This window comes from Chryseomicrobium imtechense (genome assembly GCF_041475995.1).
GTDB classification, from domain to species: domain Bacteria; phylum Bacillota; class Bacilli; order Bacillales_A; family Planococcaceae; genus Chryseomicrobium; species Chryseomicrobium aureum.
Genome location: NZ_JBGOBM010000003.1, coordinates 56391 through 113411, shown reverse-complemented (window position 1 = coordinate 113411; position 57021 = coordinate 56391). Strand labels below are relative to the sequence as shown.

Genomic DNA, 57021 nt, shown 5'->3' with positions numbered 1-57021 from the left:
CTTTGAGATTTCAAGTTTAATCGGATGTTTACATGCTGCGTATCGTGCTTTCTCTGGTAGTGCACGGTAAGGTCGTAACACGATTTCCACCCGATGGCGCCAAAATGCCACATCTTCCGGTGGGTTTAAAACACCTAACAGCATCGAGCGGTTTAGAACCTCGACAGCTTCAATCACATCACGCTTTTCACGAGCAAGCTCAATAAAAGGGTTTTGACTGTATGCTGCTTGTGCTTTGGCTTTCCATTGTTTTCGGGATAAAGAAATAAGTTTACCTGTAAACGCATAACGCGTGAGTTGTAACTCTAGGTAGCTTTTTAGTTGTGTTTCCGATAATTTATATAAGTTTTTTGTATCAAAATGATGTGTTTGTGTAGTGAGCTGTAGTCCTTGTTTCTGTTTCTTCCACAAAAAATAGTCTGGTTGAATCAAATACGGGTAAGCGCTCGTTTCCCCAACGACTGCTAGTGGAAAGACTCCGACGGGAAGTTGAGTCAGCTTTGCGATTCGATGTTGATCTTCCATGGGGAATGCATGGAGTAACTCTTTGATGGTTGCATTTAATTGATTTAAAAATGATTTAGATATAGATGAGGGTAGTTCAGCGCCTATCGGTAGAAGATAGAGATGGTCAAATGGTTGATCTGTGAAGCCTACTTGAGTCAGTGACATAAAAACTCCTCCTCTCTCTTCAGTATAAGTACTTCATGTCTCATGCCCAATTAATTTGCTCGTATTATTTTCAGAATAATGGAACGAAATATTGCAAGAATAGAAGTTATCTTGTAAGATAAGAAAAAGTTTCGAAAAATGGAATTTATGTTCCGAATAATGGGATGGTGAAGCAATGAAGTCATTTTGGCTATCCGAAGAATTATGGATCCTTCGTTTCAATCAAGCAGAAACAACGAGTGCCCAAATCCGAGCGATTGAAAAGTTAATCACTAGTCGTTTTCAAAATGTAATTTGTGAAACCGTTTCCACTACAACGACTATTGGAATTTATGTAAGTCCCCATTTAACAAGTGAAGAATTATCGAAGCTCGAGACCGAGTGGAGAACTCTTGCGCAAAGTGAAACCTATAAAGAAGACCTGGAACCTAGAATCATTAAAATTCCCGTAGTGTATGGGGGACAAGAGGGGCCAGACTTAGCGTTTGTTGCTAAACACACGGGGTTAAGTGAAGAGCAAGTCATTGCTAAACATACATCCGTATTATATCCAGTTGAAATGATTGGATTCGCTCCTGGATTTCCCTACTTAGCAGGACTTCCTGAGGTGATTCATGCACCAAGGAAGCAAACACCTAGTGGAAAAATAGTAGCTGGTAGCGTGGGGATCGCAGGGTCTCAAACGGGGGTCTACTCCATTGCAACTCCTGGTGGATGGCAAATTATTGGTCGGACAGCAGTGCAATTATTTTTACCAAATGAAAATCCTCCAAGTCTACTTCAACCGGGGGACTTGATACAATTTGTTGCAGTGGGGAGGGATGAAGATGCTTGAAGTGATCCAACCAGGTCCTTTTACTACCGTTCAAGATTGTGGTAGACGAGGATATCAGCGGTACGGAGTGAGTGTGACGGGGGTCATGGATCGTCAATCCCATATACTGGCCAATCTGCTGGTCGGAAATGAACCACAAGAAGCGACTTTTGAAATTACGTTTTCAGGAGCGAAATTTAAGTTTCATCGTTCTACTACAATCGCAATTGCTGGAGCAGATATGACACCTTTAATAAATGGTGAGCCTATTCATACAGGACGTCCTGTTTTCATTCCAAGTGGTAGTGAACTACATTTCTCAAAAATGAAATCGGGTTGTCGTACGTATCTTGCTGTTACTGGTGGGTGGGATATTCCATCTGTTTTAAAGAGTAAAAGTACATTTCTACGTGCAGGCATAGGTGGCTTCAAAGGCCGAGCACTTTGCAAGGGGGATGAAATTGCTTACTCTGAACAGTCTCTTGCACAACATAATTCAGAGGACTGGCATGTGTCGTCTGATCGTTGGTGGAAAAGAGGACATGTGCGTGTCATAAAAGGACCTGAAAGTAATCAGTTTACATCTGAACAGTTAAAGCAGTTTACGAATTTTCCTTATAAAGTATCTCCCCAGTCAGACCGCATGGGTTATCGACTTCAAGGAGAAGGGATTAAAAAAGAAAACTCTCTAGAGATGATTTCAGAGCCTGTTACGTTTGGCACCATTCAATTACCATCGGACGGTCAACCGATTATTCTAATGGCAGACAGGCAAACAACTGGAGGGTATCCACGTATTGGTCAAGTGATAGAAGCAGACTTGTGTATACTTGCACAGAAAAAGCCAGGAGAGACGATTCAGTTTGAATGGGTAGATATAGAACAGGCACGTATGCTCTCTAAAGCAGTTCATCAATGGATGAAAGAAGTGGACGCAAGTATTGCACTGAGGAGGAAACAAGATGCTGAATAAGACAGTCGTCAAATCAATGGAGATTTTACATGTGTTTTATGACAAAGAGGCAGCTTCTTTAGCAGATATTATGACCTATACTGGATTACCGAAAACGTCTGCTCACAGGATGGCAGAAACACTTGTCGAGATGGGCTTTTTAGAAAAAAGCGAAGATCATAAATATCGTTTAGGTCTACTTTTCTTAAAGTTTGGTTCTCTTGTAGCTGAGCGAATCGATCTTCGACGAATTGCGTATCCCTATATGCAACAACTACGTGATGAGTTTGGAGAAGCGGTCAATCTGATTGTACGTGACGGTATGGAAGCAGTATATATTGAAAAAGCGGATACGACTGAACGAATTCGCGTGTATACACAAATAGGTAGACGAGCTCCTCTCTATGCAGGCGCGTGTCCAAGAGTGCTGTTTAGTTATTTACCAGAACAAGAGCAACAAAAACTAGCAGATGCATTCACATTCGTGCAATATGCCGAACAAACACCCATTTCCAAGGAAGTGTTATTCGAGAAAGTGGTAGAAACGAAAAAAAGTGGATGGGCACTGAGTCATTCTGAACTGGAAAGTCATTCTTCTGCTGTTGCTATACCACTCATTGATTATACAGGGAATGTCGTGGGCGGAATGAGCTTTGTGGGACCACAAATACGTTTTACCGATGAAAATCATATAGCTACACTAGCAAAAGCCTTACAACAAGCAGGCGTTGAAATTTCACGCAAGTTAGGTGCGAAGGAGGATGTTATACATGCGCTCTATTGATTTGAATTGTGATATGGGAGAAGCTTTTGGATCTTACGAAATAGGGAATGATGCAGCCATTATGCCGTATATTTCTTCAGCAAATATTGCCTGTGGATTTCATGCAGGAGACGCCCATGTGATGCGTAAGACCGTAGAACTGGCTCTTAAAAACGAGGTAAGTATTGGAGCGCATCCAGGGCTTCCGGATTTGCAAGGGTTTGGTCGACGTGAACTGGCAATCACTCCAGAAGAAGCATTTGACTATACGGTTTATCAATTAGGGGCTATGCAAGCTGTCGCAAAGAGTTGCGGCACTGCTTTACATCATGTAAAAGCCCACGGTGCCCTTTACAATATGGCAGTAAGAGACGAGGCCTTAGCGAGTGCTATTGTGCGTGCAGTGAAAAGTTGCAATCACCAGCTTGTAATTGTAGGGCTAGCGGGGAGTGCATGGATAAAAGCTGCCAAAGCACAGGGTATGAACTATGCGCAAGAGGTGTTTGCAGATCGCCGGTATGAAATTGACGGAAGCTTGACTTCACGCTCGCATGCGGATGCCTTGATCACGGATACACAGGAAGCAGTTGAACACGTGGAGCGCATGGTGGTGGACGGTGTAGTAGAAACTCGTCTAGGTGAGCGAATCCCAATTCAAGCAGATAGCATTTGTATTCATGGAGACGGAGAGCATGCAATAGAGTTCGCTAAAGCGATTTATAATCGGTTCGAACAACTATCCATAGCTGTTCGACATTTTTAAGTGGGAGATGAGAGTATGAAGGATAAAGGGGTAACTTTAGCACAGCAAGAACAGAAAAAAACTAGAAGTGTCCTGTTGGGTGCCGCATTCCTGATGGCAACATCCGCTATTGGACCTGGTTTTCTCACACAGACCACGGTATTTACACAGCAACTGGCCGCAAGCTTTGGTTTTGTCATTTTGATTTCAATTTTATTAGATATTGGAGCGCAGACGAATATTTGGCGTATTTTAATTGTATCGGAAAAGCGAGCGCAAGATGTTGCGAATGCATTGCTTCCTGGACTTGGGTATATTCTTGCAGGATTGATTGTACTAGGAGGAATAGCTTTTAATATTGGAAATATCGGAGGGGCCGGGTTAGGTTTGAATGTCCTTTCGGGTATTTCTCCAATTACAGGAGCCATGATTAGCGCAGCGATTGCAATCGCCATCTTCTTAGTAAAAGAAGCAGGCCTTCTGATGGATAAATTCACGCAAGTGCTTGGTTTTGTGATGATTGGTTTAGTACTCTATGTTGTATTTCAATCGAATCCACCAGTTGGAGAAGCTGTGTTGCGTACATTTGCACCAACACAAATTGATTTTCTTGCAATCGTCACATTAGTTGGAGGTACGGTTGGTGGATACATTACATTTGCTGGAGCACATAGACTATTAGATGCTGGTATGCGTGGCCAAAAAGATTTACCGCAAGTAACGAAAGGTTCTATCTCGGCAATTGGTATCGCGTCTATCATGCGTATATTCTTGTTCCTAGCTGCATTAGGTGTTGTTTCACAGGGGCTCGCAATCGATGCGACGAATCCACCGGCATCTGTATTTAAACTTGCAGCCGGGGAGATTGGCTATCGACTATTTGGTGTTGTTATGTGGGCGGCGGCGATTACATCAGTGATTGGAGCGGCTTATACTTCGGTTTCATTCATTCGTTCTTTCCATCCATGGATTGAGAAAACACACAAATGGTGGATTGTAGGATTCATTGTTCTTTCTACGATAATTTTTGTGTCGATTGGCCGTCCTGTTAAGATGCTCATCTTAGCGGGTTCATTAAACGGATTGATCCTACCACTAGCGCTCGGCATTATATTAGTAGCAGCCTATAAGCCATCTATCGTAGGTAACTATAAACATCCAATTGGATTAACAATTGCAGGTGTGTTAGTTGTTCTCCTGATGGCATATATGGGAGGCTACACACTTATTAATCAATTGCCAACTTTATTTGACTAACAAAAAGCGATGACTCGTCTAAAGTCATCGCTTTTCTAAATCTTCATAAAACGTATATGCCGTAATCTTGTGCTTTTTCGATTCATATAATGCGTTGTCTGCTGCAATAAACAAAGCTTTTTTATCGAGAGCATCTGATGGAAATCGTGCAATACCAATGGCAATCTCAATTGAAATTGCGTGCTGTTGATATATAAACTCTAGTGCAAAGGCGTTCGCAATGCGTGCTACTATCTCTTCGATTTTTCCTCTAGAGTCTTGTTTGGTTAACACAACTCCAAACTCGTCTCCACCAAGACGTGCAACCAAATCTTCTGGACGAACATTAGCAGAGAGACGTTTTGCTAGTTCGGTAATGACCGCGTCGCCTGCATCGTGTCCGAGTGTATCATTGATCATTTTGAACTGATTGCCATCTACTAAAATGACAGCCAATCCTTCTGACAATTCTCGTTCAGTAAGCATCTCTTGGAGCGCGTCATCAAAGGCGCGACGATTCGGTAAACCCGATAGGTGATCATAATAAGCCATCTGCTTTAATGTTTCTTGAAGGTCATGGCGCTCTGAAATGTCGCGTGAAATAGTAATAATGTTCATCACGCGACCGCGCTCTATGACTGGGCTTGCAACGACTTCCATCCAAATAAAATGCCCTTTTTTGTGTCTTAAGCGCATCTCCATCGTGAAATGCTTCCTAGTTTGTATCAACTGCTGAATATGGTGCTGGACAGAAAGTTGATCATCGGGATGAACAAATGTGGTAAACCGTTGGCCCAAACATTCTGTCGGCTCATAGCCAAGAAGCTCACGAACAGAGGGTGAAAAATAATCGACACGACCATTTCGGTTGAAAACTTTAATCACATCAAATGCATGTTCAGTGATAACTTTATATTTTTCTTTGCTCTGGTCTAATTCACGTTGTATGTTTTTTAGACTTGTAATGTTGTTATATACAACATGAATAGCAATTGGTTGGCCCGACTCATTAAAAACCGGAGTATAGGAAGCAAGAATATCCACTATTTTTCCGGATTTCGTTATACGTTGGGTTTCATAGGATTCAATAGATTCAAAACGATCTAAACGCTCCTGCAAGGCATTCATTTCGTCCTCAAGAAAGTCGGGAATAATCTTCCGCATCGTATGAGCGAGTTCATGTTCTTCATATTCAAACAACTGACAATAAGCAGGATTCACTCGTAGCATAGTTCCGTCGAGATTGAGTTGGAAAATGGGATTAATTGCAGTATTCCATAGTGTTTCAAGTTCCCGATTCTTTTGTTCAAGCACATGATTCATTTCTTTTTCAAACAACTTTTCTTGTTGATACAGTGCGGATACATCCTGAACAATACCCAGTATATGTGTAATTTCATTTTGGGCATTGAATAGTGGTGATAAAATACTTTCTCCAGTGAACTTCCCTAATGTCGTATCCACTTGTTGTCGAAAAGAGATGGATGCCCCAGCTGAGACGACACGCATATAGGCTTCATGCAGCGGCAACGCTTTTTGTGGCGTATGAATAGTTAAGATGGAATGTCCAAGGGTTGTGTCATTAAGGTCCAAAACGGCTCTAGCTTTTTTATTGATGAACCGGTAGATAAACTCATCTTGTTTATATTCCATAAGAAATACCAAGTCCGTCACATGATCAAGCATTTGAGTGAGAAGTGCAATTTCAGAATTACCTCTAATGATAGATTTTCCCATTTTCTCAACTCCCCAAAAACTGCCTTTTGTTAAAGTATACGGTAGCCCTATCAGTTTGTCTGTTAGATTTTTAGCGTTTTTCTTGCGGTTGTAATAAATCTTTTTCTGCATCCGATGTTGTTGGTAAAAATGGGTCAGGGCAATAATCTGTTCTCTTCCCGTACCGGACCATTTCATAAATGAGTAAGCCATTATTCGGTTTTCCATTTACCATCCGCATAGGGACGATATCGAACAACACATAGTAAAAACTATAGAAAATATACCGATCCCAAAACGAAGGCCATACTTCAAGGACACCATTCACGAGTAAAAGATTCAGTCCAATGGCGACAAAGCTATTCATAAGGATAGGCGCGCTATAGATAACAATATAAATCCATCTATTTTTATGGGCTAGGTCATCGTATGAAAACCAGCTATAGAGATGATAATACTTTCGAATATCAAACATTCCGAATTTTAGTAAGCGTGGGCCACTTCCAATGGTGATCCGTGGATTTTTTAAGCCAAAGAAAAATCCAACAAGTACATAGGCAAATTCACGAATGAATACAACGATTGGTAGAATAATGAAAGCTGAAATCAACAGAGAGAGAAAATCGGCAAAACCAAATGTAAACATGCAACTCCTCCTTCTTGTCTTGGCAGTATAGCAGGTCTCTGTAAAATTGTAATGTCAAACCCATAAAATGGAAACGCTTACCAAAAAAAGTGTTGACGAGCGCATGAAATCCACGTATAACTAGACTAATCCTTTGATTGTAAGGAAAGTTTACATGGCGTTTATAATGGCTTCATGAAGTAAGCGTACAGTTGAGGTGAGTAGAGGAGGAAGTGAGATGAAAAGAGAAGGAAAACCTTTGGCAGTAATGGTACCGAAAGTGTTACAGCTTTTCTTAAATAGTGCGTTGATCGGTTTGGCGATCACTTTATGCTTTTTGCTCATGCGGTCACTGATTGAATTCATCCAACTCCTATGGACGATGGAATCCTACAACTATAAATTGTTTTTAGCAGATATTTTATTGTTCTTTTTATATTTTGAGTTCATTGCAATGATAGTGAAATATTTTAAAGAGGACTATCATTTCCCTTTACGCTACTTTATCTATATTGGTATTACTGCGATGACACGAGTAATCATCGTTGAACATGATAATCCTGTTCATACATTGCTGAATTCTGTAGTAATCTTCATTTTGATCGGGGGTTATTTCATCATTAATATGACGCCACGTGAAAGACCCGAACCACACCCACCGAAAAAAACCTCCCTGCATCTTAAATGATGTAGGGAGGTTCTTCATTGTGAGAACAATTTACGTAAAGTTTCTTTTAACCACTGCCCAAACGATTGCTTTGAAGCGAACTCTCTTGATCGTTCAATACGCATGGATTAAGCAGACTTTTGAGTAGACTTGAAGATGTTCCATTTAGACAAGCCTTTCACTTTGCTTGTAAATGAAGCTGTTGTGTTTTCAAGACGCTGTTCTGCATGGAAAGCTGTCTCTGATTGTTGTTCTTTTACTGATTCTCCAAATGTATAATAGTTCATCATTTTCTATTCCTCCATAATTGTGTGAATTTTTAATTAAACAAGACAATTTGATAAAAACTTTAAAATTAAGCCGTTCGTTTAGATTTGATTGAAAACCACTGTGTCCAAGATGGTTTTTTAGAATGAGCTGCTGTTTGGTTTGTCAAACGCTGCTGTGCTAAAAATTGAACGGAATCTTGGTGTGCTTTCACGGACTGGTGCATTGTGTAAACATTCATCATGAGTAATTCCTCCTAAATTGTTTGAATTATTAATTAAACAAGACAATTTGATTAAAAGCACAGCCGGAAATCAATTTTCCGGTTTGAACATACAGCATAGCTCATCGGAGAGCAGTTGATTTAATTCGTGCTGGTTCAATTCGTAAAAACTCCATGTGCCACTTGTTTCTTTTAAAAGTAAGTCGGCGTCTAAAAGAATTTTAAGATGGTATGACAGTTTTGATTGTGTCATATCGACGAGAGGTGCAAGATCTCCTACACACATAGCGCCTTTATTCGATAGGATGTTTAAAATCTGCAAACGCTTCTGATCACTAATGGCTTTAAACTTTTTTTCAAAAGTAGCTAATGTATCGGAAGAAAGTGTGTAATATGTCGTTTCTTGCATCGAATTCACCTTCTAGTAATCAATCAAATTTTCTTGATATGTTCATCATACGACCACTAAAACCGTATGTCAACTATTTCATCAAAAAATATTGATTAATTGATAATGGTGAATTTTGAGAAAATTAATTGTTAGAAAATGTCGAAAATAAGTGATGATTTTCATAGGACTACATGCTATTCTGATAAAGTAAAAGGAGGAAGAAACATGCAATCCAGTAAAATTCAATCCAGTCGAGAAACTCTATATTTTATCATTAGTTTGCTTTTTAGTATTTTGATCTACATCGTAGCAATCGTATCAGTGGTAGGAATCGCTATTGCACTTCTTGTTGCAGCATTCATAGTATACATACAATTAATGATGCTCGGTTCTATTCGAGGTAACGGAGTCCGGATTCATCAAAACCAATTCCCAGAAATCTATGCTCGTACCCAACAATTAGCACGCGATATGGGGCTAGCGAAAACACCAGATATTTTCGTGGTTCAATCTGAAGGTGCATTAAATGCATTTGCTACTCGTTTCTTAGGGCGCGATATGGTTGTCTTATACTCGGAAGTTTTTGAACTTGCGCGTGAACAAGGACAAGATGAATTAGATTTCATCATTGCGCATGAGTTGGCACACGTCAAACGTCGTCATGTGTGGAAGAATCTCTTAATTCTTCCTGCAGGTTTCATCCCATTCCTCTCTCAAGCGTATAGTCGTTCATGTGAGTACACATGTGATCGCCATGCAGCGTATATGATTCAAAATCCAGCTGCTGCTAAACGTGCCTTGACGTTGCTTGGCATGGGGAAAGGAATGTACAAAGAAGTAAATGAGGATGCTTACGTCCAGCAGATTGAAACGGAATCAAATGCAATCGTTTGGTTGGCGGAAGTACTTTCTACACACCCTCGCATTCCAAAGCGAGTGCAAGCAATTTCGCAATTTGCACAAACAGGAGAGCGCCCATATTTCCCGAACACAGGAAAAATCATTGGTGGGATGGCGATTATTACAGCTGTTGTTGGCGCGATCTATATTGGTTCTATAGTGTTGTTGACGACGAGTGGGGTATTATTAGGTAGCTTATTCGCCAGTGCTTTGGATACCCCGTTTAGTGAAGGTAGTGGCTATGATGAACCAATTGTCGAATCGGCAGGTCAAACTCCACTGATGTTGGCTGCACAAAATGGAGATATCGAAGCGATGGAATTAGCTATTGCAAGTGGTGATACACTAACAGACACTGACGAAGAAGGTTCAGACGCTTTGATGTATGCCGTGTACGGGCAAGAACCAGCTGCTGTAGAATATTTGTTAGAGCAAGGTGCAGACCCTAATACTTCAGACGATTATTCCACTGCTTTAGTCACATCCGTATTCTATGGAGACCGCGAAGTGGCAGAAATGCTACTTGAGTATGGAGCAGATCCAGAACAAACGGGTCCAGATAACATGACAGTTTATGATGTGTACGGGAACGAGACTTTAGAAGAAGTATTAAATGAGTTGTATTAAATAGAGGGCCGTCCAAGTGGGCGGCTTTTATTGTTTGACCTACCGAATTAGTCTATGCCATAAATAAGGAATGATGACTGGAGGTTAACGCATGTATTTGAAAAAAATTATATATAAACGAGATGAAGTGCCCTCCGTAGAAAAGTATCCATTTTCCATTCCTGCTGTGCGAACACTGGAGGAGCTGGAACTGAACACGCCTATTACTTTCTTTGTGGGAGAGAATGGTGCTGGTAAATCTACATTATTAGAAGCTATTGCGAACGTAGCTGGCTTCAACTCTGCAGGAGGTGGTAGGCAACACTCCTTTTCGATACATGCGAATGAAGTGCCACTTGCTCCTTTTATCCGCCTATCGTGGACAAAGAAAATATACGAAGGTTTCTTTTTGCGTGCAGAGTCCTTCTATCAATTTGCTACTTTTATTGATTCTATTGAAGATCCGAGGAAATATAGTAGATATGGAGATAAATCTCTTCATGAAGCCTCGCATGGGGAGTCATTTATGCGGCTATTCCAACACGCATTCAATAAAAAAGCTATCTATTTTTTGGATGAACCTGAGGCTGCCTTATCGCCGATTCGTCAATTGAGCTTGCTGCGAATCATGAAGGAGTTAGAGCCTACTGCTCAATTCGTGATTGCCACGCATTCGCCAATCTTACTAGGTTATCCTGGAGCTACTATTTTCAACTTTGATGAAACTGCTATTACACCAACAACGTTTGAAGAAACCGACCATTATCAAGTGACAAAATTGTTTTTAGAAAATCCTAATAGGATGTTCCGAGAGCTGTTTCAAGATTTAGACACATGATGTAGGTCTGTAGTCGCTAGATAAATCCCAATAATCTTCTATACTAAAGTAATTAGAGACTATAGAGACGGGGATTTGAGAGCATTATGCACGTTACGGCAAAATTAGTATTAACGAGTTTGTTAGTTTATATAGTTGTTTCGATGTATGGGATTTGGACCTTCACGGCAGAAGCAGACTATACAAAAGCAGATGCAGCATTAGTTTTAGGAACACGTTTAGACGGTGAGGAACCATCCTATGCTTTGCGAGAACGCATTGATCACGCAATTTGGCTTTATGAACACGAGCTGGTTGAGCGCATCGTATTCACGGGTGGCCTGACAGAAGGGGGTCTCATTAGTGAAGCGGAAGCGTCTAAACTGTACGCGTTATCTGTAGGGATTCCAGAAGACGTGATTGTTGTAGAAGACCGATCACTTGTGACACGAGAGAATATGTTGTTCACAAAAGAACTTGCAGAAGAGCTAAGTCTTGGTGACTTTCTTTTAGTGAGCGACCCATTCCATATGAAACGTGCGTTAATGATGGCAGACGTGTTTGGATTGGAAGTGATGGCTGCGCCCACACCACAAAGCGTTTACACAAGTTGGGGTGAGCAGTTTCCATTCGTCCTGCGAGAGACACTTGCATACGTGGGAAACCAACTAACCTTCAATAAATCGTTTTAAAGCATTTTCTCTAGGGAAAAGATAGGTATAGACAGCTGCAATTATGCTATGCTGTGAAAGTGAGATAGATTACGAGGAGGAACCCACATGAGTACAGTACAAGTAGGCGATGTTTTTTCAATGGAAGATGAGAACGGACAAGAAGTAGAAATTGAAGTTCTTGGACTCGTTACTGTTGAAGAAGTAAATTATGCAGCCGTTGCATTCTCAGAAGATGTACAAGATGATTCGAAAGAAGACATCGATGTTTTCTTCCTTCGTGTAGAAAGTGAAGAAGAGCTGTATGAAATTGAAGAAGATGCTGAGTTTGAACGTGTATCGAAAGCGTTTCAAGATCTTCAAGAACAAGCAGCAGAAGATTTAAACTAAGACTACAAAGGCACCCAGTAACGGGTGCCTTTTTGTGTGCTTAGTGATTTCGTTCTAGTGTAAACCCTATGTTTTTTAAAGCACGTTCAATATTCGCTTCTATCATCACGTTTTTTAATTGAATGCCTAATCGGTTTGTTTGCAAGACAGTTTCAGGGCGTAGTCCAGTAAGGACTGGTTTAACGCCTAAAAGGTTTAATAGGTTCGTGATTTTCATCAAGGAGTCCGCTGCTGATTGATCCATTTCAGTGATTCCTGAAAGGTCTACAAGCAAATAATCCAAATTCATTTCTTGGCTGCGTGTAAGAGCGACCTCCACTAACTGTTCGACACGGCGGCGTGTAATGTTTCCGATTACGGGTAAAATAGCTATTCCCTCTGTTAGCGGCACGATTGGAACGGACAGGTTTTGAATCTGGCGCTGCGCATCATCGAGTTCTAACACATAAGAGAGCAAGTCGCTCATCGTTTCAAATAAATTCAAGTGCTCTTCACTCAATTCAAAGGGTGTGGTATCTAAGCCGCAAATCGTACCATAATTTTTGCCGTCCCCCGTGTAAATAGGAATACCAACAAAACTTCCTGACTTAAGATTGTGTGTGACTTGAAGATGTTTCGTACTTTCATGGCTTGAAATGTCGGGGATGTAGAGGACGTGGTTGCCATGGTCGACACTTACTTTGCAGTACGTTTGTTCAAATGGCAAAACAGTACCGGCTTCTAATAAATCCTTTTCTTTATTCATTACCTTATAAATCTCATTTGAGACAGTATCGTTCTTGGCAATGAACAATGTATTGATGTTCAGAAGCTTCGCCATCATTTTAAGGATCGTATCCGCTGCCTCGTCAAAATTTTGAAAAGGTACGCGTCCATAATGTGTGAATGCCATTTATTCCATCCTTTCCAAGTCGTTAAGTAGGTACTGAGAAGTATACCATTCAAACTAGATAATAGAAAAGAATTTCCCGGGAAATGACATCTTTAAACTAAGGACTTCTGACGGTTTCATCTCCTCCCTATTCAGTGTACTATTAAGAAAGCAGAAATAAATGAGGGATATCATGACAACGCTTCGTACATTTTCATGTCCTGTCCGCCTCACGAAGTCTGTCCAAGACGCGTTTAAACGATTTGGATGGAGTGAGACGGGGTTTTTATCGGACCAGCAGACATATAGTGTTCTCATCGAAAAGAATAAAGACCCAGAGCAGACCGCTACAAAGGTGCTGCTCTATTTTACGGCGTTTTCACACGCACAAGCAGACCATAAAGTGCCTGTTTTGACTCTACTGCTTGAAGAAAATGTTCTGACAGCTGTCCACTTTATGATGGCACCAAAGAAAGCAAGCCGTGCAACAAATTGGAGAAGAGAAGTCAATTTGACGTTCGTGCCGGATGTGCGCGTCCGAAACCCAATTCCACTAGCCTTTCGGGAATGGCTCGCAGACTTGCCCCATGCCAATGAGCGAACCGCTTATGTGAAGAGGCGAATTGCGGGTTGGGAAGGCTATTTGGCCATCCAAGAACAGCAGTTAGATATTGCGGACATACGAGCGAGCTATGAATCTGTGTCGCTTCAAAAAGATTTCCGAAAACTAACCCTTTATGGTGCTGTAGTGAAAAATGACCAGTGGAAGAATTTGCGGGAAATGGATGTAAAACTTCTAAGTATTGGTCGCGAGATCGGGAAGGTGACGAAAGTCTCACCGCGAGATCGCACGATTGAAGTGACAGTTCTCCCATATATGGAAGATGTACTTCGTCGCACACCCCTCGATCGTTTTGGGACGGATGCGGTATTTACGAATTTCGCATCAGTCAGTCAAATTCGAAGACTGCGTTCAGGGTTCCAACAGCTTGAGAAAGGGCATGCTGAGAACCCCTTGCTCGAACAAATCTTGTTTGAAGAAAGCCCACCTGTTGCACCTTTAAAAGAAATTCCGAAGATTTCCTATTCTCACCCACTGAATGAATTTCAGCGCCGTGCAGTTGAAGGTGCCCTCGCAGCAGAAGACTTGTATGTCATACAAGGCCCACCAGGTACAGGCAAGACGACCGTTATTTCCGAAATTTGTTTGCAGAACGCAAAGGCTGGATTACGAACACTTGTCGCTTCACAATCAAATCTTGCAGTAGATAATGCATTAAGTCGTTTACTAGCAAACAAAGACATTCGTATTTTACGTGTAGGGCGAACGGAGAGTATTGAAGAAGAGGGAAAACGAATTATAGAAGAGAACATCGGAGATTATTGGAGGGAAGTAACGTTAAAAACGGTCACTTCGACAGTGAATGAGCGAAAAGAGCGTCTTGAACAGTTAACTAGTGAACTAGCAGTGATTCGTCCACGCTTCGAAAAGGTCTCTCTAGAAGTCGAACAATGGAAACAAGAAGTGAAAAAGAAAGAGACGGCTGTTGCTGAACATGCCAATCTTACTTTGCAACTTGATGAGTTAAAGCTGAAAGTACAGCAACTCGAAGAAGATCGGATACGGCTATCAGGGTTCGTGCAGATGAAAGATCAAGAAGTGTCTGAACGTATGGCGCAACTTGAAAAATTAAATGAACAAGCAGCAGCATTTCCAGAGATGGTCGACCTTGAACAAGAAATTGCCCAAAAAAATGAGCTGCTCGGTGAAATGGCACGTTTGGTAGAACTAAAGAAAATTCACCAAGAAATTCAGCAAGCTACAACTAGGTTCGCTGAAGTTGAACAACGATTACAGGAACTGCAGGCTGGCCTCGACTCTGTAGAGGAGCACCAACAAACTATACGAAATTTAAAATCTGTGGCATCTTTTCAAGATGTGCTTGAAAGTGACCCGCAGTATGCAACATCTCGTGTGTTGTTTAAATTAAAGGGTATTCAAGGAATTCGAGATTTAATTAAAACGTATCATCCTGTTAAAGAACTAGTAGCACTCTACGAAAAGGCGCTGGATTACTTCATAACACGACTTGGTGAGAAACGGCGACCAATTCGACCAGTACAGGAACCCGTGTACCGAAAAGAAGAGCTGCAAAGTTATTTGGATCAAGGTAGGAATTGGATCAGGCTCGGCGAGTTGCCTAACCAAATTGGGATTGCAGAATACGTTCAGGGGTTATACGGTCGCATGCGTTATATGGCAGCCGTAAAGTCTTATTATGACGAATTAGTAGAACGAGGAGAGTCTGAACTGGATCTTTTAAGGCAAGAACTCCTACACATTCACAAATTGCATAATGAACAGCTTTTGAAAGAAACAGCGGGCTTGCAAGAGCAATTTACCACTTTGAGGAAAGTTCAGGAGGACTGGCAAGAGCAATGGGTTTCTCTAAACGGGGACCACTACCGAGAGAAAGTAGAAGCACTTGAAGATGTCACGATGTTTACAACTGAACGAGAACTTGAAAAGCTTATAAAAATAAAGCGAACGATGGAAGAATTTGATGCTACCTATCAACAAGCGCAAGAAAACATGGGGACGGCTAAATTAGCGTATGAACAAGCGCAAGTGAATCTAGCTGAGTTTTTAGAGAGCTCATCCCGCTACGATACAGATATTCTCAAACTTGAACAAGAACGAGGGCTTTTGGAGCCTTTACTAGTTACTACACCAGAAGAGCGATTGGAAGCCGTTCAGAAAGAGTGGCTTTCTCTGCAGTTCGAACTTGGAAAGCTTGAAAAAGAGAACGCAGAGGCACCGGTGCACCAACAGCTTCAATCACAGTGGCAGGAACTCCTCGAAAATGCATCGGCAGAAGATGTCGATGAGATCCGTAAACTGAACGTCAAATATGCAAACGTTATTGGAACGACTTGTGTAGCGTCTGCGCGTAAAGACTTCGTAGAAAATTATCCATCATTTGATGTGGTCATTATTGATGAAGTTTCTAAAGCAACACCACCAGAGTTGCTGCTCCCGATGTTAAAAGGAAAAAAAGTGATTCTTGTTGGAGATCATCACCAACTACCGCCACTGCTCGGCGATGATACGTTAGAAGAAGTCCTAGGCAAGATGGTAGAAGAACAACCAGAGTTTGCTGGAAAACAAGAAATCGAGAACCTATTAAAAGAGTCTCTATTTGAACGTTTATATAAAAACTTACCGTCTACACATAAAACGATGCTCGCGATCCAGTACCGAATGCATGAATCGATTATGAGAACAATCAGTCCGTTCTATCAATACGAAGAAGATGAACTCCAATGCGGACTTGTGGACTCGGATGCGATGCGAGCCCATGGTCTCGATTTGCCTTGGGTTACTGCAAACAATCATGTGGTGTGGCTTGATACCCCGAACCAACAAGAGTACTTTGAAGAGCGAGTGAAAGGGGGACGTAGTCTTTGGAACCCTAAAGAGCTCGGCTTGACGAAACAAGCCTTACTCGATTTGAATGAAGCCATTGGTAAGGCAAAAGAAGCCGGAAAGTATCCACACGACTATCAAAAGTCAGTCGGTGTCATCAGCTTCTACGGGGAACAAGTAAAACAGCTCGACCGTTTGATTCAGCAAGAACTACGACTATCCCATCTTCACATTCGAACTGGAACGGTCGATCGCTTCCAAGGGATGGAGATGGAAGTGATTCTGTTAAGCATGGTACGAAACCATCAAGAGTCAAGAGGGGATATTGGATTTGCCAACGACTACCGACGGCTAAATGTAGCGCTGTCTCGTGCGATGGAGCTTCTTGTATTGATTGGAAGCAGTGAGATGTTCACAAAACGTGTGAAACGTGCTGCTACTAAAGAGATGTATTCCCACGTCTATCAAACCGTACAGGAGCTAGGTGGCCATCGCTTACCGGAGGAGGTGCTGACCCATGTCGGAGTTCCAAACTAAACTACGCAATCAATTGCTCAGAAATCCAGTCCTCACTCTAAAAGAACAACGCAGTTGGCAATTACCGGTATATACATTTGAAGTTGCGTTTAGTCCGGTACGCAGGTTTCGTTTAGATATTTTGATGCGCATGATCTTGCAAGTCATCGAGACCGTATCTGTTCGACGAGCTAGAGCCATTGCAGACTTACTCTATGTGGAAGAATTGTTTATTGAAGATTTGCTTGAGAAAATGACTCGAAATGGTTTGGTTGAGCTAGGGAAAGATAGGTACGCGTTGACGTCACACGGCTCTCGTCAACTTGCAGCAGGAGTATTTGAAGAGGAACAAGCAGAAACTTATATGCAACTTGTTTTTAGTCCATTGCATACAAGGTTCTTGCCCAATGAAGCAGATGTAGATTTTGATGAACACACTGGAGACCCCTTTCGATACGCAAAAGAGAACGCAGTGGAAGCAGGCGAGCAGTTTTTACTGACAGGCGTCCAAGAAGCACTCGCAGATAAAGAGGAGCATTCAGGAGACTTTGTTGAGACCGTCAATCATCTACTCGATTTTGATGAAGGCGAGCTTCAGTGGGTCACGTGCTATGAATTTCTGGTGCATGATACGAAAGAGAATATGACCTATGTTCGCGTCTGGAACCCGCTTGTGGATGGATGGGATGCGACACTCGAAGAGGTAATCGAACAGCAAGAAGGACTGACATGGAAAAACGCACCCACTCTCTAAGAGGAGTGCGTTTTTTATAGTCGGTAAATAAACCCTAGATGGCGTCCTGCCTGTCGATTTTGGCGATACGAAAACCCTTGTTCACTAGTGTACGTACAAACAGTGGATTGCATGATGTTCTCTTCAGGAATACCTGCTCGTAGACATTGCTCTCTGACAACAAGACCATTGTCGATGTGAAACTTATGCGTGGACTCTTTATAGCGAATAAATGCATCTGCGTAGCCAAGTGCTTTATAACGATCTGCTACATCGACATCGACCTCAAAACGCTCCTCACTTAGGGAGGGACCTATGAAGAGGTGAAGGGTGGAAGCATCTTCTCCTTTTTCACATAGCAGATGTTCGAGAAGTGTGGGTACTAGTTCTTTTACAGTACCTTGCCAACCTGAATGGACGCTGGCAATCAATGTTGACTTCGAACTCCAAAGAAGCAGTGGGACGCAGTCTGCTGTGAATGTACCTAAAACAATAGAAGGTTCATATGTATACAACGCATCTGTATCCGGAATCGCCGTCGCGGTCTCAAGTACACCGCGTCCTTTATCGCTAGTTTTTACTTCATAATAGTGATTGCTGTGTGTTTGATTAGCAAGTACAAAATGATGTAAAGGTATACCAAGTTGATTGGCAAGATTCCTGCGGTTTGCCAAGACAGATGCCGGATTCTCACAACTATGCAGAGCCATATTGTTTGCTTCAGGTAACGTACCGTCGCGCAGTGTGATGCCGTAATAAACAGAAGTAGTGGGTCGGTTTAATTCGTACAAAGACTCATTCCTTTCTAATTCATAAATAAGAAATCGTTCATCGTTATAAATTCATAGCTTAAATCGACAAATAAAAAGTAATTCGCTGTTAACGGGAAACTAAACGTACGTACATATTCACGTGTCTCAATATCGGAATACAAATCGGATAAGCGTCCTTGATTTGTTCGCTGCATGCGCATCATATTTTCTAAAAAGTACGGTCGGAACGCCCAGTTGGAGCCACGCACAGTTTCTTCATATCTCCATGAACCGTCCTTCAAACGGAAGTTTGAGGACACCTGTTTGCCACTCGCATCACAAATGTAGAGACGGAAAGTTTGCTTATCAAAAAGTTCCTGCGCTTCTTGGAGTAATTGATCTGCATACACTTCATCTTGCCACTTCGATAGTTTTTTCAATTTGTGATGACAGGCTTCTGTGAATTTCAATCGCTGTGTGATTAGTTCTTTTTCTCGTTCGACAAAAGACTGAATTTGTGTAGGCAAAGAGACGTTGAGTTGAATGGATTCTTGCTGTTCGCAACTCGGTCTCCCTAAATAAAAGCCTTGGTAGTAGTGACCGTTGTTCTTCCACGCAAAGTACAGTTGATTGGCGTCTTCAATCATTTCATAGGATAATACCGCACCGATTCGTCGGGCAAGAACCGATAGCGTATGCAATATGTCTTGGAAGTTTTCGAGATTGGCAGAGCGAGTCAAACTGGTGTCGATTTTTAAGATGTCCGGCCGAAGAGCACGAATACGATCAATGTTTGAACTGGCACCACCTATATGGTCAATCGCTAAGCGGATTCCGTAGGTTTTATAATAGCGCAAGAGATGATTCAGGCTTTCGAACTCTTCCTCGATATCATGTTCTGTTACCTCTAATACGAATCGCTTTAATGCAAACCCCTTCTTTTCCTGCACGTGTAGAAAGGCAAGAAATGTCTCATCTTCCTCATCGATCAATTGCTGCGCGGACCGGTTAATCGATAGGTAACCAGGCAAGTCATTCTCTAAAAGATAATCAACAGCCAAACCGATTAAATGGTCATCCAGTTCATTTTTAAACTCTGTTGGAATGTCGCTATCTAGAAAAAAATCTCCGAGAGACGTCCAGTGGTCATCGTCTCTGTAACGGCCAAGTAGTTCGTAGCCGGCAATTTCATGGGTGATTGCACTGACGATTGGTTGAAGGGCTGGGCGGACACGATCTAGTTGGTCCATAATTTGAAGTGCATCCACTAAAATATCCTCCTCACATCTCTAGTAATTTTAGTATTATACCATTTTCACTAGCTAGGAAGAATGCAAAGAATTCGGAAAATGGGTACACTAGAAAAAACGAGTAGAAAAGAGTGGGTGAACAGATGAAGATTACAACAATCGGTATGTGGGGTGGTTATCCTGAAAAAGGTGAAGCGACCTCTTCTTTTTTAGTTGAACAGGATGGCTTTAGTTTAATCGTTGATTGTGGGAGTGCTGTATTGTCTACATTATTAACTATGAAAGACGTGCATGAATTGGATGCATTTCTCATTAGTCACTATCATCCCGACCATATCGCGGACGTAGGCGTATTACAACATGCTGCAATGATTCATAAACAATTAGGAAATCTTCATCACCCGATCCCGATTTATGCACACGCACAGGATTCTGTAGAGTTTTCAAAGCTCAGCTACAAAGGTGTGACAACAGGAATGGAGCTTGAGGCGTATGCAAGCTACTCCATTGGCCCCTTTAAAGTCTCCACTTGCCCCACTGTGCATCCGGTCTATTGTTTAGCTTTTCGTATCGAAGCGGCTGGAAAGGCTGTCGTCTTCACGGCAGATACCGAATGGACAGATGCACTTGTGACGTTCTCACAAGGAGCGAATGTATTAGTTAGTGAATCAAATGTCTACCCGCAGTATGCCGGAAAGATACAAGGTCATTTGACAGGACAACAAGCTGGCTTACTAGCGGCACAGTCGGGTGTTGAACGTTTGGTACTGACACACTTGCCTCAATACGGAGATAGAGAAATTCTTGTTGCCGAAGCGAAAAAAGAATTTTCTGGTCCGGTCGAACTCGCGTATACAAAACAGCAAATTTTATTATAGAAAGGAGTTTACCATGACAACTGCATTGATTTTAGGCGGTACACAATTTGTCGGGAAGCGTCTTGTGAAGCTACTAGTGGAAGATGGGGTGAATGTCACCATCGCAACGAGAGGACGCATGACAGATGACTTTGGAGACTCAGTAAAGCGATTGGTGCTGGACCGCACTGATGATAAAACGATAAAACATGCACTTGAAGATAAGGAATATGATTATGTTTTTGATCACACGTGCTATTCACCGATAGAAGTGCGAGAAGTTTTAGAGGCACTTGGAACGAGAATTGGAAAGTATATTTTCATCTCTTCAGTAGCAGTCTATAATGCGGGTGTGAATCTTAAAGAATCCGACTTTGATCCACGTCACTTTGACATTTACTATAAATCTCGCCATGAATATGCTGGTATGGAAGGGTACCAAGAAGCCAAACGAGCAGCGGAGGCAGTCCTTTATCAACAAGCACCTTGTCCGGTTGTAACAGTGCGTTTTCCGTATGTGGTTGGGGAAGATGATTACACGGAGCGCTTTGCATTTCATGTTCGGGCTGTAGAAGAGGGGAAAGCGATAGGGACGAAAAATCCAGACGCTCGTTTCGGGTTTATTGATTCTGCGGAAGCAGCTGAGTTTTTAAAAGCCTGTGCGCTTTCCGATTATGAAGGCCCGATAAATGCGGGGACAGATGATTCCATCTCATTGCAAGAACTGTTGGAGTATATATCCCGACATCTTGGTAAGAACTATTCGTTCGCGGAAGACTCATTACACAATCAAAGTCCTTATGATTTAGGATTTGATTTGGCTCAGACGACAAAGCATGCATCTAGAAAAGGGTTTTCGTTTTCTTCTTTGCAAGAAGTTTTAGAAAAGCAAATTGAGATTCACCAGACAGATGTCAGAGAAAGTGATGACAGAGGTCACTAGGTGTTGGCGTTTATTTCCTCTAAACTAGAGAGAAGGAGATGACGGTTATGGATACAACACATACATTTACTAAAAGAGAAGAGTTCGTGAATGCACTTATTCATGGATTAGGTATGCTACTTAGCATCTCGGCACTTGTCGTGTTAATTGTTGCAGGTGCAAAAACGGGGAGTGCTTGGCATGTCGTGAGTTTCACAATTTTTGGCGTGTCGATGTTGATTTTGTATTCGGCCTCTACATTGGTCCATAGTTTTCCACAAGGAAAAGCGAAAGACTGGTTTGAATGGCTAGATCATTCATCAATCTATTGGTTTATTGCAGGAACCTACACACCTTTTTTATTCTTAGCAGTAAAAGGTTCTTTAGCATGGGTATTGTTTGGCATCGTGTGGGGTCTGGCAATTGGAGGAACGTTATTTAAATTGTATTTTGTAAAACGGTTCGTCAAATTGTCTACCTTCTTATATGTTGTGATGGGTTGGTTGATTGTGTTTGCTTGGAACCCACTCACAGCCGCAATGACACAAGAAGGTCTCTTCTTATTAATTGCTGGGGGAGTGCTTTATACAGTAGGTGCTATTTTTTATGTGTGGAGAGGGTTTTTATACCATCATGCAGTGTGGCATGTCTTTGTACTTGCAGCAAGTGTCTGTCATTTCTTTTCTGTTTACAGTCTGCTCTAACTAACTTTTATAAGTTTCAAGAGGACTTCCCCATGGGAGTTCTCTTTTTTGTATATACATTATGTCTAATTTTCTTTTACAGTCACATTATGCGAAGGTTAGACAAAAAAACAAAACTTTACAGCGAATCAATAGCCAAAAATCAAAAACGGTTGTATAATCATTGTACAAGTATTGTATAAAGAGGAGGGGCCATCATGAGCAAGAAAATAGCAGTAGTCGGTGCTGGACCAGGTGGTCTTGCGGCGGCTATGTTACTCGCTTCTAAAGGGTTTCAAGTAGATGTATATGAAAAGAATGAGGTTGTGGGAGGTCGCAACGCTGCCATCGAGATGGACGGTTTCCGCTTTGATATGGGTCCTACATTTTTAAGTATGATTCATATCGTAGATGAATTGTTTGAAGCGGCAGGCCGTAATATGCACGATTATATGGACTTAATCGAACTTCCTGAAATGTATCAATTAACGTTCGACGGGAAGAGAACGCTCGATATGACGCGGGACCGAGAAAAAATGAAAGAACGCATTGAAGCTACGTATCCTGGAAATAGCGAAGGATATGATCAATTTTTATATGAGAGTGGGAAGAAATTAGCCGCTTTAACGCCTATTCTTCAATCACGTATGGATAAACTGATTCATTATATGCGTCCATCTGTTGTGAAAGCATTGCCAGAGCTTGAAATTGGAAAAACGCTCTATGATGTACTGAGTCGTTATTTCAATCATGAAGAGCTCAAACTTGCTTTTACATTCCAATCAAAATATCTAGGGATGTCACCATGGGAGTGTCCAGGTGCATTTTCAATCCTTTCCTATATGGAACATGCATATGGTATCTATCACCCAATCGGTGGTGTGAATCAGTTGTCTGCATCCATGGCGAAAGTGGTGGAAGAATACGGTGGGAAAGTACACCTTGGCACAGGCGTCAAAAAGTTTAAATTAGATGGCAAAAAAGTAACGGGACTGCTCTTAGAATCTGGAGAAGAAGTAGAAGTCGATGAAATAGTGGTTAACGGAGATTTTGGGCATGTGATGACAAACCTTGTTGATGAAGGTGTCTTAAAGAAATACTCACGTGAGAATCTAGATAAGAAAAAATACTCTTGCTCCACATTCATGCTCTATTTAGGCCTCGATAAAGTATATGATTTACCGCATCATAACATTATTTTTGCTAAAGACTATAAAACAAATGTGGAAGAAATTACGCACACAAAAAAACTCTCTGCAGACCCATCTATCTATGTTCAAAATGCAAGTGTGACAGATCCGACATTAGCGCCAGAGGGACAATCTGCACTCTATATTTTAGCTCCAGTCCCAAATAACGATAGTAAAATCGGTTGGCAAGAAGAACAGCAAGCCTTCCGTGACTTGGTCATCCGTACAATTGAAGAGAAATCTGAATTCAAGGATCTATCTAAGCATATTGTAAGTGAAAAAGTGTTGACCCCGGTTCACTGGGAAGAAGATATCTCTGTCTTTAAAGGCGCAACATTCAATTTGGGCCATCAACTGTCTCAAATGATGGTATTCCGCCCACACAATAAATTTGAAGAACTAGACGGCGTCTGGTTAGTCGGTGGTGGTACTCACCCTGGCAGTGGCTTACCGACAATTTTAGAGTCTGCACGCATAGTAACCAATGGAATTTTAGCGGAAGAAGGCAAAGAGCGTATACCTGTAGGCCTTTTACCTGCTTGGGAGGGAACAGCATGACGATTGCATTAATCGGTGGTGGAGTAGGCGGTCTCATGACAGCTCTCTATCTGACAGAAGCAGGACACGAAGTTACTATCTATGAAAAAAGTTCAAAACTAGGCGGTCGATTAGCCTTTGTGAAAAATGGAGAGTACAGAATCGACGAAGGTCCGACGATTGTCTTGCTACCTGATATGTTCTTAGACCTGTTGAAAAAAGCGGGGGTGGACACGACAGGCTTACGTTTATTGCGTTGCGACCCTCTTTATTCCATGCAGTTCTCGGACGGAGAAGTGTACACGAAATATGCAGATCCTATTCAGCAGCAACAAGAAATCGAGCGCTTATTTCCTCAAGATGCAGAGGGATTCAAGCAGTTCTTAACAGAAGGCAAGCAACGTTTTGACATTGGGATGACATCCTTTTTAACTAAATCGTTTTCCGTGAAAAAAGACTTTTGGACGTTTACCTCTATACGAAAGCTTCTTGCATTAAAACCATATCAATCTGTAAGTGGATTGATGAAAGGGTATTTCAAAGATTCGCGCCTCCAACAAGCGTATGCATTACAATCTCTTTATATTGGTGGAAACCCGTATCAAGTGCCAGCGATGTATTCTCTTGTCTCTTTCTCAGAGCATGAGCATGGAGTTTACTATTTGCAAGGCGGGTATGCCTCATTAATTCCTTTATTAGAAAAGACGCTACGAGCGCGTGGTGTGACTATTCATTTAAATAGTGCTGTTGAAACGATTCACTTAGAGGACGGGAGAGCTACTGGCGTTAAAACGAAAAATGGATCCATTTCACATGACGCAGTAGTTTTTAACGGAGAAATGCCATTTTTGAAGGAACTTTTACCTTCTGTGCCGAATCGTACCTATATACCTTCTTCTAGTTGCTATTTAATGTACATTGGTGTCGATAGCAAGTATGAAAACCGACTTGTACATTCGTACTTGATGGGGCCGGATTTCAAAGGTCATATGGATTCTGTTTTTCGAACAAAAGAATTGCCAAACGAACCTTCAATTTATGTATTCAACCCAAGTGTCATGGACGATTCACTGGCCCCGAAAGGGAAAAGTGTTCTTTATATTCTCGTTCCGGTACCATCGGGTACTGCCATTGAATGGGAGAATGTTAATGATTGGCGAGAGCGTATTTTAGATCGTATAGAAGAAAATGGATTTCCAAACTTGCGTGAACGCACCGAGTGGATGGAGATACGTACACCGGCTACTGCCCAAGCAGAAGGCTATTTCCAAGGTGGAAACTTTGGAATTGCCCCTGTACTTGGCCAATCTGGAGTATTTCGACCACAAGCAAAACCAACAAAATTCAATAACTTGTATGCTGTAGGTGCTTCTACACACCCGGGTGGTGGAATTCCTATCGTGATGCAAGGTGCTTATTTGACCGCACAGACTGTGTTAAATGATTTGACTGTAAAAGGGGGACAACCGGATGAACGTCAAGCAAGCCTACCAAGAGTGTGAACGTGTCATTGCTGAAAATTCCCGCACATTTTACAAGGCCTTTTCCTTACTTCCTAAAGCCGACCGTCTAGCTGTATGGGCAGTCTATGCATTTTGTCGCCGTGTCGATGATCTGGTGGATGAGGGAATCGAACCAGTTTCAAGTCTGCATAAATTTGAGATAGAGTTCCAGGCTTTCTTAGATGGCAAGTATGATGAAGCGGACCCAATGTGGGTTGCACTGGCGGACGTGTTTAAACGCTATGACATGGACCCGGAGCCGTTTAAAGAGCAACTGAGAGGTCAAGAAATGGATCTCACTATTCATCGCTATAAAACAATCGATGATCTATTAGTGTATTGCTATCACGTGGCAAGTACAGTAGGTCTAATGTTGCTACCAATCCTGGCGCCTACTCGTAAAAATGAGCTACGCGAAGATGCCATTGCACTTGGTCTCGCGATGCAACTTACAAATATCTTAAGAGACGTTGGAGAAGACCTTGGCCGTGGGCGCATCTATATGCCAACCGATCGTTTGGCACACTTTGAAGTATCCGAATGGTGTATGCGTAAAGGTGTGATTAGTAAAGGGTTTATACAGTCGTGGGAAGAGCTAGCTGTTTTAGCAGAGCGCTACTATGACCAGGCGAACCAATCTATTCACCTGTATCCAAAACGCTCTCAAATTCCATTAAAGAGTGCTTCTCATTTTTATCGTCATATTCTTTCTACAATACGGGAGAAAGACTATCGTGTGTTTGATACAAAACATTTTGTATCCGACGAGCAAAAAGCAGAAATTCTAGCTGTTTTACACTAAGCACCCGACTCGGGTGTTTTTTACTAGTCATCAAAGGAGCTGTGTTCATGGAAAAGTGGAAAGATCGAGCATATCAGTTATTTCTCTTCTGGTTTGCAGTGGGAGTCATACTGGTAGGGTTTGATCTCCTACCGTCGTGGTTAGAATGGGCGAATACTGTATTTTTAGTGTTAGCTGGTGTGATGGGGATTTTTTATTTCTTTGCTTTATTTTCTCCAGGAAAAGCACTCGTCATCACACTCATCATTTATATATTTTCATCTTTTATGGAATATTTGGGCTCTGCGTATGGCATTCTGTTTGGCGAGTACGACTACACCGAACGGTTCGGTGCAAAGATTTTTGATATTCCGTTTACAATCGGGTTTGCTTGGTTGCTCGTTATTTCAACGACGCACGCGCTCGCAATGCGTATTACAAAGCGACCCGGTATTGCCACAGTAATTATTTCAAGTTTATCAGCTGTTGTGATGGATTTAATCATTGATCCGGTAGCATTCAAAGCCAATGAATATTGGATTTGGTTTGAGGGTGGTTTATATTATGACATCCCGTGGACCAATTTTATGGGCTGGTTTGTTGTGGCGAGCATTTTGCAAGCACTAATTTGGGTGATGGATTCTGAAAATCCTGCAACTGAATCATTTCCGAAGTGGGAAAAACGTGTGTATTACTTATACGGTATGATGATTTTCATGTTTATGGTTACTGCCGGGGCAGCCGGTCTGTGGCTTGCAATAGGCGTAACATTGGTTGGCGCAGTCATTCTCTATAGTTGGGCAGAGTGGAGGACACGACATGATTAAAGCAAAGCGAAATCCTGTATTTGAGCGTGTGATGCGCCAAGTGACGCTTCCTCAAATTCGTAAACAATTTCATGCTGTTTATTGGAAGGGGCCAGAATTTGATGGCACGCCTTCACTATATATCGCCAATCACTCCTCTTGGTGGGACGGTTTGCTATATTATCATTTGCGCCATACTGTTATTGATCGATCGACACATATTATGATGCACGAAAAAGGATTAAAAAAGTTTTGGTATTTTCGCTATACAGGGGCGTACTCTGTGAACAAACAGTCTCGTAGGGATATTATAGAAGCATTGAACTATTCAAAAGAAGTGATTGAACAAGGGTCCAGTGTGTGGATTTTCCCGCAAGGAGAAGAGTTTTCACAAGAAATACGCCCGCTTGTCTTGGAGACGGGTGTAGGGCACTTAGCCAATCAACTCCCGCAAACCCCTATTATACCGATTACACTGTACTACTGGTTTGGCCATCATAAAAAAGCGGAAGTGGCGATTTTAGCAGGCGAACCACTTTTATTTACTTCTCTTCCAGGGGAGACTCGTAAACAGAAGATGAAAGCGTTAGAAAAACATTTAGAGAAGCAACTGGAACTACTGAAACAAGATATTGTGTCCGAAAGTTTAGATACATACCGTGCACTATAAGGGGGAATGGAGATGACATGGGATCTATGGTTCAGCGCACTTCTTCTCTTATTTATAGGAATAACGCTTCTGCATGCCGTCGTCTTACCAAGACCGAAACGAGATGCACGAACAAAAGGAGAACCGCTCGTTTCCATCCTCATCCCAATGCGCAATGAATTGGCGAATGTGGAAGGGTTGATTGGTTCGCTACAAAAACAGACGTATAGCAAATTTGAAGTGATTGTTTTAGACGATGAGTCGACGGACGGAACGCGTGAAGCACTTGAAGCGAGTACCGAACACGACAGTCGATTTACAATTAAGCCTGGCGCTCCTAAGCTAGATGGCTGGGTCGGGAAGGTATATGCTTGCCATCAACTATCCGGTTACGCAAGTGGCGATTACTTGTTATATGTCGATGCTGACGTACGAATTGAACCGAATGCAGTACAAGATGTGTTGGCTTTTATGCAACACAATAACTTGGCACTGGTATCCGGTTTTTCTCGCTTTCTATTACCAACATGGCTGAACAAACTGCTTGTTCCGATGCAGCACTTCATTGTCTTATTTCACCTTCCGATGGGGCTTGCGCGTTTCACAAAATGGCCTCCTGCTACTGCAGCGCACGGTGGATTTATGTTTTTTGAACGTGGTGCCTATGAAGCAATCGGTGGCCATGAATCAGTAAAAGGCGAGATTGTGGAGGACGTGGCGCTTTCAAAACGTATGAAAGCACATGGGCACAAAATGTGGCTTGCCAATATTACCGCTTTTGCTAGTTGCACGATGTACGAAACAAATGAAGACGTTTGGAAAGGCTTCTCAAAAAACATCTTTAACGGGATTGGCAAATCGGTACCACTTGCTGCTGTTATTATGGTGTTTTATGCGAGCTTCTATGTGCTTCCACTTTTCTTGCTAGTTGGTGCGGTTGTAGTTGCAGACCCAAGCTTACTGATTCCGTATGCATTGATTAGCATTCAAGGATTGATTGTTTACGCTACAACAAAAGAACCGCTGTATCTGGCCTTCGCCTTACCTGCATCTGCACTCGCTTTAATTGCTCTACTGGCGAACGCAATGATTCGTTCTATGCAAGGGCAGAAAGTGGAATGGAAAGGCAGGTTTTACGGATGAAGCGAGTAGCCATAATTGGCGCAGGATTAGGAGGTTTGGCAACGGCTATTACTCTTGCTAATGCCGGATTTGAAGTCGATGTGTTTGAAAAGAACACGCATGTCGGTGGAAAATTGATGCCTGTTCAACTCCGCACATATGGGTTTGATTTTGGTCCAAATACGATTACAATGCCGCATGTATTCCGGCAGGTAATTGAACAAACAGGACGGAAATCGGATGACTATTTTACGCTCATCCCATTGAAGCATCATACGACGAATCATTTCCAGGACGGATCGTCTCTTGTCTTTAGTCGAGATAAAGACTTCATGATTGAACAACTAGAGAAAATAGATCCACTTGGAGCCAAAAATTATTTTTCTTTCTTGAAAGAGCTGACACGTCTCTATGAGTTATCGGAGACTCATTTCTTTCCAAAGACATTTCGGTCTTGGACAGACTATCTATCCCCAAATCTGGGGTATGCACTAACAAAAGTTCGCCCGTTAGAACCAATGGATCACTTCTTCAAACGCTATTTTTCCAAACCCAATGTACTGCAGGCTTTCGGCAGGTATGCTACGTACATCGGTTCCTCACCGTACCGAGCACCTGCTACTTTTAGTATGATTGCCTACCTTGAGCTGGTCCAAGGCGTGTACACAGTAAAAGGCGGAACGGTTTGTATTGCGCGCGCTTTTCATAAAGTAGCAAAAGAGCTAGGTGTCCGTTTTCACACAAACACAACAATCGATCAAGTAGAAATCACGGATAAGAGAATTACTGCACTGTATTGTGCAGGTGAGCAGGTGTGGTCGGGTGACGAGGTTGTGATGAATGCTGATCTTTTAAAAGCGTATCCAGAACTTGTGGCAGAGCGCGATCGTCCTTCGTTTACAGATAAACAAAGAGATGCTATGGAACCGTCCATTTCAGCCTTTGTCATCTTAGCCGGATTGTCTACTCGTTTGAAAAATGTGAATCACCACACGGTCTACTTTTCACACGATTATGAAGCCGAGTTTGATGCTTTATTCACCCGACAAGAGATGCCAGAAGACCCGACAATCTATTTATGTAACTCAAGCGTGACCGACCGTGATCGCTCACCAGATGGGGACAATTTGTTTATCTTAGTCAATGCTCCGCCACTTCCAAAAGGGGAGAAAGAGCCCTATGACATACATGAATACAAAGAGCATATTTACGACTTACTTGAAAAGAAGGGGCTGCCGATTCGAGATCATTTAGTAGTGGAACGCATCATTCCGCCTTCTGAAATTGCAGAAACGTTCGGTGCCTATCGGGGAGCTCTCTACGGGCTTTCAAGTCACCGGAAACAAGATGCTTTTTTGCGACCTCGTAATAGGAGTCGTGATATTCACAATCTCCATTTTGTCGGAGGCAGTACCCATCCAGGGGGTGGCTCACCGATGGTCACCATGTCTGGTATGAATGTTGCGAATGTCTTGATTCGCGCAAATCGATAGGGGGGAGATAGGGTGTATCAAAAAAAACAATTTGTTTATCAAAACCAAACACCGCGGAAAGTACTAGTTCGTACCTATACGGAACAGGATTTTGAGGAATTGATCCAGATACAACGTGAAAGCTTTCCGCCACCTTTTCCTGATGAATTGTTATGGACCAGAGAGCAATTAGAGAACCACCTTCGTCTTTATCCAGAAGGGGCTCTTTGCGCCGAAGTAGAAGGAAAGCTTGCGGGATCAGTTACAGGTTTACGTGTGAACTATTCTTATGAGGATCCGGATCATACATGGGAAGAAGTCACAGGGGGTGGGGATATTTCTCCCCATCAACCGGATGGCAACACACTCTATGTTGTTGATTTATGTGTACGACCGGAATTTAGAAGTCTAGATCTTGGCAGGTTACTACTGCAAGGGTTGTATGAACGTGTCATAGCAGACGGTCTTGATCGGTTGCTTGGTGGGGGCAGGATGTCAGGGTATCACCAATATGCAGATGAGTTATCACCAGAACAATACATTGAGTGCGTACTTGAAGGAGAATTGAAAGACCCAGTCATCACCTTTATGCTACGCAGTGGTAGAACTCCGGTACGAATTGTACGAGACTATCTAGAGGATGAAGAATCCCACAATATGGCGATGCTGATGGAATGGAGAAATCCATTTAAATCATCTTAGATGTGGAGAACGCCACTCAAGAAACTCCGAGGAAATCAGACGTGCCCGTGAAGGCGCTCTTCAGCCTTTGCGGGTGCGGCTGATTCCGGAGTGTGTTTCTGGCGTTCGCAACTCGATTTCGTTTAGATGTGGAGCCGACTGTTCAGAAATTGTGCGAGATGACAGCGTGGACTGTGAAGCGTTCTTTGCTTCATGGGCCGCGATGACTTCTTGCGGGATTTCTAGGAGGCGCAACTCGATTTCGTTCAAAGTCGACACACGATGTAGTCGTTGAGTTCCACTGTGGGGCTGCTTTCCGTGGGCGCTGCGTGAGCTTCCTCGTCACAGGCTCCTGCGGGATCTCACGGCAGACTTTGATCCCACTGGAGTCATCCCCTCCATTCCACTCAACTTTAGTTTAGATGTGGAGCCGACTGTTCAGCTATATACCACACAAAGAAGGAGTTTCTCATAAGCGAGAAACTCCTTCTTTATGGTCTTGTCTATTGCTTTTCTGCGCACGCAAGACAGTACAGCTGACCATCAAGTTGCACGCCTTGTAAAAAACCGGCGTCACAATAAACAGTTTTGCCACACTGTACACAACTTCCAACGACTTCTAAAGCATTCATATTAAGCTTTCGCTTCTTCTTTCGTTGGTCCCATTACACCGGGTACCGGTAATCCAGCCTGACGAAGTAAAACCGTCATTTGTCCGCGGTGATGCGTCTGGTGATCAATCATCATGCGCAGAACTTGACCGTTAGTAGTGAGTGCTCCATGCATATTGACTTCAGTAGTTAAAAACGCATCTGAGAATTCTTGTCCTGCAAGCTCTAAAATATGAGCCGCATATAGTTCATACTGATCAGCAATTTCAGAAGCTGTTTGAGGTTGTTGCATTGATTTTAATGCAGGAAGTTTATGTCCAATCTGTCCCATGAAATAGCTGAGCGCTGTCGTCAGATGCCAACCGAGCCAGCCAAGAGAGTTATGCCCTTCGACGATCGACTGTCCGAGTTTGTCATCTGACATAGCTCGCAGTACTGCCTTAGTTCCTTCCGAGCTTCTTTGCCAGTCTGTAATGAAATCTTCTTTTACACGATACATTCCAGTTCCTCCTTTTCAAGTCATCTCTATTAGTATACCTTTCTATAGAAAAAAAGCCTTCTCTCACGTTTTGCAGAGAAGGCAAGAAAATTAAGCAGTAGTGAGCGCTTTGACTGGCATAGCCGGGCCGAAAAACTCATAATGAATTTGCTCTTCGGAGAAGCCAAGTGCAACAAGATTGGCAATCATACTTTCCATGAACCCGACCGGTCCACAAACGTAGATGTCTGCACTTTTCGGAAGCTCAGCGAGTACATCACGTGTGATGAAGGCGTTGTCTGTATCTGAGAAGAAAGATTGATACGTCAGTTCTTCATGTGATGCAGAGAGTTGTTGAAGTTCTTTTACAAATGCAGCTTCTTTCTCACTGCGCGCTGCGTGTAGGAAAGTAATTTCACGAGCAGACGCAATTTGCAACAAGCGTTCTGTCATACTCATTAGTGGCGTGATACCGACACCTCCTGCAAGCATAATAACAGGTGTGCTGCGATCTTCGTTTAGCACAAATTCCCCAGCTGGAGGCGTCACTTCGATCGTGCCGCCTACTTCAAGTTGTTCGTGTAAGTACACGGAGACTTTTCCGTTTGGATCTTGGTCGCTTTCACGTTTTACAGAGATACGGAAAGATTCTTCATCTGCCGCTTTAGACAGACTGTATTGACGAATCATCATATATGTTTCACCTGGGATATGAACGCGAACGGAGATGTATTGTCCAGGTTTGTATGCAGGTACTTTTGAGCCGTCAGCAGGTTGTAAATAAAATGAAGTGATTGCGTCACTCTCTTGAACTTTACCGACGACTTTGAACTCTTTAAATAACTTCCAGCCATTTTGTTGCTGTTCTGCTTTTTTGTACATGCCTGCTTCTACAGAAATAAATACGTCTGCAATAACGCCGTACGCTTCTGCCCAAGCGTTAATGATTTCTGGTGTTGCGGCGTCTCCAAGGACAGTCTTAATCGCTTTTAGTAAATATTCCCCAACTATTGGGTACTGTTCTGGGACGATTCCAAGACTAACGTGTTTATGCGCAATTTGCACAACAGATGGCAAAATAGTTTCTAAATTATCTATATGAACAGCGGCTGCATAAACCGTGTTAGCAAGCGCCGTCTGTTGACGTCCTTTGGCTTGATTTGCATGGTTAAATACATTTAATAGTTCAGGATGTGCCTCGAACAGTGAACGGTAAAATTCAGTTGTAATTGTAGTGCCGTGCTGAGCGAGTACAGGTGCAGTTGCTTTAATGATTGATCTTGTTTCTAGTGATAACATGTGTAAAACAGCTCCTTTTCTCTTATTGATTTCAGCATACTCCTATTCAACGCCGAAACAAATATTAAAAATACCACTTTAAAAAAATAGACACATTTGTTGTCACAAGTTGTTCACCTGTGCGATAGTGAGAGAAAGAGGTGAGAAACATGCGAATGACGATGTATACGGACTTTTCTTTACGTCTGCTTATCTATTTAGCGATTCGACCAACAGGAGAAAAAGCGACGGTGCCTGAAATCGCCGAATCGTATGGGATATCTAAAAATCATTTGATGAAAGTAGCGCAGCATTTAGCGAAACTTGGATACATAGAGAGTACGCGAGGAAGAGGAGGAGGCGTCCGACTACTTCAAGACCCCCAAGCAATCAATGTCGGAAAAGTCGTGCGGCAGATGGAAGACGATTTTCATATAGTAGAGTGTTTTGATCGAGAACGGAATAGTTGTCCAATTACGCCCGTTTGTTCATTAAAACACGCATTAGGAAAAGCGCTTCAAGCTTATTTGGCTGTATTAGATGACTACACATTACAAGATCTAGCGGGAAATCCGTTAGAGCTACTGCAGTTTTTACAACAAGAAAAGGCGGTCACCTGAGAACGGTGACCGCCTTTTGTTATGGACTGACAAGCTTCAATCCAATGACACTTGCAATAATCAATGCTAAAAAGAATAAGCGCATCGGTGCGACAGACTCTTTGTAAAAAATCATTCCTAAAATCGCGCCTCCTGCTGCGCCAATCCCTGTCCAAATCGCATAGGCCATTCCCATTGGTAATGTTTCCATCGCGATGGATAAAAATAAGAAGCTACCGCTAAAGCTAGCAACTAAAAGTAAGGCAGAAGAGAGATTCTTCTTTTCGTGGAGACGAGCCATCATAGCGACGCCCGTCATTTCAAGTAGTCCAGCAACAATCAAAGCAATCCAAGCCATTATGATTCAGCTCCTTGTGTCGTCTGTTTAAGTCCAATGATTCCAAGTAACAATACTCCGACTAAAGCCACTTGCATAAATCCAAGTGGCTGGCCAAACAATGCTGCGTCCATTAGGACAGTTCCTACCGTCCCGAGTCCTACAAAAACTGCATACGCTGTGCCTACGGGTAAGTAACGTCCAGATCGTATTAATAGACCGAAACTAATTATGATTGCGACAATCGTTAGTGCCCATTCTCCAAAACTTGCCGCGTGCTTCAATCCAATTACCCAGCCGACTTCAAATACAGCAGCGATGATTAATAAACCCCATTCTTTCATCTTTTTCCGTCTCCTCTCAAAAGTAAAAGCCTGAAAGACACTGCTTCCGCAGTATCTCCCAGGCTTTTGTCCCTCCGTGTACATGGCCAAGCCATGCGTTTTCTCTCGGACCAGTCAAAGCAGTGCTTCCGGAACCCTAGAAAACTTTCGTGTCTTTCAGTTGCTCATAGTATACTAAATCTAACTAACAAAGAAAAGGGAGAGGGTCTACATGCAACAAGTCGATTACCTCACACCAATTGGTCGATTGGTGATTACAGGAGACGAGGAAGCCGTCTATAGTGTGCTATTTGAAGAGGGAGAGACACTTGACTATCCGGTAACAGATGGACTTTCCACTCCACTAAAAACAGCGTATGAGGAGATAGATGCGTATTTTCAGGGGACAGGGAAGGCGTTCACGTTTAAAATGGCTCCTCAAACTGGAACACCTTTTCAACGAGAAGTATGGGAAAGTTTGAAGACGATTCCGTATGGTGAGACGGGTTCGTATCTTCAAATTGCCACTACCATTAACCGCCCGAAAGCCGTGCGCGCAGTTGGTGGGGCCAATGGACGAAATCCATTTACAGTTGTACTGCCTTGTCATCGCATCATTGGAGCAAGTGGCAAGATGGTCGGATACACAGGAGGCCTATGGCGAAAAGAATGGCTCCTTGCGCATGAACAAAAACATAAAACCAGTTTGGCCGATTAAGTGGCCAAACTGGTTTTTCATTACTTCACAGGTGTACGCAGTTCCACTCGACGAATCTTTCCGGAAGTCGTCTTCGGAAGTTCATCAATGAACTCTACGATACGTGGATATTTGTAAGGGGCTGTGATTTCTTTTGTATGCGTTTGAAGTTCTTTCACAAGAGCGTCTTTATCTGGGTATTGATCGGCATCACGAAGAACGATAAAAGCTTTCACGACGCTTCCACGAATCTCATCCGGAGCGGCTACTACCGCACATTCGCGAACTGCTGGATGCTTTGTAAGAGCATCTTCGACTTCGAAAGGACCGATTGTATAACCAGAACTGATGATGATATCATCACTACGCCCTTCAAACCAGAAGTAACCGTCCTCGTCTTTCGTTGCTTGGTCACCCGTTAAGTACCAGTCGCCGCGATAAGCAGCAGACGTGCGGTCTTTATCATTGTAATACCCTCGGAACAAAGCAGGTGCTGTCTTATGCACTGCGATGTCTCCCACTTCTCCCGATTTTACAGGGTCCCCAAATTCATTGATGACATCCACTTGATTGCCTGGAGTTGGTTTCCCCATTGAACCTGGACGAACTTCCATGTCCTGTAAAGTCCCAACAAGTAATGTGTTTTCAGTCTGACCATAGCCATCACGCACGTTTAAGTTGAATGCGTCTTGGAAAGCTTCGATGACTTGTCGGTTCAGTGGCTCTCCTGCAGATACGGCACTGCGAAGGGCATGTAAATCATAGGACTTTAGATTCTCTACTTTGGCAATGATTCGGTATTCTGTTGGCGTACAGCAAAGAACATTGATTTTCTCGTCTTGCAAAATCTGTAGATAGGTCTCTGCATCAAAACCACCGTGGTAAACAAAAGCGGTTGCGCCAAGTGTGATAGTCGATAAGAATGGACTCCAAATCCATTTCTGCCAACCAGGTGCTGCAGTTGCCCAGACGACATCTCCCTGTTGAACGCCTAACCATTCTGTTGCTGCTGTGCGCACATGAGCGTATCCCCAAGCGTGGACATGTACCACGCCTTTTGGATTTCCTGTCGTGCCTGAAGTGTAAGAGAGGAATGCCATATCTTCACGATGTGTATCTTCCCCAGAATAGTCTTCTGGCTGACTAGTAGCCAGATCTTCTAATGATACCCAGCCATCTTCTTGACCACCAACGATGAACTTGTTGTCTAGCGCAGGGTAGCTCTCTGTAATTAAGTTCGTTTCAGCAGTCGTTTTGTGAAACGCAACGATACCTTTTGCACCGGAATGTTCCATGCGGTATGTTAAATCTTTTTTACGAAGCATCTCCGAACACGGGATAGCGACAATACCCGCACGTAATGCAGCAAGATAAGTCATGTAGGCCTCTGGAATTCGTGGAAGGATAATCAATAAGCGATCTCCTTTTTCGATTCCGCGACTTTTAAAAGCTTGCGCATACTGGTTCATCTTACTAAAAAGTTCTTTGTACGAAACGTCTCGGCGGTTTCCTTGATCATCCATCCAACGAATAGCAAGACGTGATTCATCGTTTCTGTAGGCTTCTAATTCACTTGTGATATTGTACTGTTCTGGTGCAAGTAAGTGGTCAAAGTTCATAGGTGATTCCTCCAGTTTCATGATGTGATAGCGCCTGTTGGCACGACTAAATAATAAATACTAACGAAGAAAACAAATACAGTAATGGCGGCAATACCTGCTTTTACTTTTGAGAATTGCTGTGTCGTCTGCAACGTTTTCCAATGGAAAATAAGCATCCAAAACACGCCAATAGTTGCAAGTACAATGCCGAGTGCGTTCATCTGCCATCCAGTTAAAAGCGGGACAGCTAGAAGTCCTGGGAGCAAGCTGATGGAAACGAAGGGACGAATTCTCCCAATTACACCTTCGCCACCAAAGCCTCGAGCACCTGCCCAGACAACTAAAGTCAGACCTATTCGGGTAAGCCATGCCATCATCAGTCCTGACACCATGAAAATCAATGGGACAATTGCCCATTTGAGTGCAGGTGTTTCAAAACTCAGGATGTAAGACCTGTTGGCTATGAGTAAAAGACTCCCATATAAAAGCCCCGTCAAGAGCAACACAAGGCCGCCCTGGACGTGTGACTTTTCAGAAGAGGAAAAGTTCTTGAACGCAGAATCACGTAGCGTCAACAGTTGTAAGATCATGATGGTTCCTCCTTTTTTTACATGCCCCACGGTAAAAGGGCCCAAATTGCTACAGCTAATGAAATTGCTACAGTAATGAATGCCCCAATCGTAGAGTTGTAGCGGTACGACTGCACATCTTTCCATCCGTGAATCGATTCAACCAACTTCTCGTCACGATCGCGCGTTAAATTCTTTTGAAGTGCAGGAATACGGTTCGTAATGTATGAGACAACAATCAATAAGATAAAGCTGATTGGCACAGCAAGCATTGCACCTGATAAGCCCATGCCATCCGTTACAGCGTGCCCAGTCAAAGCAAGACTTGGGAACACGAAAGGTGAGACGGCAATATAAATCGCTCCCCCGACAATAGAAGCAGCCATGGCCCCGTACTTGTTTGCTTCTTTCCACCAAACGCCGACAATGATCAAAGGTGCATTGGTGACACCTGCTAATCCAAATGCCCATAGTATACTTACAACGAGGAAGGCAGGTGGTTCAATTGCTAACAAGATACTGATGAACCCACCTACAAAGATTGCGATATAGCTCAGACGATAGTTTAAGCGTTCGTGAATGTTCGGTTTAAGGGTCTTGATAATATCTTGAGAAAGAAGGGCTCCGATTGCTAGCAAGTTTCCGCTTAGTGTTGATACCCCCGCTGAAATCGCACCTGCAATTACAAGAGCCGTGACCCATTCCGGATTGTAAGCAAGGTTCAAAATGATTGTTAATTTATCTGCATCACCTTCCGCGATATTCAGACCTTCAACGCTTGTTGCATAAACGCCAGTGAAGCCCATCGCATACGTAGCGGAGAACACAAGACCAAGAACAAAGGCAAACCACACCATTGCGCTACGAGCACTCTTTAAGCTCGAGGATGTATAAACACGCATTGCTAAGTGAGGTAACCCTAAAGCACCAATTGTTAATGCAGGAATAACTGAGAAATACCATTTGGTTGGGTACTGGTAGTCAAAGAAATCCGGTACGGCTTGCAGCATCGCAGGGACCATATCTGCATAAAGAAGTGGTGGGAAGAACCAACCTTCTGTTCCAATAGCTTTCATAATAGCGCCGAGAGGTACGATAAACATAAGCGTCATGATGACCATTTGAATAGCGGCATTGTTTGTTGCACCAGCCATTCCGCCGACAGTTATGTAACCTACAATAATTAATCCACCTACAAACAAACCTGTTAAATACGGAATGCCGAGAAGCGTTTCAAACGTAACCGCAATCCCGATCATCTGTCCAAGTGCATACATGATAGAGACTAAAATCATAAAGAGAGCGGCGATGATAGAAGCTTTCACTCCATAACGTTCACGTACAAAGTGTGTCGGTGTGAAGGCACCCATACGGCGAAGTGATGTTCCATAAATGATAGTGATCAATGGTATCGCTAAAATCAATTGAATCCATAACATGATAAATGGAACTTTCAAGTTTAAAATAAGTGCGGTAATTCCTAAGAATGTGGCTAAACTCATATAAGTGGAGGCCATGGCAAGTCCATTTGTAAAGGCTCCAACATTTCCGCCACCTAAGTACAAGTCTTTTGCTGACTTTGCTTTTCGGTTAGATAAATACCCTACTACATAAAAAAGTAAGAAAGTTAGTGCTACCACGACCAACCCTAAAATCGGATTGGATAACTGCCATGTGCCATCAGTCATGTTTCACGCCTCCTTCAATCTCCGCATCAATTTCATCATCAATCCGGTTACCGATTTTACCAGCAATGATTGTTAAGAAGAAGACTCCGAACCAACCCATCAGAATGGGAATGATGTACGTGACTGGAAAGCCAAATAACATGGCATCCGTTGGAAAAATAGAGAAGAATAGGCCAGCATTCCCCATGACAACAAAAGCGAGTGCCATCCAAATCGTAAAGCGAACTTCTTTTTTGTAAGCTTTCATAGTGTTCCCCCTTATTCATGTGTACTTTCTCCAAGATGTGACCGAGCGTTCGTTCATTTTACGACTGAGCGTTCGCTCAAAATCAGACCAAGCAATCCCCATTGCTTTTTAAAAAGTCTCTTTGATTGTAAGCGGTTTCCCAAAACACAGTCAACCTATTTTTTTATTATTTAAACTATTTAAATAATTATTTGATAGAAACTAATAAACGATTAAAATTTAGTGAAAATGGGTATGTAATTGGTAACAACTAATTGAGGTGAGGTGATTGGATGTTCCGAGAAGAAAAGAAAAATGAAGACTACACGACGAATGAAGATGAACATAAAAAACGAGTGATCAGAGAACTTGAGGATAAAAAACTCAAGCTATCTTCAAATGATATGGATGCTGACAAAAATGAAGACACGGAAGTAGTAGATCCTCAACCGCGGATCAATACGGAGAATTTATAATAAAGAGCCCCTTGCCAATCAAGCTGCAAGGGGTTTTTGTTATGTAGAGCGAAGTTTTAAAATACCGAGTTGCCCTTTGTCACGTTTCTGTGCAAGCTCTGTCAGAGTAGACGTGCCATAAGACTGTTCAGCGAGTTGCCGGAGGTTAGCTTGTGTCTTTTCATCCAAAACCAACTGACCTTGATGAGCCCATGACTTTTCCATCGTAGGTCCTAAGTGTTTCATGAAAGCACCTGCTCCACCTTCACCGCCACCTAAATGCATGCCGAGCATCGGACCAGTTACAGCCCAGCGCAGTCCAATTGAATCTTTGACGATTTCATCCATTTCGGCCATCGTGACAACTCCTTCATTTGCGAGGTGCATCGCTTCGCGAAGTAGTGCAAATTGAAGGCGGTTTGCCACGAATCCGAAGATTTCTTTCTTGATCAACTGCGGTTGTTTACCAAGTGATGCATAGAATTGCATCGCTTGGTCAATCGTTTCTTCAGAAGTGGAACTGCCCGGTACGACTTCTACTAACGGCATAATGAGTGGGGGGTTAAACGGATGGCCAATCGCCACTCTAGATGCATCGTTCATCAATTGTGAAATCTCACTTGCAGGTAGCGTGGAAGAAGATGAAAAGAATAGTGTATGTTCTGGCGCATATCGTTCCATATCTGCATACAATTGCTGTTTAAACGATAGATTCTCTGGACCATTTTCTTGTACGATGTCTGCTTGCTGTACCGCTTCTTTAAGTGATGTTGTGAGTTTCAGTTGCCCTTGTTCATGTAAACCTAAAGAATCCAGCGTAGGTTTTAGTGCTTCTTGGTGACGTTGCCAAATTGCGGGTAAGTCTTCACGAATATCTGTGAGTGTCACAGAGTGCCCGTGACTCAAAAATAAACTAGTCCAGGATAAACCGATTGTTCCGGCACCTACTACAGTTACTGCTTTTTTAATCATTTGAAAGACCTCCTTTTCTTAATCCTATCATAAAGACTATCAATTGTTTCCTATACCTTAGAGCGGTATAATTACAGGTATCTAAATGTTTAGGAAGGGGATGACGAATGACATTTACCGTCGACTCAGCAATATTTGTATTATCAATTTTACTGATAGTAGGTGTAGCGACAACCAAATTTTCATCTCGTCTTGGATTACCATCTCTTGTTCTTTTTATTGGTGTAGGAATGATTGCAAGTCAATACATTTATTTTGATAATGCAAAAATCACACAACTTGTAGGGATCCTTGCGCTTATTGTTATTTTGTTTGAGGGAGGAATGCAAACAAAATGGCGGACGATGCGAACGGTTCTTCCTGCTGCAACCTCACTCGCGACTATTGGAGTGCTCCTTACAACAGTCGGGATTGGTGTTGTAGCCAAGTTTGTTCTAGGCCTCTCATGGTTAGAGGGGATGTTATTTGGTGCAATTGTAGGATCTACGGATGCTGCAGCTGTTTTTGCTGTTCTTGGGAATAAAAATATCAAACCGAACATCACATCTACACTTGAAGTAGAATCCGGAACGAACGATCCGATGGCAGTATTTTTAACGATTACATTTATTAGCTTGATCCAAGCAGAGGCGGGGCCGTTGCTCTCATTAATTGGCTCATTCTTTTGGCAGATGGGAATCGGTTTACTAGTCGGTCTCTTAATTGGGCGACTTTCGGTATGGGCCATCAATAAGATCAATCTCGATTCTTCTGGTCTCTACCCTGTTCTCGCAATGGGGTTTGCTATTTTCACATATGCTTTTACAACTGCGATCGGAGCAAGTGGGTTACTTGCAGTTTATGTAATGGCTGTGGTCCTTGGAAATATGGATCTAACCTATCGCCACTCAATTTTCCGTTTCAATGAAGGGTTTGCGTGGATGATGCAAATTTGTATGTTTATATTGCTTGGTCTGCTCGTATTTCCAAATCAGTTACGAGACGTGATTTGGCAGGGGCTTTTACTTGCTCTTATTTTAATGTTCGTAGCACGACCTCTTGGGGTTTACATTAGTTTGTTGTTTAGCCAATTTAATGCAAAGGAAAAACTCTTCATTTCCTGGGCAGGTTTACGCGGAGCAGTCCCAATCGTATTGGCCACCTATCCACTACTAGCGGGATTAGAGAATGCTGATTTATTGTTCAATGTTGTATTTTTCGTAGTTTTACTTTCTGCATTATTCCAAGGAGCAACTTTAACGCCTTTTGCAGAGAAGCTGGGGTTAGTGGGCCCGAAAACTATTCAAGTACCCCATAGTTTAGAGTTGGTCTCAATAGGAAAAACAAATACAGAAATCATTGAAATCGTGATTGAAGAGAATGCTACAATTGTCGGGCAAGAGCTAAAGAATGTAGAGCTTCCGACCGATACACTCATTACCGCGGTAATTCGTGGTAACCGTGTAATTACACCTCGTGGAGACACTTTTATTGAAGCGGGAGATGTACTGTATGTATTGGTACCGAAAACGAATCGTTCTGCAATCAAGAAATTGTTTAGACAGTCAGAAAACGAGCAGTAACTTGATTTACAGAAAAATGATAAAATTAAGCTAATAAAAATTAAGGGGTGACCTCAATGGGGTGTCAGGGGTGTCAAGTGAGTAATCTAAGCTACACTTTTCGATTTAAAGAACAACATAATCTTCTATTAGTTCCAGCTGTAATAGCTTTCTTAGAAAGAAATGAAGTACCTGTCAAATCCCAAGAAAATGAAGTGACTCTTCCCGAACATCACGTACCGGAAGTCGTCAACTTCTTTGAGGATCATCTTGAATTAGAACATATAGTGTTCAAAACAGAGCAAACGGACTGGTCTCCACTCTCAAATTTAAGTGGTTTTCTTGAAATGGGTTGGATCGATGAAATTATTCTTCAAGAGCGAGTGGAGTGTCATTTTCAGCCCATCGTACGTTCAGATGGTGCATTGTTTGGATATGAACTATTAGCACGTTTTACAGATTCTGAAGGGAATCCTATTTTTCCTAACGAAGCATTTGCAGCTGCAAAATCTCGTGGACGTTTATACGCTTTAGACCGGATGTGTCGAATGGCAGCTGTTCGTCATGCTGCTAGATTGGATCGAGTGAAAGCCTTTATTAACTTTATTCCAACATCTATCTACTCTCCTGAGTTTTGCTTGCGCAGCACAATGCAACTTGCCAGCAAATTAAATGTGGATCCGCAGCAATTAGTATTTGAAGTTGTAGAAACTGAACAAGTTGATGATGTCCAACATCTAAAGAACATACTGACGTACTACAAGGAAAAAGGGTTTATGTATGCACTAGATGATGTAGGAGAAGGGTTCAGCACACTAGAACTCTTAAAAGGAATTGAGCCGCACTACATGAAATTGGATCGTCAGTTCGTAACAGACGTGCATGCAGATGCGAACAAACAACGGGTTGCTAATGCATTTTTGCAACAGGCTCGTAAGATGGGAACAATTCCATTGGCAGAAGGAATTGAAACAAAAGAAGAATATGATTGGCTAAAAGCTGCTGGTTATGTGTTGTTTCAAGGATATTACATAGGAAGACCACAGGCAGAACCTGCATCTCAAGACGCTCTCAATTTCTGAGGCGTCTTTTTTTAGTGGCATCTACGAAAAGAGTCATGTAAAATGTTTAATTATAAACATCAAGGAGGATTTCAAATGGTAAAAATGAAGAAGAAACGTAAAAAAATTAAAAATCAAATCTTGACGACGATGCAACAAGCATCTTCTTTAGAGATTCAAGAACAGTTTCAACGTGTGACTTTGGAGTGGAGTAGAGCGATGGAGGCAGCATTTGCTGATCATTCTATTACATTTACACAATTCAATGCATTACGGAAAATTAAAGAACATCAACCATTGCACCAACAACAATTGAGCGACCTACTTTCTGTAACAAAAGGAAATGTAAGCCAAATGATAACGAGACTTGAAAAGGTCGGACTTGTGCAAACGGAGAAATCTGGGAACTTAAAACTACTTTCTCTGACTTCTAAAGGTGAGGAAGAAGTTTCTCGTCTAAACGATACGGCTGTAAGCGCAGATAAAGAATTTTTAACGTGCTGGACACCTGAAGAACAACAAGTGCTGAATGGTTTAGTGAAGAAAGCGCTTTCATAATAATAAGAAATTTCTGAAAATTATATGAAAATATGAAAAGGTGGGCAACTAGAATGGAAGAAACGATTACCCGCCTGGAAATAGACGGGAAAGAAATTATTCTAATTGGTGCTGCACACGTTTCAAAAGCCAGTGCTCTTGAGGTGAAAGAAGTGATTGAGAGAGAGCGCCCAGATGCAGTGTGTATTGAGTTGGATCAACAGCGCTACCAGTCTATACAACAAGGTGACAAGTGGAAGAACATGGACATCTTCAAAGTCATTAAAGAGAAGAAGGCAACTATGCTTTTGATGAACTTAGCGATTTCGTCTTTTCAAAATCGTATGGCGAAGCAATTTGATGTCACTCCTGGAGCTGAACAGATTCAAGGTATTGAAAGTGCGAGAGAAGTCGGGGCTGAGCTTGTACTAGCTGACCGAGACATTCAAGTGACGTTTGCACGTATTTGGGCAAACTTAGGGTTTTGGGGCAAATCGCAACTTCTAGCAGGTGTTGTCTTTGGGATTTTTGAGAAAGATACAATTACAGAAGAAGAGATGGAAAAAATGAAACAGCAAGATACGTTGCAAGCAGTTCTTGCGGAATTTACCGAATCATTCCCTCGTCTAAAACAACCCCTTATTGATGAACGAGATCAATATCTGGCGCAAAAGATCAAAACAGCACCCGGAAACAAGATAGTTGCCGTATTAGGAGCTGCTCACGTTCCAGGTATTACTAAAGAGATTCACCATACTCATGACCTAGAAAAGCTGTCTGAACGTCCACCGAAATCGATTGTCCCAACGATTTTAGGTTGGGCTTTACCTGCCATTATCATCGCGTTGATTGTAGCAACATTTTTTGTGAATCCCGAAGCTGGCGCAAATCAAGCGCTGAGCTGGATACTCTGGACAGGCACGATGGCTGCAATTGGAGCTGCTGTTGCTTTTGGACACCCATTAGCGGTTCTATCTGCATTTTTCGCAGCACCTATCACAGCCTTGCATCCGATTTTGGCTTCAGGATGGGTGTCGGGACTTGTTCAAGCGTTTATGCGCAAGCCAACAGTGGGAGACTTTGAACGATTGTCTGAAGATGTCTTCACCGTGAAAGGTTTCTGGCGTAACAAAGTAACACGTGTTCTATTGGTGGTTGTATTAACGAATATCTTTGGCTCGATTGGAACAATTGTTGGTGGGGCAGATGTGATTCGCCAGTTTTTCGCCAATATTGGATTATAGAAAGTAGGCAGTAAGATGATGGCACCATTTTATATTTATACGTATGGATATAATCCAGAAGAGGGCGCACTTGCAGAAATGGAGATTCGAGCTTTTTTCGGTCAATCAACTGTGGGCAAAGTGATCGGATCTTCTGTATCCATCGACCCTTCTCGAAGTGTGTTCATTCGGGAGAAGTTACATGTCTTAAAATCAGCGGTAAGTGTTGACGAAATCATTGAGAGTGCAAAGGACTTTGGAGACGCACAGGAGTCTTACAAAGTTGTATTCATGAAGCACGAAGGGACGACATCATTTTTAAATGAACAGCGCCTCCAACTTGCACGTACCATAGGGAATGAGATGCCGGGTCCCCTAGAGATGAAGACACCTGATCAAGTGTACGCCGTTACAGTTTATGAGGGACGATGGTATTTCGGGCTACTCGAGAGAAGTCGGCCAGTTTGGATGGAGCACGTAGCAAAACCACAAGGGTATTCAACGGCTTTAAATGCGAGAACGGCACGGACGCTCGTCAATATTGCGAACCCCCATGCGCGCGACCTTGCCTTAATCGATCCATGTTGTGGTATTGGCACGGTTCTAGTGGAGGCAGCATCAATGGGGATGTTCGTCAAAGGAAGAGATAAAAATCCACTTGCTTGTGTCGGAGCGCGTGAAAATCTTGAACACTACAATTACCCGGTTCCTATTGATGTAGAGATACGAGCAATTCAAGAGGAAGAAGGTCACTATGATGTGGCATTTTTAGATCTTCCCTACAATCTCTACACGCACTCTACGGAAACGCAACAACACGACTTAATTAGACATGCCGCCCGACTTGCGGACAAAGTAATTATCGTGACGATTGAGTCTATGGATACGGCGATTGAAGCGGCGGGCCTCAGAGTAGTGGATAGAGCTACTACGACCAAACAACGCTTCACAAGAGAAATAGTAGTATGCGAAACGTCTAATCGGTAACCACCGATTAGGCGTTTTTGTTTGACTTCAAAACATTTTATTGAAACATTCCATATAATCTGACAAAATAGAAGGTGGGAGAAATGTAAGCGTATTCATTACGCAAATTAAGCAAAGGGAGAGATAAGAATGGTTTATAAGTTTCCGAATACGGACGGCGCAGTCGTTCACTTCAAAGAGCAATACGATAACTACATTAATGGGAAATGGACTGCTCCAGTCAAGGGTCAATATTTTGAAAATGTAACACCTGTAACTGGGAAAGTATTTACGAAGATTGCCCGTTCAACTTCTGAAGACATTGACTTAGCACTAGATGCTGCACATGCTGCAAAGGATAGTTGGGGAACTACTTCTGTTGCAGAACGCGCAGTGATTTTAAATAAAATTGCAGACCGCATTGAGGAAAACTTAGAACTACTTGCCGTTGCTGAGACATGGGATAACGGGAAAGCTGTTCGTGAGACTCTAAATGCAGATTTACCACTTGCTATCGATCACTTCCGTTATTTTGCAGGTGCGATTCGAGCACAAGAAGGAAACTTAAGTCAAATCGATAACAATACGGTAGCGTATCACTTCCACGAGCCACTTGGAGTTGTAGGGCAGATCATTCCTTGGAACTTCCCGATCTTAATGGCAGTATGGAAACTTGCGCCGGCACTAGCTGCTGGAAACTGTGTAGTACTGAAGCCAGCTGAACAAACTCCGGCTTCAATTCTTGTATTAATGGAATTAATCGAAGACATATTACCTCCAGGGGTTATCAATATCGTGAATGGATTTGGATTAGAAGCTGGGAAACCACTTGCTTCAAGCCCGCGTATTGCAAAAATCGCTTTCACAGGTGAGACGACTACAGGTCGCTTGATCATGCAGTATGCTTCTCAAAACTTGATTCCTGTAACACTTGAGCTTGGTGGGAAATCGCCAAATATCTTCTTCGAGGACATCATGGACAAAGACGATGCTTTCCTGGATAAAGCAGTTGAAGGATTTGTTCTCTTCGCACTGAATCAAGGAGAAGTGTGTACTTGTCCATCCCGAGCGCTTATCCAAGAATCAATCTACGATAAATTTATGGAAAAAGTTCTGAAGCGTGTAGAAGCGATTGCTACAGGAAATCCACTTGATCCGAACACAATGATGGGTGCACAAGCATCAACAGAGCAAATGGAAAAAATCTTGTCGTACCTAGATATCGGGAAGCAAGAAGGCGCAGAATGTTTAGCGGGTGGAGAGCGCAACGATTTAGGTGGCGACTTTGCAGAAGGCTACTACATCAAGCCGACTGTTTTCAAAGGACATAATAAGATGCGAATCTTCCAAGAAGAAATTTTCGGACCGGTTGTATCGGTTACGACTTTCAAAACAAAAGAAGAAGCTCTTGAGATTGCAAATGATACATTATATGGCCTAGGTTCTGGTGTGTGGACACGTGATATGAACACAGCATACCGTTTCGGCCGTGGCATCCAAGCAGGTCGTGTATGGACGAACTGTTACCATGCGTATCCTGCACACGCAGCATTTGGAGGATACAAGATGTCTGGTATCGGACGCGAGAATCACTTGATGATGCTCAGTCACTATCAACAGACAAAGAACCTACTTGTATCGTATGATGAAAACAAACTAGGATTCTTCTGATCTCCTAGTAGGAGGTGAAGACGATGACAGAACGCGTTGTAGCGACAGAAGCCGCCCTTGATTTGATTGCGCTGCTCACTGACAAGCACGGCCCTGTAATGTTTCATCAGTCTGGAGGGTGTTGTGATGGATCTTCTCCAATGTGCTACCCAGAAGGGGACTTATTGATTGGAGACCAGGACATTTATCTCGGTGAAATCGGAGGTGCCAAGTTCTATATCCATAAAAATCAATTTGAGTACTGGAAACATACGCAATTGATTATTGATGTGGTGGATGGACGAGGTGGGATGTTTTCACTAGAAGGTGTGGAAGGTAAACGATTCCTCACAAGGTCCCGGGCATTCACGGCAGAAGAGAATAAAGAGCTCCAAAATACCTAATCGAATGGCTCCTCCTTTATGGGAGGAGTTTTTTTTGTATAATGGAGGCATGGACAAGGAGGATGACCATGCAAATCGAATCATTTGAAGTGGAAAAACTACATGACCCAACTGGAATTGTAGAAGGAGACCGCTATGAATTTTTAATTGGCCTCGTATATGACGAGGAGGATGAACTATTTGAAGAGACCGACTCCATTGATGTACGTGTCATCTTTGCAGACGATTCAAAAGGACAGCGAATTGCTCAAGCACATTTTATTGACCGGACAACCGCGAAAGTGCTAGATTTTGAGCTGGAGCAAGAAGAGTTAGAGACACTCCTGGCGTTTTGCCAAGAGCACTACAAAGAGGGGTGACGAAATGAAGTTTTCACATATTTTGCCTGTAATCGGAATTGAGCAAAAACGAAATGAACAAGATATCGAAATTACAGGGCTTGCTTACAACTCCCGTAATGTGAAGCCTGGAGATGTATTTGTATGTATGCGCGGAGTAAAGGCAGATGGTCATACATTTGCCAAATCAGCAGTTGAGGCGGGTGCTGTAGCGCTAGTTGTGGAAGAATTTATTGATGGGGTAGATGTCCCTCAATACCGCGTGAAGGATGCGCGCAGCAGTTTGGCGGCGCTTGCCGATGCATACTACTCTCACCCGACACAGCATATGAAAACAATCGGAATCACAGCTACAAACGGAAAGACGTCCACGTCATTCATGGCCAATGCTATTTTAGAAGAGCATGGGCTTCAAACTGGTCTCATTGGGACAGTTGTTGTCAAGATTGGTGACAAGGCGGAGCCTTCAGAATTAACCACACCAGAATCTCTGGATCTACAACGCTATTTTTCTGAAATGGTGGAATCAGACATCCAACACGTCGTAATGGAAGTATCTTCTTCAGCACTCGAACTAGACCGAGTTGGCAGTGTTGATTTTGATATTGTGACATTCAATAACATCAGCCGTGAACATATCGACCTGCATTCTTCATTTGAGAACTATGTGATGCATAAATCAAAGCTTGTCACACGTGCAGGCGTTGATAAAGTAGCGATCTTGAATTTAGATGATTCCTATTCTGCAGCTTTGCAAGATCAGACAGATGCTTTTGTAGTGACAATCGGTGTGGAAAGTGAAGAAGCGGATATTCGTTGTGTAGACCTTGATTTATCAACAGGACGTGCAGAGTTCACAGTGTCGATTGCAGACACGCTTGAAACACCGCAAGGTACAATTCCACAAGGTGATTTTAGAGTATCGTTAGGAACACCAGGCTATCATTCTGTTTATAACTCGCTAGTGTCAATTGCGATTGGATTATTATGTGATGCCCCAATTGAGACGATTCAACGTGCGATGAAAAACTTTGCAGGGGTTGAACGTCGTTTCGAGATGATTTTTGAAGAGAGCTTCAAAATCTTTGATGACCACTTTGCAAACAGCGGAAATATCGATATTACCCTTAGTACGCTTGAAAAGATGGACTACAAAAACTTGAAGCTTGTGTATGCGATTCGCGGAGATCGAGGTGTTACAGTGAATCGTGAAAATGCGGAGGCAATTGTTCGCTGGGCACCTAAGCTTGGGCTGACAGAAGTCATTGCAACCAGCAGTAAATCCGATGTCACGGCAAAAGATGTTGTGGCAGAGGAGGAGAAAGCTGTATTCCTTGATGTCATGGAAGCTGCGGGAATCAAAGTTCATTTGTTCGATGAGCTCCCAGAAGCAGTTCGACAAGGGCTGCACCAAGCAGAAGACAACGATGTTGTTTTGCTAGCAGGGTGCCAAGGGATGGACTATGGTGCAAAGTATGCTTTAGAAGAACTTTCTTCAATGCATCCAGAATTAGATAAAGAAAAGTTATTCAAACCGCTCGCTACACGTGTGGCGGGGGTATAACGAAAAGACCTGAAGCGATGGCTTCAGGTCTTTTTTTACCACTCAATATCGTCATAATCTGGATAATCCGCTGTTAATTTGATGTTGTGCACAGCGCTCTTTGTTTTATTTGCTTCTGCAACAACTTTTTGTTTAAAGACTTCATAATCATTCCCACCAACGATGATGCTGCGTGCGATTTTCGGCAGCAAGACTTTGCGTTCTTCTTTCGGTACATTTAAATAAGACAAAGCCAACATATCGACGTACTGGGTTGCATAATCTTCTGTTGAACGTTCGGGTGACAAAAGCGCTTGCTTCACATCCGAAAAATCCTCGTCTGGCATCGCGATTTCTAAGGCTTCGATGACTTTTGCTTGAAATAAGCGGACTTCCATCGTGTAGAGATGAAGATGTGGGTGCTTGATGTTCTTGCTGCGCAACAAGACAAAATCATTTAACCCAAATGCTGTGAATAGAAGTTCTGGCCATAACATTTTATAGCCAAAGTATACGTTGCGCTCTGGAGTGATCATTCCTTTTTCTTTTAGTTGATCACGAGTTGCTCCATTGGAGACAACTATTACTTCTTCTTTCCCTTTACGTGCCGCAGCTAATTTGATTAATGCCGCGGTAAGGCGATCATGTGTACTTTGATAATCGTAGAATTTATTAGTGTCTCCAATTAGATCGAAAGCCGCCGTAAGGAAAGCGTCGAAATCCCAAATGTCTCCGCTGATGGTTGCGCCTGTTGCATAAGGTGTAGATTGAATCGTTAACATCCTGCATCTCTCCCTTTATGAACGTTTCGGTTGATAGTTGAGCAGTTTGAAGAGTTCCTGCTTTTCGTCTTCCGTTAAATTACGCCATTTACCGATGGGTAAGCTTCCAAGTTCGATGTTCATGATACGCACGCGTTGTAATCGTTTAATAGTGAACCCGAGCGCGGAACACATGCGGCGGATTTGTCGGTTGAGCCCTTGGGTCAGAATGATGGAAAATGTATACGGCCCAAGTTTTTTCACTTTTGCTGGCTTTGTGACGGTATCTAAAATCTTCACGCCCGTTGCCATTTTTTCTAAAAATGTCTCCGTCAGACGTTCATTCACTGTCACGATGTACTCTTTATCATGCTCATTTTCAGAGCGAAGAATTTCATTGACGATGTCGCCGTCATTCGTCAAAAGAATTAAGCCATCCGAATCTTTATCGAGCCGTCCTACGTGAAAAATACGCTTTTCATGATTGACGAAATCAATGATGTTTCCTTCGATATGGCGCTCTGTCGTACTCGTAATTCCTACAGGCTTGTTTAAAGCTAGATAGACGAGCTCTTGTTCTTGAGAAATCACTTTCCCGTCGACCTTTACTTCATCGCCAGCCTCTATTCGACTTCCTAGTTCTGCAGGCTTGCCATTGATCATTACACGGCCATCTAAAATCCACTGATCGGCCCCTCTGCGAGAAACAATTCCTGCTTCAGCTAAATATTTATTGATACGCATGGCGTACCTCCTTATTGATTTTTGAATAATTTAAACCAGCCTTTATAAGTAAACCAGGTGAGCATTCCACCTGCAATCATAAACATGAATAACAATACCCCGTAATAGCCTAACGACCAATTAAGTTCCGGCATATTTGTAAAGTTCATCCCGTAAACCCCTGCGACGAATGTGAGCGGGATGAAGACGGTGGATACAATTGTAAGTGTCATCATGATTCGGTTCATTCGGCTAGCGTTCATCGACATATGACTATCCCGTATATCCGCTGTCAAATCTCGATTGGAATCGATCATTTCAGATAGTTTGATAAGGTGATCGTAAATATCTTCGAAATAGGTGCGCTCTTCCTGCGAAAAATTCAAGCGTGAAGATGCAAGCATTCTATAAAGTAAATCTCGCATTGGATTGATTGTTCGTCTCAGGTGCAATAAATCACTACGAATTTCGAAGACTCGGTTCATAGAAAATTGGTCATGATGCCTGGACATGTCATCCTCGACAATATTTAAATAATCCTCAATTTTGTAGATGATGGGGAAGTAATGATCCACTACTTTATCGATGATTTGATACAGAGCGTGCATAGCGCCTCTTTTCCAAGACTTCGTACTATGAATAAGACGGTCAAGTGCCTCGTCAAGTTCATGCATTTCTTCATAATGGAACGTTACGACAAAATTTCCTCCAACAAAGACGTCTAACTCTTCTGCTTCCATCGTCTTTTCGTTATATGTATGTAGCACAAAAAAGGTATGACGGTCATAATTATCGAGTTTAGGTCGCTGCAAATCATGCAGGCAGTCCTCTATTGCGAGCGGGTGAAATTGAAAAAAGTCTCGTAATAGATTTTGCTCGTCAATGGAAGGGTTGCTAATATCGACCCAATACCACTCGAACAAATTATCTTGTAATTGATTCAAAGAAAAGTTTTGAATCAGTTCGTGATCCGTTGTGACTCCTACTGTGCGAATCATAAAACCACCTCCTGCTTGTTCTATCATACCCGCTTCTAGCGGAAGTCAAAAGTATTTCTCGTCAATGAAATGATAGCAAAACACGAACCATCTTCTAATTAGGAGATGGTTTTTTCGTGTTTCTTTTGAAAAAGGGTTGCAATTCAATATAAAAGCGAATAATATTGTTAAGTATCTCAAAAATGTTCGTATTTAGGAGAGTTCATATGTTTCGTTTACAGCAACATGGCACAACTGTTAAAACAGAAGTTGTAGCTGGAATTACCACTTTTCTTACAATGGTTTATATAGTCATCGTCAACCCCGTTATTTTGGCGGAAGCAGGCGTTCCGTTTGATCAAGTTTTCTTAGCCACTATCATAGCCGCCGTCGTTGGTACGTTATGGATGGCGCTATTTGCGAATTATCCGATTGCCATCGCTCCAGGAATGGGATTAAATGCTTTCTTCACCTATACAGTCGTTATTTCCTCGAATGGACAAATCGATTATTTAACGGCTTTCTCTGCAGTGTTCATCGCCGGTATTATCTTTGTTATTTTGTCATTAACGTCTTTACGTGAAAAGTTGATTATCAGCATTCCATCCAACTTGAAGCACGGTATCACGGCGGGAATCGGATTGTTCATATCATTTATTGGACTGCGCATGTCTACAATCGTTGAAGCGCATGAAACGAACTTAGTGAAACTCGGGGATTTAACAAGCCCAGCTGTTCTACTCACGTTGTTTGGTCTACTTGTGACACTAATTTTGATGGTGCGCAATGTGTACGGCGCCATCTTTTACGGGATGGTGGCGACAGGGGTCGTTGCCTTCTTCACCGGTCAATTGAAGTTCGATGGATTCTTTGAAATCCCTTCCTTACCAGAAGGCATTCTTGTTTGGAATCCCGTCACAGCTTTTTTAGACGTCATTCAATTCGGCATGCTTGGGATTGTCGTGTCCTTTGTATTAGTGACCTTGTTTGATACAACCGGAACAATGGTCGGCGTTGCCAAACAAGCCGGGCTCATGAAGGGGGAACGTCTTCCACGAGCTCGTCAAGCACTCCTTGCCGATTCTGTTGCGACGACGGTAGGTTCTATGTTCGGAACGAGCCCAACGACTGCCTACATTGAGTCTTCTTCAGGAGTGGCTGTTGGTGGACGTACAGGTCTGACTACATTGACTGTAGGAATTCTCTTTATCATCGCTGCGTTTCTCGGTCCATTTGTTGCGGCTCTTTCTGGAGTGGCGGCGATCACAGCACCTGCTTTGATTATCATTGGGTCATTGATGATTGGGGCTGTGAAGCATATTGAGTGGGATGCGTTTGATGAAGCATTTCCTGCATTCATTGTAATTTTGGCAATGCCGCTCACGTCGAGTATTGCAACAGGAATCGAACTTGGGTTTATCATCTATCCGATTCTAAAAATAGTACAAGGCCGCTATAAAGAAGTACATCCACTCCTTTATATCTTCGCTGTCTTGTTCTTGTTCCAGCTGATTTATCTTCCCCATTAATATAGAGAAGCATGCCGATTTCTCGGCATGCTTTTTTATTTGGAGTCAAAACAATTGCACGCTACAAAGTGAATTCGTATAATAAAGTCAAAGATAGTCAAAGTCAGTAGGAGGTGACACCATGAAAAATATCTCAGATATTATTGAAGGGTATTTGAAAAGTATTATCGAATCTACTAATCAAGGGCAGATTGAAATAAAACGCAATGAAGTCGCGGAGAAATTTCAATGCGTCCCCTCGCAAATTAATTATGTAATTAATACACGGTTCACTGTAGATCGTGGCTATATAGTTGAAAGTAAGCGAGGTGGAGGTGGGTATATACGTATCTTCCGCTTAGAGGCGACCGAACAGACAGATGTCATTCGGGATATGTTAGATGCTCTTGAAAACGGGGCATCTGAATCCATGGTGGAAGACATGGTCTACCGCCTGCTTGACTTAGACATGATTTCAAAACGAGAAGCAAAACTAATTGTTGCGGCGTGTGCACGGTCTACCTTGTCAGTTCCGTTGCCACTACGTGATCAATTGAGAGGGCGGGTCGCTCAAGCGATGCTTCTTACGTTACTTCACGAAAAGGAGGGTCGCTGATGATTTGTGAAAACTGTAAACAACGTCCTGCACATGTCAAAATGACGGTTACGCAGAACGGAGAACCATTCACGCGACATCTCTGTGATGTCTGTGCAAGTCAGTTACACCCTTTTCAAAACCAGCAAGATCCATTAACGGTTCATCAACTGCTCACGAACTTGTTTACACCTGAACAAACAAAAACACAAGCTAGTCGTGAAAAAAGTCAGTGGAGCTGTCCGAATTGTGGCTGGACCTATGAACGCTTTGTGCATCGCGGGAAATTTGGCTGTGCAGAATGTTATGAGACATTTGGCAATGCCTTACCCCCTGTCATGAAGCGACTACACAACGGCAATGCTGAACACATCGGCCAAGTTCCAGAAGCATATGAAGAGACGCGCGATTTGAAGCGTCGCATTGAAGACATTCGGTCTCGTATGCAACAAGCAATCGCTGAAGAAGAGTTTGAAACAGCCGCCACTCTCCGTGACCAAGCAAGAGAGCTTGAGGCGAAACTCTCAAAAGGAGGCGATTGACAGTGGATATGAATCGCTTTTTAAAAAATCAAGTGACCAGTTGGATGGAAAGCTCAGGAGAATATGCGGATATTGTCATGAGCACGCGAATCCGATTGGCTCGAAATATAGAAGGTTTTAAGTTTCCTCTGGCATTTACTGAGGACGAGGCGCATAAAATCGAACAGACTGTCTCAGGCATTTTGCTTGACCAGGAAAACTTATCGCACGAGTTTACGTCTTATCAGATGAAGCAATTAGATGCACTCGATAAACAAGTCTTGATTGAAAAACATTTAATCAGCCCAAGCTTAATTGAATCTGAGCATGAAGCGGCAGCTGTCATTTCTGAAGATGAATCTCTTAGCATCATGATCAACGAAGAAGATCATTTGCGCATACAGTGCATACTCCCTGGTCTTCAATTAGAAGAGGCGTACAAACAAGCGCGGGAAATCGACCGGACACTTGACCGCAACGTTCGCTATGCGTTTGATGAGAAGTATGGTTATTTAACGACATGCCCGACCAATACAGGAACAGGTCTCCGTGCGTCCGTCATGATGCACTTGCCGGCCTTGACCGCTACGAAACAAATGGCTCGTATCGCACCTATCATCAACCGTCTTGGCATGGTTGTGCGAGGCATTTATGGAGAAGGCAGTGAAGCTCTCGGGAATGTCTACCAAGTATCCAACCAAGTAACACTAGGTAAAGCGGAAGTCGAGATTTTACAAGAACTGAAAGGCTTGACGACCCAATTGATTGAAAAAGAACGGGAAGCGCGCGAAGCACTGCTTTCCCATTCACGCATAACACTAGAGGATAAGTTGTTTCGCTCACTAGGCACACTGCGCTACGCCCGGATGTTGACGACAGAAGAAGCAGCACAATGTCTATCCGACGTCCGGTTAGCAATCGACTTAGCTATCATTCGAAACGTCAACAAAACGATTTTGAATGAATGTATGGTATTTATGCAGCCTGGATTTTTACAGCACTATGCCGGTTCTACATTGTCCCCGAAAGACCGCGATGTGTTTCGGGCAAAAATGATTAGGGAACGGTTGACTATAGAAGAAAAAGGAGAGAACTCATATGATGTTTAATCGTTTTACACAGCGCTCACAAAAAGTACTTCAACTCGCTCAAGAAGAAGCGATTCGTTTAAAGCATGAAGCAATTGGCACTGAACATATTTTGTTAGGTCTGATTCGTGAAGGGAACGGCATTGCGGCGAAAGCGTTAGAGGCTAGTAACGTCGATCCAAAGGCGATTGAAGAAGGCATTGAAGAATTAGTCGGAACGGGCGAAAAAGATGTTGGTCCGATTGTGCACTATACACCACGTGCTAAAAAAGTCATTGAACTCTCAGTCGACGAATCACGTAAACTTGGTCATTCTTATATTGGGACAGAACACTTGCTACTTGCACTGATTCGTGAAGGGGAGGGTGTAGCGGCTCGCGTTCTAAGTAACGCTGGTATCAGCTTAAACAAAACACGTCAACAAGTGCTTCACTTACTCGGTAGCAGTGAACAAGCAAACAATTCATCTTCGACATCGTCTGCCGCAACTGCAAGCACGCCAACGCTTGACGGTCTTGCACGTGACCTTACACAGATTGCACGTGAAG

Annotated in this window: 62 protein-coding genes and 1 riboswitch (2 of these 63 running past the window's edge); of the genes, 40 read left to right on the top strand and 22 right to left on the bottom strand. The window is 42.7% G+C overall.

The window, feature by feature from the left end; translation table 11 throughout:
• Window positions 1–672, bottom strand: partial view of an RQC-minor-2 family DNA-binding protein gene (locus AB5N96_RS03750; protein ID WP_499704662.1) — the start only. 693 nt of this gene lie to the left of the window's left edge; only the first 672 of its 1365 coding nucleotides appear in the window; it begins with the start codon at window positions 670–672; the stop codon falls past the left edge of the window.
• A gap of 175 nt (window positions 673–847) precedes the next feature.
• On the opposite strand from AB5N96_RS03750, the gene pxpB reads away from it, so the two are divergent.
• From pxpB to AB5N96_RS03725, 5 genes are read left to right on the top strand one after another with little or no spacing between them, the layout of a single operon-like run.
• Window positions 848–1507: a 5-oxoprolinase subunit PxpB gene (gene pxpB, locus AB5N96_RS03745; protein WP_499704661.1), complete on the top strand. Its 660-nt coding sequence runs from the start codon at window positions 848–850 to the stop codon at window positions 1505–1507.
• Window positions 1500–2459 carry a 5-oxoprolinase subunit C family protein gene (locus AB5N96_RS03740; protein WP_499704660.1) on the top strand — a complete coding sequence of 320 codons (960 nt, stop codon included), beginning with the start codon at window positions 1500–1502 and terminating at the stop codon, window positions 2457–2459. The genes pxpB and AB5N96_RS03740 overlap by 8 nt, the downstream gene beginning before the upstream one ends.
• Window positions 2449–3222: an IclR family transcriptional regulator gene (locus AB5N96_RS03735; protein WP_499704659.1), complete on the top strand. Its 774-nt coding sequence runs from the start codon at window positions 2449–2451 to the stop codon at window positions 3220–3222. The genes AB5N96_RS03740 and AB5N96_RS03735 overlap by 11 nt, the downstream gene beginning before the upstream one ends.
• The gene (locus AB5N96_RS03730; RefSeq protein WP_499704658.1) at window positions 3209–3964 is read left to right on the top strand and encodes a LamB/YcsF family protein; all 756 of its coding nucleotides are present in this window, start codon (window positions 3209–3211) and stop codon (window positions 3962–3964) included. Before AB5N96_RS03735 ends, AB5N96_RS03730 begins: the two co-directional genes overlap by 14 nt.
• A 15-nt stretch (window positions 3965–3979) precedes the next feature.
• Window positions 3980–5200 carry an NRAMP family divalent metal transporter gene (locus tag AB5N96_RS03725; protein ID WP_499704657.1) on the top strand — a complete coding sequence of 407 codons (1221 nt, stop codon included), beginning with the start codon at window positions 3980–3982 and terminating at the stop codon, window positions 5198–5200.
• A gap of 24 nt (window positions 5201–5224) precedes the next feature.
• Here AB5N96_RS03725 and AB5N96_RS03720 read toward each other — a convergent pair whose 3' ends face one another.
• Window positions 5225–6916, bottom strand: coding sequence for a PAS domain S-box protein (locus tag AB5N96_RS03720; RefSeq protein ID WP_499704656.1), 1692 nt, complete (start codon window positions 6914–6916; stop codon window positions 5225–5227).
• 70 nt (window positions 6917–6986) lie between these two features.
• Window positions 6987–7541 (bottom strand): hypothetical protein, encoded by a 555-nt coding sequence (locus AB5N96_RS03715; protein ID WP_499704655.1) that lies wholly within the window; start codon window positions 7539–7541, stop codon window positions 6987–6989.
• A gap of 217 nt (window positions 7542–7758) precedes the next feature.
• Here AB5N96_RS03715 and AB5N96_RS03710 point away from each other — a divergent pair, with 217 nt between their 5' ends.
• Entirely contained in the window at window positions 7759–8208 is a 450-nt protein-coding gene (locus tag AB5N96_RS03710; protein WP_204591352.1) for a phosphate-starvation-inducible protein PsiE, read from the top strand.
• 107 nt (window positions 8209–8315) lie between these two features.
• Here AB5N96_RS03710 and AB5N96_RS03705 read toward each other — a convergent pair whose 3' ends face one another.
• The 3 genes from AB5N96_RS03705 to AB5N96_RS03695 form a co-directional block, all read right to left on the bottom strand.
• The gene (locus AB5N96_RS03705; RefSeq protein WP_204591354.1) at window positions 8316–8477 is read right to left on the bottom strand and encodes a hypothetical protein; all 162 of its coding nucleotides are present in this window, start codon (window positions 8475–8477) and stop codon (window positions 8316–8318) included.
• Window positions 8478–8542: 65 nt separating this feature from the next.
• Window positions 8543–8698 carry a hypothetical protein gene (locus AB5N96_RS03700; RefSeq protein WP_204591356.1) on the bottom strand — a complete coding sequence of 52 codons (156 nt, stop codon included), beginning with the start codon at window positions 8696–8698 and terminating at the stop codon, window positions 8543–8545.
• Between the two features lie 70 nt (window positions 8699–8768).
• Complete coding sequence (locus AB5N96_RS03695; protein WP_204591358.1) at window positions 8769–9086, bottom strand: ArsR/SmtB family transcription factor; 318 nt, start codon at window positions 9084–9086, stop codon at window positions 8769–8771.
• Between the two features lie 207 nt (window positions 9087–9293).
• Between AB5N96_RS03695 and AB5N96_RS03690 the strand changes: the two genes are divergently transcribed.
• The 4 genes from AB5N96_RS03690 to AB5N96_RS03675 all read left to right on the top strand — a co-directional run bounded on the left by AB5N96_RS03690 (window position 9294) and on the right by AB5N96_RS03675 (window position 12452).
• The gene (locus AB5N96_RS03690; RefSeq protein ID WP_499704654.1) at window positions 9294–10595 is read left to right on the top strand and encodes a M48 family metallopeptidase; all 1302 of its coding nucleotides are present in this window, start codon (window positions 9294–9296) and stop codon (window positions 10593–10595) included.
• Window positions 10596–10686: 91 nt separating this feature from the next.
• Window positions 10687–11412: an AAA family ATPase gene (locus tag AB5N96_RS03685; RefSeq protein WP_499704653.1), complete on the top strand. Its 726-nt coding sequence runs from the start codon at window positions 10687–10689 to the stop codon at window positions 11410–11412.
• 86 nt (window positions 11413–11498) lie between these two features.
• Entirely contained in the window at window positions 11499–12083 is a 585-nt protein-coding gene (locus AB5N96_RS03680) for a YdcF family protein (RefSeq protein WP_499704652.1), read from the top strand.
• Between the two features lie 87 nt (window positions 12084–12170).
• On the top strand, window positions 12171–12452 hold the full coding sequence (locus tag AB5N96_RS03675; protein WP_204591364.1) for a DUF1292 domain-containing protein: 282 nt from the start codon (window positions 12171–12173) through the stop codon (window positions 12450–12452).
• Between the two features lie 40 nt (window positions 12453–12492).
• On the opposite strand, the gene AB5N96_RS03670 is transcribed toward AB5N96_RS03675, so the two are convergent.
• Window positions 12493–13344, bottom strand: a complete 852-nt coding sequence (locus tag AB5N96_RS03670; protein ID WP_499704651.1) for an STAS domain-containing protein — start codon at window positions 13342–13344, stop codon at window positions 12493–12495.
• A 172-nt stretch (window positions 13345–13516) separates the two neighbouring features.
• On the opposite strand from AB5N96_RS03670, the gene AB5N96_RS03665 reads away from it, so the two are divergent.
• Together AB5N96_RS03665 and AB5N96_RS03660 are read left to right on the top strand one after the other, a co-directional pair.
• Entirely contained in the window at window positions 13517–17287 is a 3771-nt protein-coding gene (locus AB5N96_RS03665; protein ID WP_499704650.1) for a DEAD/DEAH box helicase, read from the top strand.
• Window positions 17268–18020, top strand: a complete 753-nt coding sequence (locus AB5N96_RS03660; RefSeq protein WP_499704649.1) for a hypothetical protein — start codon at window positions 17268–17270, stop codon at window positions 18018–18020. The genes AB5N96_RS03665 and AB5N96_RS03660 overlap by 20 nt, the downstream gene beginning before the upstream one ends.
• Window positions 18021–18034: 14 nt before the next feature.
• Here AB5N96_RS03660 and AB5N96_RS03655 read toward each other — a convergent pair whose 3' ends face one another.
• Together AB5N96_RS03655 and AB5N96_RS03650 are read right to left on the bottom strand one after the other, a co-directional pair.
• A complete protein-coding gene (locus AB5N96_RS03655) occupies window positions 18035–18790 on the bottom strand; it encodes a purine nucleoside phosphorylase YfiH/LACC1 family protein (protein WP_499704648.1) in 756 nt (251 codons plus the stop codon).
• Between the two features lie 14 nt (window positions 18791–18804).
• Window positions 18805–20019, bottom strand: coding sequence for an EAL domain-containing protein (locus tag AB5N96_RS03650; RefSeq protein ID WP_499704647.1), 1215 nt, complete (start codon window positions 20017–20019; stop codon window positions 18805–18807).
• Window positions 20020–20144: 125 nt separating this feature from the next.
• On the opposite strand from AB5N96_RS03650, the gene AB5N96_RS03645 reads away from it, so the two are divergent.
• The 11 genes from AB5N96_RS03645 to AB5N96_RS03595 all read left to right on the top strand — a co-directional run bounded on the left by AB5N96_RS03645 (window position 20145) and on the right by AB5N96_RS03595 (window position 31224).
• Entirely contained in the window at window positions 20145–20879 is a 735-nt protein-coding gene (locus tag AB5N96_RS03645; protein ID WP_204591374.1) for an MBL fold metallo-hydrolase, read from the top strand.
• Between the two features lie 13 nt (window positions 20880–20892).
• Window positions 20893–21801: an NAD-dependent epimerase/dehydratase family protein gene (locus AB5N96_RS03640; RefSeq protein WP_204591376.1), complete on the top strand. Its 909-nt coding sequence runs from the start codon at window positions 20893–20895 to the stop codon at window positions 21799–21801.
• A gap of 47 nt (window positions 21802–21848) precedes the next feature.
• A complete protein-coding gene (trhA, locus tag AB5N96_RS03635) occupies window positions 21849–22484 on the top strand; it encodes a PAQR family membrane homeostasis protein TrhA (protein ID WP_499704646.1) in 636 nt (211 codons plus the stop codon).
• Window positions 22485–22681: 197 nt separating this feature from the next.
• Window positions 22682–24211: a phytoene desaturase family protein gene (locus tag AB5N96_RS03630; RefSeq protein WP_499704645.1), complete on the top strand. Its 1530-nt coding sequence runs from the start codon at window positions 22682–22684 to the stop codon at window positions 24209–24211.
• Window positions 24208–25692, top strand: a complete 1485-nt coding sequence (locus AB5N96_RS03625) for a phytoene desaturase family protein (protein WP_392455430.1) — start codon at window positions 24208–24210, stop codon at window positions 25690–25692. Before AB5N96_RS03630 ends, AB5N96_RS03625 begins: the two co-directional genes overlap by 4 nt.
• Entirely contained in the window at window positions 25661–26494 is an 834-nt protein-coding gene (locus tag AB5N96_RS03620) for a phytoene/squalene synthase family protein (protein ID WP_499704644.1), read from the top strand. Before AB5N96_RS03625 ends, AB5N96_RS03620 begins: the two co-directional genes overlap by 32 nt.
• Before the next feature lie 47 nt (window positions 26495–26541).
• Window positions 26542–27300 (top strand): carotenoid biosynthesis protein, encoded by a 759-nt coding sequence (locus tag AB5N96_RS03615; protein WP_204591388.1) that lies wholly within the window; start codon window positions 26542–26544, stop codon window positions 27298–27300.
• The gene (locus AB5N96_RS03610; protein WP_499704643.1) at window positions 27293–27949 is read left to right on the top strand and encodes a lysophospholipid acyltransferase family protein; all 657 of its coding nucleotides are present in this window, start codon (window positions 27293–27295) and stop codon (window positions 27947–27949) included. Before AB5N96_RS03615 ends, AB5N96_RS03610 begins: the two co-directional genes overlap by 8 nt.
• A 12-nt stretch (window positions 27950–27961) precedes the next feature.
• Window positions 27962–29071 (top strand): glycosyltransferase family 2 protein, encoded by a 1110-nt coding sequence (locus AB5N96_RS03605; protein ID WP_499704642.1) that lies wholly within the window; start codon window positions 27962–27964, stop codon window positions 29069–29071.
• Entirely contained in the window at window positions 29068–30543 is a 1476-nt protein-coding gene (locus AB5N96_RS03600) for a phytoene desaturase family protein (protein ID WP_499704641.1), read from the top strand. Before AB5N96_RS03605 ends, AB5N96_RS03600 begins: the two co-directional genes overlap by 4 nt.
• Before the next feature lie 12 nt (window positions 30544–30555).
• Window positions 30556–31224, top strand: a complete 669-nt coding sequence (locus AB5N96_RS03595; protein ID WP_204591396.1) for a GNAT family N-acetyltransferase — start codon at window positions 30556–30558, stop codon at window positions 31222–31224.
• Between the two features lie 60 nt (window positions 31225–31284).
• Here the strand turns inward: AB5N96_RS03595 and AB5N96_RS03590 are convergent, their stop codons facing one another.
• The 3 genes from AB5N96_RS03590 to hmpA all read right to left on the bottom strand — a co-directional run bounded on the left by AB5N96_RS03590 (window position 31285) and on the right by hmpA (window position 33591).
• Window positions 31285–31482: a hypothetical protein gene (locus tag AB5N96_RS03590; RefSeq protein ID WP_499704640.1), complete on the bottom strand. Its 198-nt coding sequence runs from the start codon at window positions 31480–31482 to the stop codon at window positions 31285–31287.
• A 354-nt stretch (window positions 31483–31836) separates the two neighbouring features.
• Complete coding sequence (locus tag AB5N96_RS03585) at window positions 31837–32313, bottom strand: DinB family protein (RefSeq protein ID WP_499704639.1); 477 nt, start codon at window positions 32311–32313, stop codon at window positions 31837–31839.
• A 90-nt stretch (window positions 32314–32403) separates the two neighbouring features.
• Window positions 32404–33591: an NO-inducible flavohemoprotein gene (gene hmpA, locus AB5N96_RS03580; protein WP_499704638.1), complete on the bottom strand. Its 1188-nt coding sequence runs from the start codon at window positions 33589–33591 to the stop codon at window positions 32404–32406.
• 149 nt (window positions 33592–33740) lie between these two features.
• On the opposite strand from hmpA, the gene AB5N96_RS03575 reads away from it, so the two are divergent.
• Window positions 33741–34190 carry an RrF2 family transcriptional regulator gene (locus AB5N96_RS03575; protein ID WP_392455435.1) on the top strand — a complete coding sequence of 150 codons (450 nt, stop codon included), beginning with the start codon at window positions 33741–33743 and terminating at the stop codon, window positions 34188–34190.
• A 19-nt stretch (window positions 34191–34209) separates the two neighbouring features.
• Here AB5N96_RS03575 and AB5N96_RS03570 read toward each other — a convergent pair whose 3' ends face one another.
• On the bottom strand, window positions 34210–34527 hold the full coding sequence (locus AB5N96_RS03570) for a DMT family transporter (RefSeq protein WP_204591403.1): 318 nt from the start codon (window positions 34525–34527) through the stop codon (window positions 34210–34212).
• Window positions 34527–34850, bottom strand: coding sequence for a DMT family transporter (locus AB5N96_RS03565; protein ID WP_392455436.1), 324 nt, complete (start codon window positions 34848–34850; stop codon window positions 34527–34529). Before AB5N96_RS03565 ends, AB5N96_RS03570 begins: the two co-directional genes overlap by 1 nt.
• A gap of 53 nt (window positions 34851–34903) precedes the next feature.
• A riboswitch (guanidine-I (ykkC/yxkD leader) is annotated at window positions 34904–35001 on the bottom strand.
• Window positions 35002–35061: 60 nt separating this feature from the next.
• Between AB5N96_RS03565 and AB5N96_RS03560 the strand changes: the two genes are divergently transcribed.
• Window positions 35062–35547: a methylated-DNA--[protein]-cysteine S-methyltransferase gene (locus tag AB5N96_RS03560; RefSeq protein ID WP_204591405.1), complete on the top strand. Its 486-nt coding sequence runs from the start codon at window positions 35062–35064 to the stop codon at window positions 35545–35547.
• A 20-nt stretch (window positions 35548–35567) separates the two neighbouring features.
• On the opposite strand, the gene mbcS is transcribed toward AB5N96_RS03560, so the two are convergent.
• The 4 genes from mbcS to AB5N96_RS03540 are packed head-to-tail and all read right to left on the bottom strand — an operon-like array spanning window position 35568 to window position 39631.
• Window positions 35568–37145, bottom strand: a complete 1578-nt coding sequence (gene mbcS / locus AB5N96_RS03555) for an acyl-CoA synthetase MbcS (protein WP_392455438.1) — start codon at window positions 37143–37145, stop codon at window positions 35568–35570.
• 17 nt (window positions 37146–37162) lie between these two features.
• Window positions 37163–37717 carry a hypothetical protein gene (locus AB5N96_RS03550; RefSeq protein ID WP_499704637.1) on the bottom strand — a complete coding sequence of 185 codons (555 nt, stop codon included), beginning with the start codon at window positions 37715–37717 and terminating at the stop codon, window positions 37163–37165.
• A gap of 17 nt (window positions 37718–37734) precedes the next feature.
• The gene (locus AB5N96_RS03545) at window positions 37735–39384 is read right to left on the bottom strand and encodes a sodium:solute symporter family transporter (protein ID WP_204591410.1); all 1650 of its coding nucleotides are present in this window, start codon (window positions 39382–39384) and stop codon (window positions 37735–37737) included.
• Entirely contained in the window at window positions 39377–39631 is a 255-nt protein-coding gene (locus AB5N96_RS03540) for a hypothetical protein (RefSeq protein ID WP_204591412.1), read from the bottom strand. The genes AB5N96_RS03545 and AB5N96_RS03540 overlap by 8 nt, the downstream gene beginning before the upstream one ends.
• 272 nt (window positions 39632–39903) lie before the next feature.
• Here AB5N96_RS03540 and AB5N96_RS03535 point away from each other — a divergent pair, with 272 nt between their 5' ends.
• Window positions 39904–40086 (top strand): hypothetical protein, encoded by a 183-nt coding sequence (locus AB5N96_RS03535; protein ID WP_204591414.1) that lies wholly within the window; start codon window positions 39904–39906, stop codon window positions 40084–40086.
• Between the two features lie 39 nt (window positions 40087–40125).
• Here AB5N96_RS03535 and AB5N96_RS03530 read toward each other — a convergent pair whose 3' ends face one another.
• On the bottom strand, window positions 40126–41037 hold the full coding sequence (locus tag AB5N96_RS03530; protein WP_204591416.1) for a 3-hydroxyacyl-CoA dehydrogenase NAD-binding domain-containing protein: 912 nt from the start codon (window positions 41035–41037) through the stop codon (window positions 40126–40128).
• A 107-nt stretch (window positions 41038–41144) separates the two neighbouring features.
• On the opposite strand from AB5N96_RS03530, the gene AB5N96_RS03525 reads away from it, so the two are divergent.
• From AB5N96_RS03525 to AB5N96_RS03485, 9 genes are all read left to right on the top strand, one after another.
• Window positions 41145–42599 (top strand): potassium/proton antiporter, encoded by a 1455-nt coding sequence (locus AB5N96_RS03525; protein WP_204591418.1) that lies wholly within the window; start codon window positions 41145–41147, stop codon window positions 42597–42599.
• Between the two features lie 77 nt (window positions 42600–42676).
• On the top strand, window positions 42677–43660 hold the full coding sequence (locus AB5N96_RS03520; protein WP_338032475.1) for an EAL domain-containing protein: 984 nt from the start codon (window positions 42677–42679) through the stop codon (window positions 43658–43660).
• Between the two features lie 75 nt (window positions 43661–43735).
• The gene (locus AB5N96_RS03515) at window positions 43736–44197 is read left to right on the top strand and encodes a MarR family winged helix-turn-helix transcriptional regulator (RefSeq protein ID WP_204591422.1); all 462 of its coding nucleotides are present in this window, start codon (window positions 43736–43738) and stop codon (window positions 44195–44197) included.
• Between the two features lie 53 nt (window positions 44198–44250).
• Window positions 44251–45420 carry a TraB/GumN family protein gene (locus tag AB5N96_RS03510; protein ID WP_204591424.1) on the top strand — a complete coding sequence of 390 codons (1170 nt, stop codon included), beginning with the start codon at window positions 44251–44253 and terminating at the stop codon, window positions 45418–45420.
• Between the two features lie 15 nt (window positions 45421–45435).
• A complete protein-coding gene (locus AB5N96_RS03505; protein WP_204591426.1) occupies window positions 45436–46386 on the top strand; it encodes a TRM11 family SAM-dependent methyltransferase in 951 nt (316 codons plus the stop codon).
• Between the two features lie 129 nt (window positions 46387–46515).
• Window positions 46516–48036 (top strand): aldehyde dehydrogenase, encoded by a 1521-nt coding sequence (gene adh / locus AB5N96_RS03500; RefSeq protein WP_204591428.1) that lies wholly within the window; start codon window positions 46516–46518, stop codon window positions 48034–48036.
• Window positions 48037–48059: 23 nt separating this feature from the next.
• Window positions 48060–48419 (top strand): DUF779 domain-containing protein, encoded by a 360-nt coding sequence (locus tag AB5N96_RS03495; protein WP_204591430.1) that lies wholly within the window; start codon window positions 48060–48062, stop codon window positions 48417–48419.
• A 68-nt stretch (window positions 48420–48487) separates the two neighbouring features.
• Entirely contained in the window at window positions 48488–48778 is a 291-nt protein-coding gene (locus AB5N96_RS03490; protein WP_204591432.1) for a DUF6509 family protein, read from the top strand.
• 4 nt (window positions 48779–48782) lie between these two features.
• Window positions 48783–50321 (top strand): Mur ligase family protein, encoded by a 1539-nt coding sequence (locus AB5N96_RS03485; RefSeq protein WP_204591433.1) that lies wholly within the window; start codon window positions 48783–48785, stop codon window positions 50319–50321.
• Window positions 50322–50356: 35 nt separating this feature from the next.
• On the opposite strand, the gene AB5N96_RS03480 is transcribed toward AB5N96_RS03485, so the two are convergent.
• From AB5N96_RS03480 to corA, 3 genes are read right to left on the bottom strand one after another with little or no spacing between them, the layout of a single operon-like run.
• Window positions 50357–51082 carry a DUF6904 family protein gene (locus tag AB5N96_RS03480; RefSeq protein WP_204591434.1) on the bottom strand — a complete coding sequence of 242 codons (726 nt, stop codon included), beginning with the start codon at window positions 51080–51082 and terminating at the stop codon, window positions 50357–50359.
• 15 nt (window positions 51083–51097) lie between these two features.
• Complete coding sequence (gene rluF / locus AB5N96_RS03475) at window positions 51098–51805, bottom strand: 23S rRNA pseudouridine(2604) synthase RluF (protein ID WP_204591435.1); 708 nt, start codon at window positions 51803–51805, stop codon at window positions 51098–51100.
• An 11-nt stretch (window positions 51806–51816) separates the two neighbouring features.
• On the bottom strand, window positions 51817–52782 hold the full coding sequence (gene corA / locus AB5N96_RS03470) for a magnesium/cobalt transporter CorA (protein WP_499704636.1): 966 nt from the start codon (window positions 52780–52782) through the stop codon (window positions 51817–51819).
• 206 nt (window positions 52783–52988) lie between these two features.
• Here corA and AB5N96_RS03465 point away from each other — a divergent pair, with 206 nt between their 5' ends.
• From AB5N96_RS03465 to AB5N96_RS03445, 5 genes are all read left to right on the top strand, one after another.
• Window positions 52989–54290, top strand: coding sequence for an NCS2 family permease (locus AB5N96_RS03465; RefSeq protein WP_204591437.1), 1302 nt, complete (start codon window positions 52989–52991; stop codon window positions 54288–54290).
• Window positions 54291–54411: 121 nt separating this feature from the next.
• Window positions 54412–54885 (top strand): CtsR family transcriptional regulator, encoded by a 474-nt coding sequence (locus AB5N96_RS03460; RefSeq protein WP_204591438.1) that lies wholly within the window; start codon window positions 54412–54414, stop codon window positions 54883–54885.
• On the top strand, window positions 54885–55406 hold the full coding sequence (locus AB5N96_RS03455) for a UvrB/UvrC motif-containing protein (protein WP_204591440.1): 522 nt from the start codon (window positions 54885–54887) through the stop codon (window positions 55404–55406). Before AB5N96_RS03460 ends, AB5N96_RS03455 begins: the two co-directional genes overlap by 1 nt.
• A gap of 2 nt (window positions 55407–55408) precedes the next feature.
• Window positions 55409–56494 carry a protein-arginine kinase McsB gene (mcsB, locus tag AB5N96_RS03450; protein ID WP_392455456.1) on the top strand — a complete coding sequence of 362 codons (1086 nt, stop codon included), beginning with the start codon at window positions 55409–55411 and terminating at the stop codon, window positions 56492–56494.
• Window positions 56484–57021, top strand: partial view of an ATP-dependent Clp protease ATP-binding subunit gene (locus AB5N96_RS03445; RefSeq protein ID WP_499704635.1) — the beginning only. It continues 1925 nt past the right edge of the window; only the first 538 of its 2463 coding nucleotides appear in the window; it begins with the start codon at window positions 56484–56486; its stop codon lies off the right edge, out of view. The genes mcsB and AB5N96_RS03445 overlap by 11 nt, the downstream gene beginning before the upstream one ends.

Coding starts and splice junctions, on each gene's coding strand:
- AB5N96_RS03570 (WP_204591403.1), bottom strand. CDS start 34,527: ATGGCTTGGATTGCTTTGATTGTTGCTGGACTACTTGAAATGACGGGC.
- AB5N96_RS03710 (WP_204591352.1), top strand. CDS start 7,759: ATGAAAAGAGAAGGAAAACCTTTGGCAGTAATGGTACCGAAAGTGTTA.
- AB5N96_RS03465 (WP_204591437.1), top strand. CDS start 52,989: ATGTTTCGTTTACAGCAACATGGCACAACTGTTAAAACAGAAGTTGTA.
- AB5N96_RS03530 (WP_204591416.1), bottom strand. CDS start 41,037: ATGATTAAAAAAGCAGTAACTGTAGTAGGTGCCGGAACAATCGGTTTA.
- AB5N96_RS03545 (WP_204591410.1), bottom strand. CDS start 39,384: ATGACTGATGGCACATGGCAGTTATCCAATCCGATTTTAGGGTTGGTC.
- AB5N96_RS03670 (WP_499704651.1), bottom strand. CDS start 13,344: ATGGCATTCACACATTATGGACGCGTACCTTTTCAAAATTTTGACGAG.
- AB5N96_RS03695 (WP_204591358.1), bottom strand. CDS start 9,086: ATGCAAGAAACGACATATTACACACTTTCTTCCGATACATTAGCTACT.
- AB5N96_RS03730 (WP_499704658.1), top strand. CDS start 3,209: ATGCGCTCTATTGATTTGAATTGTGATATGGGAGAAGCTTTTGGATCT.
- AB5N96_RS03740 (WP_499704660.1), top strand. CDS start 1,500: ATGCTTGAAGTGATCCAACCAGGTCCTTTTACTACCGTTCAAGATTGT.
- AB5N96_RS03645 (WP_204591374.1), top strand. CDS start 20,145: ATGAAGATTACAACAATCGGTATGTGGGGTGGTTATCCTGAAAAAGGT.
- adh (WP_204591428.1), top strand. CDS start 46,516: ATGGTTTATAAGTTTCCGAATACGGACGGCGCAGTCGTTCACTTCAAA.
- AB5N96_RS03625 (WP_392455430.1), top strand. CDS start 24,208: ATGACGATTGCATTAATCGGTGGTGGAGTAGGCGGTCTCATGACAGCT.
- corA (WP_499704636.1), bottom strand. CDS start 52,782: ATGATTCGCACAGTAGGAGTCACAACGGATCACGAACTGATTCAAAAC.
- AB5N96_RS03565 (WP_392455436.1), bottom strand. CDS start 34,850: ATGAAAGAATGGGGTTTATTAATCATCGCTGCTGTATTTGAAGTCGGC.
- mbcS (WP_392455438.1), bottom strand. CDS start 37,145: ATGAACTTTGACCACTTACTTGCACCAGAACAGTACAATATCACAAGT.
- AB5N96_RS03575 (WP_392455435.1), top strand. CDS start 33,741: ATGCGAATGACGATGTATACGGACTTTTCTTTACGTCTGCTTATCTAT.
- AB5N96_RS03535 (WP_204591414.1), top strand. CDS start 39,904: ATGTTCCGAGAAGAAAAGAAAAATGAAGACTACACGACGAATGAAGAT.
- AB5N96_RS03620 (WP_499704644.1), top strand. CDS start 25,661: ATGAACGTCAAGCAAGCCTACCAAGAGTGTGAACGTGTCATTGCTGAA.
- AB5N96_RS03585 (WP_499704639.1), bottom strand. CDS start 32,313: ATGTATCGTGTAAAAGAAGATTTCATTACAGACTGGCAAAGAAGCTCG.
- AB5N96_RS03550 (WP_499704637.1), bottom strand. CDS start 37,717: ATGATCTTACAACTGTTGACGCTACGTGATTCTGCGTTCAAGAACTTT.
- AB5N96_RS03700 (WP_204591356.1), bottom strand. CDS start 8,698: ATGATGAATGTTTACACAATGCACCAGTCCGTGAAAGCACACCAAGAT.
- AB5N96_RS03675 (WP_204591364.1), top strand. CDS start 12,171: ATGAGTACAGTACAAGTAGGCGATGTTTTTTCAATGGAAGATGAGAAC.
- AB5N96_RS03480 (WP_204591434.1), bottom strand. CDS start 51,082: ATGTTAACGATTCAATCTACACCTTATGCAACAGGCGCAACCATCAGC.
- AB5N96_RS03515 (WP_204591422.1), top strand. CDS start 43,736: ATGGTAAAAATGAAGAAGAAACGTAAAAAAATTAAAAATCAAATCTTG.
- AB5N96_RS03640 (WP_204591376.1), top strand. CDS start 20,893: ATGACAACTGCATTGATTTTAGGCGGTACACAATTTGTCGGGAAGCGT.
- AB5N96_RS03600 (WP_499704641.1), top strand. CDS start 29,068: ATGAAGCGAGTAGCCATAATTGGCGCAGGATTAGGAGGTTTGGCAACG.
- AB5N96_RS03510 (WP_204591424.1), top strand. CDS start 44,251: ATGGAAGAAACGATTACCCGCCTGGAAATAGACGGGAAAGAAATTATT.
- AB5N96_RS03495 (WP_204591430.1), top strand. CDS start 48,060: ATGACAGAACGCGTTGTAGCGACAGAAGCCGCCCTTGATTTGATTGCG.
- AB5N96_RS03680 (WP_499704652.1), top strand. CDS start 11,499: ATGCACGTTACGGCAAAATTAGTATTAACGAGTTTGTTAGTTTATATA.
- AB5N96_RS03615 (WP_204591388.1), top strand. CDS start 26,542: ATGGAAAAGTGGAAAGATCGAGCATATCAGTTATTTCTCTTCTGGTTT.
- AB5N96_RS03460 (WP_204591438.1), top strand. CDS start 54,412: ATGAAAAATATCTCAGATATTATTGAAGGGTATTTGAAAAGTATTATC.
- AB5N96_RS03605 (WP_499704642.1), top strand. CDS start 27,962: ATGACATGGGATCTATGGTTCAGCGCACTTCTTCTCTTATTTATAGGA.
- trhA (WP_499704646.1), top strand. CDS start 21,849: ATGGATACAACACATACATTTACTAAAAGAGAAGAGTTCGTGAATGCA.
- AB5N96_RS03540 (WP_204591412.1), bottom strand. CDS start 39,631: ATGAAAGCTTACAAAAAAGAAGTTCGCTTTACGATTTGGATGGCACTC.
- AB5N96_RS03705 (WP_204591354.1), bottom strand. CDS start 8,477: ATGATGAACTATTATACATTTGGAGAATCAGTAAAAGAACAACAATCA.
- hmpA (WP_499704638.1), bottom strand. CDS start 33,591: ATGTTATCACTAGAAACAAGATCAATCATTAAAGCAACTGCACCTGTA.
- AB5N96_RS03455 (WP_204591440.1), top strand. CDS start 54,885: ATGATTTGTGAAAACTGTAAACAACGTCCTGCACATGTCAAAATGACG.
- AB5N96_RS03735 (WP_499704659.1), top strand. CDS start 2,449: ATGCTGAATAAGACAGTCGTCAAATCAATGGAGATTTTACATGTGTTT.
- AB5N96_RS03715 (WP_499704655.1), bottom strand. CDS start 7,541: ATGTTTACATTTGGTTTTGCCGATTTTCTCTCTCTGTTGATTTCAGCT.
- AB5N96_RS03690 (WP_499704654.1), top strand. CDS start 9,294: ATGCAATCCAGTAAAATTCAATCCAGTCGAGAAACTCTATATTTTATC.
- AB5N96_RS03490 (WP_204591432.1), top strand. CDS start 48,488: ATGCAAATCGAATCATTTGAAGTGGAAAAACTACATGACCCAACTGGA.
- pxpB (WP_499704661.1), top strand. CDS start 848: ATGAAGTCATTTTGGCTATCCGAAGAATTATGGATCCTTCGTTTCAAT.
- rluF (WP_204591435.1), bottom strand. CDS start 51,805: ATGCGTATCAATAAATATTTAGCTGAAGCAGGAATTGTTTCTCGCAGA.
- AB5N96_RS03665 (WP_499704650.1), top strand. CDS start 13,517: ATGACAACGCTTCGTACATTTTCATGTCCTGTCCGCCTCACGAAGTCT.
- AB5N96_RS03505 (WP_204591426.1), top strand. CDS start 45,436: ATGATGGCACCATTTTATATTTATACGTATGGATATAATCCAGAAGAG.
- AB5N96_RS03725 (WP_499704657.1), top strand. CDS start 3,980: ATGAAGGATAAAGGGGTAACTTTAGCACAGCAAGAACAGAAAAAAACT.
- AB5N96_RS03630 (WP_499704645.1), top strand. CDS start 22,682: ATGAGCAAGAAAATAGCAGTAGTCGGTGCTGGACCAGGTGGTCTTGCG.
- AB5N96_RS03720 (WP_499704656.1), bottom strand. CDS start 6,916: ATGGGAAAATCTATCATTAGAGGTAATTCTGAAATTGCACTTCTCACT.
- AB5N96_RS03525 (WP_204591418.1), top strand. CDS start 41,145: ATGACATTTACCGTCGACTCAGCAATATTTGTATTATCAATTTTACTG.
- AB5N96_RS03485 (WP_204591433.1), top strand. CDS start 48,783: ATGAAGTTTTCACATATTTTGCCTGTAATCGGAATTGAGCAAAAACGA.
- AB5N96_RS03685 (WP_499704653.1), top strand. CDS start 10,687: ATGTATTTGAAAAAAATTATATATAAACGAGATGAAGTGCCCTCCGTA.
- AB5N96_RS03560 (WP_204591405.1), top strand. CDS start 35,062: ATGCAACAAGTCGATTACCTCACACCAATTGGTCGATTGGTGATTACA.
- AB5N96_RS03660 (WP_499704649.1), top strand. CDS start 17,268: ATGTCGGAGTTCCAAACTAAACTACGCAATCAATTGCTCAGAAATCCA.
- AB5N96_RS03610 (WP_499704643.1), top strand. CDS start 27,293: ATGATTAAAGCAAAGCGAAATCCTGTATTTGAGCGTGTGATGCGCCAA.